At 43.5% G+C, this 40639-nt stretch carries 39 protein-coding genes; 37 read left to right on the plus strand and 2 right to left on the minus strand.

Going from position 1 to position 40639, the window contains the following annotated elements; genetic code table 11:
- Nucleotides 1-61: 61 nt before the first annotated feature.
- A complete protein-coding gene (locus PHN32_05515; GenBank protein MDD3777045.1) occupies nt 62-307 on the minus strand; it encodes a hypothetical protein in 246 nt (81 codons plus the stop codon).
- 238 nt (nt 308-545) lie between these two features.
- On the opposite strand from PHN32_05515, the gene PHN32_05520 reads away from it, so the two are divergent.
- From PHN32_05520 to PHN32_05635, 24 genes are all read left to right on the plus strand, one after another.
- Nucleotides 546-1010, plus strand: a complete 465-nt coding sequence (locus PHN32_05520) for a MarR family winged helix-turn-helix transcriptional regulator (GenBank protein MDD3777046.1) — start codon at nt 546-548, stop codon at nt 1008-1010.
- A complete protein-coding gene (locus tag PHN32_05525; protein MDD3777047.1) occupies nt 994-2376 on the plus strand; it encodes an MATE family efflux transporter in 1383 nt (460 codons plus the stop codon). Before PHN32_05520 ends, PHN32_05525 begins: the two co-directional genes overlap by 17 nt.
- A gap of 306 nt (nt 2377-2682) precedes the next feature.
- Nucleotides 2683-4182 (plus strand): sugar ABC transporter ATP-binding protein, encoded by a 1500-nt coding sequence (locus tag PHN32_05530; protein ID MDD3777048.1) that lies wholly within the window; start codon nt 2683-2685, stop codon nt 4180-4182.
- A 112-nt stretch (nt 4183-4294) separates the two neighbouring features.
- Nucleotides 4295-5431, plus strand: coding sequence for a substrate-binding domain-containing protein (locus tag PHN32_05535; GenBank protein MDD3777049.1), 1137 nt, complete (start codon nt 4295-4297; stop codon nt 5429-5431).
- An 81-nt stretch (nt 5432-5512) separates the two neighbouring features.
- A complete protein-coding gene (locus tag PHN32_05540) occupies nt 5513-6475 on the plus strand; it encodes an ABC transporter permease (protein MDD3777050.1) in 963 nt (320 codons plus the stop codon).
- A gap of 12 nt (nt 6476-6487) precedes the next feature.
- Nucleotides 6488-7480 carry an ABC transporter permease gene (locus PHN32_05545; GenBank protein ID MDD3777051.1) on the plus strand — a complete coding sequence of 331 codons (993 nt, stop codon included), beginning with the start codon at nt 6488-6490 and terminating at the stop codon, nt 7478-7480.
- An 85-nt stretch (nt 7481-7565) separates the two neighbouring features.
- Nucleotides 7566-9524, plus strand: coding sequence for an NAD(P)/FAD-dependent oxidoreductase (locus PHN32_05550; protein ID MDD3777052.1), 1959 nt, complete (start codon nt 7566-7568; stop codon nt 9522-9524).
- Between the two features lie 19 nt (nt 9525-9543).
- On the plus strand, nt 9544-10278 hold the full coding sequence (locus tag PHN32_05555; protein ID MDD3777053.1) for an MBL fold metallo-hydrolase: 735 nt from the start codon (nt 9544-9546) through the stop codon (nt 10276-10278).
- 78 nt (nt 10279-10356) lie between these two features.
- The gene (locus PHN32_05560; GenBank protein ID MDD3777054.1) at nt 10357-11496 is read left to right on the plus strand and encodes an alanine--glyoxylate aminotransferase family protein; all 1140 of its coding nucleotides are present in this window, start codon (nt 10357-10359) and stop codon (nt 11494-11496) included.
- 34 nt (nt 11497-11530) lie between these two features.
- Nucleotides 11531-12715 carry a M20 family metallopeptidase gene (locus tag PHN32_05565; GenBank protein ID MDD3777055.1) on the plus strand — a complete coding sequence of 395 codons (1185 nt, stop codon included), beginning with the start codon at nt 11531-11533 and terminating at the stop codon, nt 12713-12715.
- A gap of 28 nt (nt 12716-12743) precedes the next feature.
- Nucleotides 12744-13991, plus strand: coding sequence for a uroporphyrinogen decarboxylase family protein (locus PHN32_05570; GenBank protein MDD3777056.1), 1248 nt, complete (start codon nt 12744-12746; stop codon nt 13989-13991).
- Nucleotides 13988-14752: an IclR family transcriptional regulator gene (locus PHN32_05575; protein ID MDD3777057.1), complete on the plus strand. Its 765-nt coding sequence runs from the start codon at nt 13988-13990 to the stop codon at nt 14750-14752. Before PHN32_05570 ends, PHN32_05575 begins: the two co-directional genes overlap by 4 nt.
- A gap of 174 nt (nt 14753-14926) precedes the next feature.
- On the plus strand, nt 14927-15964 hold the full coding sequence (argC, locus tag PHN32_05580) for an N-acetyl-gamma-glutamyl-phosphate reductase (GenBank protein MDD3777058.1): 1038 nt from the start codon (nt 14927-14929) through the stop codon (nt 15962-15964).
- 11 nt (nt 15965-15975) lie between these two features.
- Nucleotides 15976-17193, plus strand: coding sequence for a bifunctional glutamate N-acetyltransferase/amino-acid acetyltransferase ArgJ (argJ, locus tag PHN32_05585; protein ID MDD3777059.1), 1218 nt, complete (start codon nt 15976-15978; stop codon nt 17191-17193).
- 8 nt (nt 17194-17201) lie between these two features.
- The gene (gene argB / locus PHN32_05590; protein MDD3777060.1) at nt 17202-18134 is read left to right on the plus strand and encodes an acetylglutamate kinase; all 933 of its coding nucleotides are present in this window, start codon (nt 17202-17204) and stop codon (nt 18132-18134) included.
- Nucleotides 18118-19329 carry an aspartate aminotransferase family protein gene (locus PHN32_05595; GenBank protein MDD3777061.1) on the plus strand — a complete coding sequence of 404 codons (1212 nt, stop codon included), beginning with the start codon at nt 18118-18120 and terminating at the stop codon, nt 19327-19329. The genes argB and PHN32_05595 overlap by 17 nt, the downstream gene beginning before the upstream one ends.
- Nucleotides 19319-20236, plus strand: a complete 918-nt coding sequence (gene argF / locus PHN32_05600) for an ornithine carbamoyltransferase (GenBank protein MDD3777062.1) — start codon at nt 19319-19321, stop codon at nt 20234-20236. The genes PHN32_05595 and argF overlap by 11 nt, the downstream gene beginning before the upstream one ends.
- Before the next feature lie 3 nt (nt 20237-20239).
- Nucleotides 20240-20695: an arginine repressor gene (gene argR, locus PHN32_05605; protein MDD3777063.1), complete on the plus strand. Its 456-nt coding sequence runs from the start codon at nt 20240-20242 to the stop codon at nt 20693-20695.
- Nucleotides 20696-20704: 9 nt separating this feature from the next.
- Entirely contained in the window at nt 20705-21898 is a 1194-nt protein-coding gene (locus tag PHN32_05610) for an argininosuccinate synthase (GenBank protein ID MDD3777064.1), read from the plus strand.
- A complete protein-coding gene (gene argH / locus PHN32_05615) occupies nt 21891-23333 on the plus strand; it encodes an argininosuccinate lyase (GenBank protein MDD3777065.1) in 1443 nt (480 codons plus the stop codon). Before PHN32_05610 ends, argH begins: the two co-directional genes overlap by 8 nt.
- Before the next feature lie 22 nt (nt 23334-23355).
- A complete protein-coding gene (locus PHN32_05620) occupies nt 23356-24195 on the plus strand; it encodes an MBL fold metallo-hydrolase (protein MDD3777066.1) in 840 nt (279 codons plus the stop codon).
- A 276-nt stretch (nt 24196-24471) separates the two neighbouring features.
- The gene (locus PHN32_05625) at nt 24472-26340 is read left to right on the plus strand and encodes a glycosyltransferase (protein MDD3777067.1); all 1869 of its coding nucleotides are present in this window, start codon (nt 24472-24474) and stop codon (nt 26338-26340) included.
- A gap of 76 nt (nt 26341-26416) precedes the next feature.
- Entirely contained in the window at nt 26417-27283 is an 867-nt protein-coding gene (locus tag PHN32_05630) for a hypothetical protein (protein MDD3777068.1), read from the plus strand.
- Entirely contained in the window at nt 27280-29529 is a 2250-nt protein-coding gene (locus tag PHN32_05635; protein ID MDD3777069.1) for a U32 family peptidase, read from the plus strand. Before PHN32_05630 ends, PHN32_05635 begins: the two co-directional genes overlap by 4 nt.
- 46 nt (nt 29530-29575) lie before the next feature.
- Here the strand turns inward: PHN32_05635 and PHN32_05640 are convergent, their stop codons facing one another.
- On the minus strand, nt 29576-32413 hold the full coding sequence (locus PHN32_05640) for a PBP1A family penicillin-binding protein (protein ID MDD3777070.1): 2838 nt from the start codon (nt 32411-32413) through the stop codon (nt 29576-29578).
- Between the two features lie 142 nt (nt 32414-32555).
- On the opposite strand from PHN32_05640, the gene tyrS reads away from it, so the two are divergent.
- From tyrS to PHN32_05705, 13 genes are all read left to right on the plus strand, one after another.
- A complete protein-coding gene (tyrS, locus tag PHN32_05645) occupies nt 32556-33779 on the plus strand; it encodes a tyrosine--tRNA ligase (protein MDD3777071.1) in 1224 nt (407 codons plus the stop codon).
- A gap of 1 nt (nt 33780) precedes the next feature.
- On the plus strand, nt 33781-34227 hold the full coding sequence (locus PHN32_05650; protein ID MDD3777072.1) for a DUF134 domain-containing protein: 447 nt from the start codon (nt 33781-33783) through the stop codon (nt 34225-34227).
- A 12-nt stretch (nt 34228-34239) separates the two neighbouring features.
- The gene (locus PHN32_05655) at nt 34240-35238 is read left to right on the plus strand and encodes a DUF2099 family protein (protein ID MDD3777073.1); all 999 of its coding nucleotides are present in this window, start codon (nt 34240-34242) and stop codon (nt 35236-35238) included.
- 66 nt (nt 35239-35304) lie between these two features.
- Nucleotides 35305-35493 carry a zinc ribbon domain-containing protein gene (locus tag PHN32_05660; protein MDD3777074.1) on the plus strand — a complete coding sequence of 63 codons (189 nt, stop codon included), beginning with the start codon at nt 35305-35307 and terminating at the stop codon, nt 35491-35493.
- Between the two features lie 236 nt (nt 35494-35729).
- Entirely contained in the window at nt 35730-35912 is a 183-nt protein-coding gene (locus PHN32_05665) for a hypothetical protein (GenBank protein ID MDD3777075.1), read from the plus strand.
- A 17-nt stretch (nt 35913-35929) separates the two neighbouring features.
- Nucleotides 35930-36289 carry a DUF5320 domain-containing protein gene (locus PHN32_05670; protein ID MDD3777076.1) on the plus strand — a complete coding sequence of 120 codons (360 nt, stop codon included), beginning with the start codon at nt 35930-35932 and terminating at the stop codon, nt 36287-36289.
- Nucleotides 36290-36378: 89 nt separating this feature from the next.
- Nucleotides 36379-37185 (plus strand): Mrp/NBP35 family ATP-binding protein, encoded by an 807-nt coding sequence (locus tag PHN32_05675; protein MDD3777077.1) that lies wholly within the window; start codon nt 36379-36381, stop codon nt 37183-37185.
- 72 nt (nt 37186-37257) lie between these two features.
- The gene (locus tag PHN32_05680; GenBank protein ID MDD3777078.1) at nt 37258-37818 is read left to right on the plus strand and encodes a flavin reductase family protein; all 561 of its coding nucleotides are present in this window, start codon (nt 37258-37260) and stop codon (nt 37816-37818) included.
- A complete protein-coding gene (locus PHN32_05685) occupies nt 37811-38662 on the plus strand; it encodes an MBL fold metallo-hydrolase (protein ID MDD3777079.1) in 852 nt (283 codons plus the stop codon). The genes PHN32_05680 and PHN32_05685 overlap by 8 nt, the downstream gene beginning before the upstream one ends.
- Nucleotides 38663-39601 carry a radical SAM protein gene (locus PHN32_05690; GenBank protein MDD3777080.1) on the plus strand — a complete coding sequence of 313 codons (939 nt, stop codon included), beginning with the start codon at nt 38663-38665 and terminating at the stop codon, nt 39599-39601.
- On the plus strand, nt 39598-39981 hold the full coding sequence (locus PHN32_05695) for a NifB/NifX family molybdenum-iron cluster-binding protein (protein MDD3777081.1): 384 nt from the start codon (nt 39598-39600) through the stop codon (nt 39979-39981). The genes PHN32_05690 and PHN32_05695 overlap by 4 nt, the downstream gene beginning before the upstream one ends.
- A gap of 3 nt (nt 39982-39984) precedes the next feature.
- Nucleotides 39985-40203 (plus strand): DUF5320 family protein, encoded by a 219-nt coding sequence (locus tag PHN32_05700; protein ID MDD3777082.1) that lies wholly within the window; start codon nt 39985-39987, stop codon nt 40201-40203.
- Nucleotides 40200-40631, plus strand: a complete 432-nt coding sequence (locus tag PHN32_05705; protein ID MDD3777083.1) for a DUF134 domain-containing protein — start codon at nt 40200-40202, stop codon at nt 40629-40631. Before PHN32_05700 ends, PHN32_05705 begins: the two co-directional genes overlap by 4 nt.
- Nucleotides 40632-40639: the final 8 nt, after the last annotated feature.

Raw genomic sequence — 40639 nt, forward strand, 5'->3', positions numbered from 1 at the left:
TAGGTATGGGCCATAAATCCTTTTGGTTACAAAGTTCAGCTAATGATATAGGTATTCGGCTTTAATTACAATTAAAAGTTGAATAAAACTTCACAGCCAGCAATTTTAAAAAGTAAGCCTCTTTTGGATTACTAATTTTAAAGATGCTATCTAAATGACGACGACCCTTATGGCTGTCCCCATATATTATATATTCAACAGAAAATGCTGCCGAGTCTTTCTTGTATTCTTTGACAATGGCAAAGAATCTTGTTTTTCCAATACCCAGCACTTTCTGTATATCGACCCTTTTTATCTTCTTTTCCACATACCTTGCTAGTAGATCTCTTATTTGTTTATCAGAGAACTTTTTATGTAACTGAGCCATAATATTTTGACCTTTCTATTTTTGGTCAAAAATTATAACTCATGTAGGGTGTTCACTTTTAACTTGTAGATCGTAAATAACGGTTCACTTTTAACTTGTAGATGACATTAAGCAATATGTGCTTGACAAAACCCCCAAAATTATTTAGCATTCTAATCTTTAGAAATCTAAATTAATTATGGCACAGCAAAAAGGGATAAAAGTTATACTGGATATTCTTAAAGTCCTGTATTCCTTAAAGAGGAATCTGGCTGGAGATATAAATGAAAAGGTCAAAGGCCATGACGTAGGCAGGTCGGAAGTTATATCTATAATGCATATGTATGTCCAGGGCAAAAAAAATATGGGACAACTGTGCCAGGATGTGGACCTGAAATCAGGAAGCCTTACTTCGGTTATAGATAACCTGGTAGCCAAGGGTTATGCTAAAAGGGAATATGATGCCAATGACCGCAGGAAAATAATTGTAGGGCTAACCGGCAAGGGGCAAAACCTGGGAAAACAAGTATGTGATTATGTGGAAGCCCATGCTTATGGGAAGATAGGGCAGCTTAAACCAAAAGATAGGGAAGAATTCTTTCATGCTATTGGGAAGCTGCAAAGCATAGTGGAAAGTTTTGAAAAACATGAGCTTAAAAAATAAAAGGAATATAGATAATCTACACAATAAGAGGATCGGCCCTCTTTTGGCTAAACTGGCCATCCCGGCTACCATCGGTATGCTGGCCAACAGCCTGTACAATGTGGTAGATACTATTTTTATCGGCAGGGGAATAGGTACATTGGCCATTGCCGGGGTAGGCATAGTATTTCCTATCCAGATGATAGTTATGGCCTCAGCTCAACTGGTAGGGCTGGGTTCAGCTTCCATGATTTCCCGCAGGCTGGGAGAAAAGGATTACGAGGGTGCCTCCAGGGTAACAGCTAACTCTTTTATGGCGGTAACCATACTGGGATTGGTGATAACTGCAATAGCATTGATATTTCCTGATGCCATATTAAGACTGTTTGGAGTTACCCCCAACATATACCCTTATGCCAGGGAATACCTTTCTACCATAACCCTGGGCTTTGTATTCTTTCCTTTTTTAGTGTCCACCAATAACCTTATCAGGGCAGAAGGGGACGCTAAAAACTCCATGATAATAATGCTTCTGGCTACCGGTTTAAATATTGTGCTGGATCCAATATTTATCTTTGTATTCGGCTTGGGTATAAGAGGGGCAGCCTATGCTACTGTTATCAGCCAGTTTGCCGGCTTTCTTTATGCTTTGATTTATTATGTGAGGGGCAAGAGCTGCCTGCATATAAAGCTAAGCCACTTTAAAATCAGGTGGAGCATTATAAAGGAGATAACCAGTCTGGGATTTGCCTCTTTTATCAGGCAGGTAAGCGGCAGTGTACTGATGATAATAGTGAACAATTCCTTAAAGATATACGGGGGGGATATAGCCATTGCCGCCTTTAGCGTCATCAACCGTATTGTCATGTTTGTAACCATGCCCCTGTTTGGCATAGTAGCTGCCGTGCAGCCCATAGTGGGCTACAATTATGGGGCTAAGAACATGTCCAGGGTAAAAGAAGCCTTAAAGGTTTCTATTTTTACTACTATGGTAATAGGAGGGTTCTTCTTTGCAGTGTTGCTGGCTTTTCCTGGTCCCATACTGAGGGTGTTTAGTAATGACCAGGCCCTGTTATCCTTAGCTGCTAATCCTTTACGGATTTTAATGCTTCTATTTCCCTTAATAGGCTTTCAAGTCATAGGAGCTGGCTTTTTCCAGTCTATCGGCAAGGCCAATCCCTCTATCATATTATCTATGAGCCGGCAAATACTGTTTTTAATACCATTGATTTTACTGCTGCCCCTGGCCATGGGTATTTCAGGCATATGGTTCTCTTTTCCCATAGCTGATTTTCTGGCAATATTGCTTACCGGATTTTTCCTGCTGCGTGAGTTGAGATTAATGGAAAAAAGAACCGAAATAAAACCAGCTTGCCAGGAAAGCTAGGGCACCCTTATAACTATAATTAATGGTTTGGCAGATTCTCAATATTCTATTCTTTCCTAATAATTTTCTATATAAATTCCATTACATTTATTGACTCAAAATACAGATATTGGTAAAATGTTTAAATATTTAAAACAGAATTTTACTATATGAAACTCTAGGCATTAAACTTCAAGCCTAATAACCAGCCTGGTTTAGGTTAAGTAATATTTTGCTGATATTAGAAAGGGTAAGTGCTATTATTATTAGTATAAAATACTTTCAATTTGAAATACTTTTAGTAAAACCTGGCTATAAAGAGAAGTAATGGAAAATCAGGAAATATTAAAAATACAAAACGTATCTAAAAGTTTTTCCGGAGTTAAAGTACTCAGAAATATTTCCCTTTCCCTGACCAAGGGAGAGACCCGGGCCCTGGTGGGGGAGAATGGTGCCGGTAAATCCACCTTAAATAAGATTATATGCGGTGTATACAACTATGACAGCGGCCAGATTAAATACAAGGGACAGCTGCTGCCCAAGGGTAATCCCATCAAAATGAAGGAAATGGGGATATTTATAATACCGCAGGACCTGGGACTTATGCATAATCTTACGGTAATGGAAAATATCCTATTAGGACGGGAATTCCGCAGGGTCGGTATCAGGAATTTAAAGAAATCCAGGGAAGTTTGCCAGAAGATCCTGGATGATATTGATATAAAGCTGGACCTGGATATACCGGTAAGGGACCTTACCATAGACCAGAGGCAGTTTGTGGCTATAGCCAGAGTTCTTTATGCCAATGCTGACCTGATTATAATGGATGAGCCTACCTCCACCCTTTCTAAAGGAGAGGTTAAAACCCTGTTTAGGATAATTGATAACCTGAAGCAGCAGAATATTACCATTATTTATGTATCCCATAAGATTGATGAGATTTTTGAGATTGCGGATAATGTGACTATCTTAAAAGACGGAAGCCTGGTAGAAACCACCCCTATAAAAGAAATAACTAAAAATGAAGTTATAAATAAGATGGTAGGAAGGACTCTGTCTAATATATTTCCTCCCAAAAAGGAGGATTTGGATGGCCAGAAGTTAATGACTCTGCAATCGGTGACGGTAAAAGACCATATATATGATATTGACCTGGATATAATAAAAGGCCAGATACTGGGCATAGGCGGGCTGGTAGGTATGGGACAGTCTGCTTTACTTAATACCATATTTGGCATATATAGAATAGATTCGGGAACCATAACCTATGAAGGCAAAAAAATAACCCATGCCAGTCCGGCTCATTCCATTAATAACGGCATCCATTATGTTTCCAGTGACCGGGAAACCGAAATGCTGTTTTTATGCCGCAGCGTTAAGGAAAACATCTCCATTGCTACCATAACTGATTATAAGCAGGTTATGGGTTTAAACAGGGAAAAAGAACTAAACGTTGTAGATGAAAAGATTGATGAATTTAATATAGCTACTGCCGGAAGGAACCAGGAAGTCCAATACTTAAGCGGCGGAAACCAACAGAAAGTCATACTGGCCAGGTGGCTGGTAAACAAGCCCAAACTTTTTTTGCTGGATGAACCCACCCAGGGTATAGACGTGGGGACCAAGGAGGATATATACCAGACCCTAAGACAGCTGGCTAATGAAGGGATAGCCATTGTAGTGGTATTAAGCGACATGATTGAACTGCTGGGTTTATGTGACCGGATTGCTGTAATGTATGAAGGGCGGGTAACCAGGGTTTTTGAAAACAGGGAAGTTAGTGAAGAAAAGATAATGCTGGCTGCCAGCGGAAAAATTGAAGAATAATTTTTAAAAATATGATTGAGGGGGTGGGGTAAAGGTAAATATTTTATAAGCTTACCGGGGTTGTTTTCTAGAATGTAATAGCAATCCTCAATATCAATAAAAAGGAGGAAAAGTGAAAGGTAAACTAAAACTAATATTAATTTCCACATTTCTGCTGGTATTTGTAGTAGGAATGGCAGCCACCTACGGCTGTGCTGCTGAAGAACCAGCAGCTGAAGCTCCTGCTGCTGAAGAACCTGCCGCTGAAGAACCTGCTGCTGAAGAACCGGCAGCCGAAGAGCCAGTTGCTGAGGAACCTGCAGCCGAAGAGCCGGCAGCAGAAGGCGAAAAATTTGTTATTGGCTATGATATATACTGGGTAGGAAATGCCTGGTCACTGCAGCTGGCAGAGGAATTCAAGTATGCATTGGAGCAGGAATATGCTGATATGGTAGAAGAAGTACACTATACCAGCTCTGATGGTGATGTAGCTAAAAACCTGAGCAACTTTGAAGACCTGGTAGCTAAAGGCTGCGATATTATATTTGTTACTCCGCAGACTCCTGATAACCTGGTAGATGCTATAAATGCTGCCATGGATAAAGGAATCAAGGTAATTGTGCATTCAGCACCTATTAACAGCGATAATTATACCGCTTATATCTGTACTGATGACTTTGAGTGGGGCGAATCAGCTGCTACCTACATCGCAGATGCTGTTGGTGGGGAAGGCAAGATAGCTATGATAAACGGCTTGGCTGGTTCAGGCGCTGCTAATGATACTTATGAAGGCGCTATGTCTGTATTTAACCAATATCCGGACATAACCACCCTGCCTGAGGTATATGGAGACTGGGATTTCAGTAAAACCAAGATAGTTATGCAGGACTTGCTGGCTGCACACCCTGACATTGCCGGGGTTTGGACTTTCTCAGAGCCCAGAGCTGTAGTTGAGACCTATATTGATAATGACCTTCCTTTCGTGCCTATTCCATTCCATGGTGAAAACGGTGAAATGAAATTATGGCAGCAATACAAGGATGAAGGCCTGGAAGCACAGGTAGTAGTTAAACCTTCAACCATGAGTGTAGATGCACTGCACATTGGAATGAAAGCCCTCATGGGAGAACCATTTGACAAAGATACCATCATTCCTTCTGACATTTATACCGTGGATGATATCGATAGCCTGATTCTTCCTGACCTACCTGATAAAATCAGGGTTCCGACCTATCTGCCGGAAGAAAAACTAAGAGAGCTGTTTGAATAAAACATGCTGTATGGGGTATCGGGTGGCCATCAAGGCCACCCGATATAAAAGAAATGAAAATTTATAAAAGGACAAAGATTAATGACCACTAACTCTACTGGGTCCGGTTTTAGTTTAAAAAAACTGAACAGATATTCTTCAGTTATCTATACTTATATTTTTTTGATACTGGTTTTTGCCGTTTTCTATATTTTCTTTCCAATTTACCGCTCCTCTGCCAATCTTTCCAATTTGCTGGTACAAATTGCCCCATTAGCCATAGTAGCCATAGGCCAGGGAGTGGTGCTAATAGGGGGAGGGGTTGACCTTTCTATCGGGTCGGTTATTTCATTGACTACGGTGATTGCCGCCAACCTTATGGGCAGCTCCACCGGAGGCATACTGCTGGGCTTAATCATGATTTTTGCCATTGCGGTACTGATAGGCCTGGTTAACGGAGTCATCTGCAATGAAACCCATATCCCGCCCTTGATTGTAACTTTAAGCATGTCTTATGTGGTACAGGGAATTGTGCTGTGGTATAGAAATACCCCTGGAGGATCCGTACCAAGGGCTTTTAGCAGTGCGATTCTTTACCGGGTGGGCATATTATCAGTGCCCCTGGTAATAGTAATAATTGTTTATGCCTTTTTTATGTTCCTTATGCACCGCAGCGTATTTGGCCTTCATACTTATGCCGTGGGTGAAAACGAGACTTATGCCCGTATGGCAGGGGTTAATGTCAAGAAGGTAAGAATTGGCAATTATATCATATCCTCTATACTGGCGGCGGTAGCCGGTTTGATACTGGCCAGCAGGATTGGCTCCGGGGCACCCTTAATCGGGGATCCCTTTACCCTGGATTCATTAACCGGAGCCATAATCGGCGGTATGACTTTTGCCGGGGGAGAGGGATTTATCATTGGCAGCCTGGGCGGCGCTGCTATTGTAGGCATGATGAGCAATGCCTTGAATATGAGTGGGGTAGAGCCTTTTTATCAGTACATATTCAGGGGTGGATTGCTCATACTGGCCATGATAATAAATTCTTTTAAGAGAAGATAGGATAATAACAATATGAAAGATGCTAACCAACAGAATCTGGCAGCTAACCAGAAATTTGATTTCAAGCAGTTTTTTGTCAGGATCTTCCAGAAAAGCGGGGTATATATCTCCCTGGTAATATTGCTGATAATAGCAGGCATACTTTCACCGCGCCTGCTTGAACCCAACCATCTTTTATTTATCCTGCGTATTGCTTCTATCCTAGGCATTATCAGCATAGGGCAGACCCTGCTTATTATTTCCAGGGGTATTGATCTTTCCGTGGGTGCTTCTGCCACTCTTATCATGGCTTTGATTTCAGGTGTTTCCATGGGCCAGAACCGCCTTACTTTCCCGGTTATCCTTATGGCTTTGGCGGTAGGGGTACTGGTAGGGATGGTAAATGGCTTTTTGGTAGTAAGATTTAAAATTTCACCGTTGGTAGGCTCGCTGGGTGTGATGAGCCTTATCACCGGTATCACTTATATATACACCAAGGGATTTGCCCGGGGGGAAGCCCCGGATGCAATTGCCTATATGGGCCACGGCAAGCTATTCGGCTTTCTTCCCGTATCCATAATCATATGGGCAGTTATAGCTGTAATCGTAATCCTGGTGTTAGGTAAAACTTCTTTTGGCCGTTATATATTTGCCTGCGGGGCTAACCCCCGGGCAGCTTTTATGACCGGCATTAACCCTAATAAAATTTTGTTTTACGTATATATGATAAGCGGACTGCTGACCGCTATTGCAGCTCTAATCTGGGCAGGATACCTAAGAAGTCCCACCCTGGTAGGCGGGGAATATTATCCCTTGGATTCACTTACCGCCGTTATTATCGGCGGCACGACTTTTGCCGGTGGCAAGGGCAGCATAATAGGTACCATTGTAGGGGTTATCATAATTTCCCTGTTATCCAGCCTGCTTAACATGCTGGGATTAGGCCAGGGAGTAAAACTGCTTTTCCAGGGACTGATAATAATGCTTATGGTGTTTGCCTATACTGGAAGGAAGACCATCAGCTAGCCTGGTGGATAAGGCAGGCAAAACCTAAAGCTGTTTTTAACAATATTGCTAAGTGTGGCAAATAACTCAACCATGGAGGTAGAAAATGGAACTGAAATCGTTATTTAAACCAATAAAACTGGGCCAGCTGGAAGTGCCTAACCGGGTGGTGCTGGCTCCCATGGGTACCAGCCTGTACAGCCCGGATGACACCTGGCCCCGCAGGACCATTAGATATTTTGAAGAAAGGGCCATAGGGGGCGTGGGACTAATTCTAACCTCTTTTACCAGGGTTCATGATAAACTGGCTACCGGTTCATCTCCATTGACCGGTATCTATGATGACCGGCTGATACCTTCCCATCAGGAAATGACTGGAAAAGTCCATAAACACGGATCAAAGATAATATTGCAGATAGCCCTGCATGGCTGTAAATTCGGGGGAGCAGAGGCTCCTTCATCTATCTATAGCCTAAACTATAATATAAAGCCCAGGGAGCTTACTACCGATGAATTGGACTTTCTAATAGATTGCTTTATAAAAGCAGGAGACAGGGCTTATGAAGCTGGTTATGATGGGGTTGAAGTGCATGGAGGCTACAGCTACCTTATAGGGCAGATGATTTCTCCTGCCTTAAATTTAAGGCAGGATAAGTATGGGGGAAGCTTTGAAAACAGGATGAAGTTTCCTGTAGATATAATAAAGGGCATACAAAAACGGCACCCTGATTTTACAGTGGGCTTTAAATACAGCGCTTATGAATGGCTGCCGGGAGGAGTGGATCTTGACCTGGCTAAAAAAATGGCTGAATATGTAGTGTCTGAAACCGGGGTACACTTTTTGGATATTGCCAGCTCTTCATCTACCACCATGGTTAAAACCAGTAAATATTCCCATGTTCCTCCGGTCTATATTCCCCGGAATACCCTGATGCCATTAGCGGAAGCAATTAAGAAAACAGTGCCTAATATACCGGTATTGGCCAATGGGGCTATCAGTGTACCCCAGGAAGCTGATGAGGCTATAGAGGCAGGAAAATGTGATATGGTGGCAGTAGGAAGGGCATTGATTGCTGATCCTCACTGGGCCAGGAAGGCAGAGTCAGGAAACAGCCGCAGCATTACTCCCTGCATCAGGTGTAACATATGCCACCACCAGCTCTGGCTGGGTACTCCACTCTGCTGTTCTGTAAACCCTTATGTGCTCAAGGAATCCGACCAATACCTGCCTGAGCCTGTAATAAAAAAGAAGGTAATGGTAATAGGGGCCGGCCCTGCCGGCATGAGGGCTGCCATTACTGCAGCTAAAAGGGGCCATGAGGTAACCATCTATGAAAAGAGTGACCATGTAGGAGGAATGATGTATCCGGGAAGCAGGCCAGCGTTCAAGGATGATGTAGGCCGGGCCCTGGAATGGTTTAAATATGAACTGGAGCAGAATAAGGTGGAAGTAAGACTAAACACTACGGTTACCCCGGAACTGGTAGAAAAAACCAATCCTGACGCTTTGGTAATAGCTATTGGAGCTGCCCCCATTATGCCCGACGTACCGGGAATGGATAAACCCCATGTGGATTCTGCAGTAAATATTTTAACCGATATATCTAAATACAAGGGCAGCAAGGCAGTAGTGGTAGGAGGCGGGGAGGTAGGTTGTGAAACTGCCTGCTTCCTGGCGGATAACGGTTATGAGGTAACCCTGGTAGAGGTTTTGAGAGATATACTGGTAGAAACCGAGATCACTGAAATAAAGCTAAGGTTAACCGACCTGATGAAGGAAAAGAATGTCAAGGTTATGACTGAGACCAAACTTAATGCCATCACCGATGAGGGAGCAGAGGTAATAGTACCCTATGATACCCAGATGGGCTTGGCGGAAGGGGGCAGGGAAGAAGGCCTGGATGCTGATTTGGTAGCCATAGCGGTGAACCAAAAAGCAGACCAGGACCTTATAAAGATATTGTCCATGAAAGCCCTGGAGGTTCACACTATTGGTGACTGCGTGAATGTAGCCAGGATAAGGGAAGCAGTAGAGGCTGGAGAGCTAGTGGGAAGAACCCTGTAAAATTAACTGGAGGTATGAATTGAGAATTACTAAAAATATATACCTGGTGGGAAGCGGCCACTATGGGCTTTCCAATGAATTTGACTGCAGCATATATGTAGTAGATTGCCAGGGACAGCTGGCATTGATAGATGCCGGGCTGGGGCGGCAGCCTGAGCTAATTGTGCAAAATATGGAAAACGATGGCCTGGATCCTGAAAAGATATCTGCGGTTCTGTTAACCCACTCCCATGCTGATCATGGGGGAGGGGCAGCCTGGTTTAAAAACAGGTATGGTTGCCTGGTGTATATCAGCAAGGAAGAAGAAGATATTGTAAATACCGGGGATGAAAAAAAGTTGTCCCTGGATGTGGCCAAAAAAAGCGGACTGTATTACCCTGATTACCAGTTTGAGCCCTGCCCGGAAACACGCTCTATTAGTGATGGGGACACCATAGAGGTTAACCAGGTGATTTTTGAATCTATCATAGTGCCCGGACACAGCCAGGGCTCTACTTGTTTTAAAGTGAACCTGGAAGAGGGCCTGGCCCTGTTTACCGGAGATGTAGTATTTGCGGAAGGCATTATAGGGCTGCTTAATTGTAATGGATCAGGCCTGGGGCCTTATCGGGAAAATATAGGCAAACTGGCAGATCTGGGCATTGAGCTGCTATTTCCGGGACACCGTGTATTTGTGGTTTCGGAAGGGCAAAAACATATAGATACCGCTATAGAGGCTTTACAGCAGCTAAGCGTACCCAAAAATTTTATATAATTAATTGCCCTGCAGGGACAATAGGCTTAAAATAGCCGCAATTATTTAACTTAAAGCAGTTGTCAGATGGAGGAAATAATGAAATACCTATTGATGATACCTGGCCCGGTGGAAAGCCCTGGGCAGATAATTGAAGCCTTTAACGGTCAAACCGTTGCCCATTATGGTGCAGAATTCAGGGATTTGTACCTGGATACAGTGGATCAACTTTCTGCTATCATGGGTACCGAAGGCCAGTCTTACCTCATTCCAGGGTCAGGATCAACTGCCCTGGAAGCCATAGGGGCTAATTTCTGCCATGGCAAGAAATGCCTGGTAATAAATAACGGCCATTTTGGCGACAGAATTTATGATATAGCTAAAAGTTATGCTGCTCACTTGGACCAGATAATTTTTCCCAAGGGTTCCCCCTGCGACCTGGAAGCTATCGAGCAGAGGCTGCAGGCTAATAGCTATGATGTGGTTTGGATGGTCCATGTAGACACCAGCATAGGTATCTTAAATCCCATAAGGGAGGTAGCAGCCCTGGCCAAAAAATATAAAGCCTGGATGTTTGTAGATGCTATTGCCAGCGGTGGAATAGAAGAAATTAAAATGGATCAATGGGGTATAGATGCAGTAGCTAATGCTACCCAGAAAGGGCTGGCCTGTCCGGCAGGATTTGGACTGCTTACGGCAGGCAAAAAGATTTTAAGCAAGCTGGATAGTGAATTTAGCCCCACTACCTGGTGCCTTAACCTTAAAGTTTGGGTTGAATATTACCATATGTGGAATGACTGGCATCCTTTCCCGGTAAGCCTACCTACCAATTTGGTAAAAGCCCTGAAGGTAAGCCTGGATATGATAAATCAGCAGGGGATAGAAAACCGCCTGGCTTTCTACCGCCAGGTTTCAGAAAAGCTGATCAAGGCTATTGAGGTACTGGGCCTGGGCTTGTTTGTCCCCAGGAACAGCACCGCCCATGGCCTTACCGCAGTAAGCACCGGGGGTAAATTTGATGCTTCCCAGTTTAAGAATTTCCTGGTTAAAAATTATAATATAATGATAGGCGGTTCCCTGGATGAGGACATGAAAACTACAGTATTTAGAATTGGACATATGAGCACAGAGCAATGCCTTACCAGGAACCTGGCTGCAGTAATCAGCGGCCTGGGGGCCTATATGAGGGCCCAGGGCTTGGAAGTCAACCTGGACGATGCCATAGCACAGCTGCAGTAAAAGACAGGTTCATAGGATAAAGGAGAGAAAAGTATTGGATAATTTACTGAATTTGCTGATTAAATCCATAAATAAAAAAGAAGTACTGGGCCTGCTAAAAGACCTTATGTCTGTAGAGGGCCATATAAACTGTCCTGGACAGGAGCAGGAAATAAGCAGCCTGGTATATGAGCTGGTTAAAGGTGCAGGCATAGAGGTAAATGTCCAGCCGGTAGAACCGGGACGCAACAATGTTATCGCCAAAGTTGCAGGCCAGGGCAAAAAAAAGAGCCTAGCTTTAAACGGCCACCTGGATACCGTTCCTCCTAGTGAGGAGATGGAAGATTTCAGGCCCAGGCAAAGAGATGGGAAGATATTCGGCCTGGGTTCAGCAGATATGAAGGGGGGAGTGGCCGCCATGATCTACAGCATGATGCTGGTAAAAAGGTTAGGAATTGAGCTGGCAGGCGACCTTTATTTTACAGGGGTGATTGGCGAAGAATCGGGGGGTACCGGTACCCGCTATTTGATTAATGAAAGCGGGTTTAAAGCTGATTATCATATAGTGGGTGAACCTACCCAGCTGAAGGTGGTAAATTCCCACAAGGGGGTATCCCGGTACCAGGCCACCATTAAGGGTAAAGCGGTGCACGCCAGTATGCCTTACAAGGGGCTGAATGCTATCAGGGCTATGGCTGGTTTTATACAGCTGGTAGACCATAATTACCTGCCCCTGCTGGCTTCCAGAAAGCAGCCTCAAGTGGGCAGCGCTACCATTAATTACGGCATTATACAGGGTGGAAAAGATATCAACATCGTGGCGGATAGATGTATCTTAAAGATAGACCGGAGATGGACGCAACAGGAGCAGGATATGGATATTAAAGCAGAACTGGAAGCTTACCTGAGACAGGCCTGCCGGGAAGAAGAAGGCTACCAGTATCAGCTAAAATCCCTTCTTCCTGCCAATGCCTATTACGGTCCTTTCTATATTCCTCCAGACCATGAATTTATGTCTGTATGCAGGCAGGCTTACCAGCGCCTGGGACTCAAATTTGAAAACTGCGGCATGCAAGGCTGGACAGATGGAGCCACCATATGGCATAAGGGATATCCCACCTTGATTATTGGTCCGGGCAGTATAGAAAATGCCCATACTGCGGGAGAATTCATAATAATAGATGAGCTGATAGAAGCAGTTAAGATTTACCTGTCTTTAATCTGTGAAATCTGTATCTAATTTTTTGTAACTTAACCTAAATTTTAATATGAACTCTAGGCAAAGAGTAGAAGCAGTATTAAACCATCAGCTGCCGGACCGGGTTCCCATAGATTTTGGCAGCACCAGGACTACGGGTATAACTACCATAGCCTATAATCAACTGGTCCGGAAACTTGGCTTAAATGAACCCCTGCCCCGGATGTATGATGTGGTGCAGCAACTATGCTATCCGCAACAGCCAGTAAAAGATTTTTTTAAAGTAGACGCTATTGATGCCGGCCAGGCTTTTTATAGTGACAGCAATTACTGGAAACCTTTCATCCTGCATGATGGGTCACAGTGCTTGGTCCCTTCCTGGCTAGACCTGGTGCAGGACCAACAGGGGACAAAGGTATTTGACCAGCAGCAAACCTTGCTGGGCATTATGCCGCCCCAATCCTACTATATTGACCAGACCTACTGGGTATACGGCCAAATGGATAAGTTCCCGGAACATATTGAAGCCAGTCATCTGGCCCGGGACCTATGGGCTTATACTACTCCGCCTCCTGGAAATATGGATTTAGGGGAAAGTTCCCAGGCTCAAAAATTTAGGCAGGGCATAAAGGAAATGTATGAACAAACCGATTATGCCCTGGTGCTTAGGTTTGGAGGCAACCTGGTGGAAAGCGGATTCAGCACCAGGGGGATGGAAAATTATTTCTGTGACCTTTACCTGGACCCTGCCGGTGTAAACCGTTTCCTGGAAACACTTATGGAAGATTATCTAAAAAATTTGGCCCGTGTGCTGGACCTGGCAGGGCAGTATTTAAGCGTAATTATGTTTGCCGATGATATGGGCAGTGAACAAAGCCCCTTTTTTTCTAAAGATATTTACCAAAAATTTTTTAAAAACAGGCATAAGCAAATGTGGGACCTGGTACACAGCAAAAGCAGCTGCAAGGTATTTTTGCATTCTTGCGGCTCAATCTATGAATTAATTCCGGATTTGATAGAAGCAGGCCTGGATGTTATCAATCCAGTACAGATTACTGCCCGGGACATGCAGCCGGAAAGGCTGAAAAAAGAATTCGGCCGGGACCTAATATTCTGGGGAGGTTGTTGTGACAGCAGGACGGTACTGGGCAGCGGAACCCCGGAGCAGGTGAGGCAGCATGTAAGAAAAAACATGGAAATACTGGGGTACGGCGGCGGCCTGGTATTTAACCAGATTCATAATATACAGCCGGGTGTTCCTGCTGAAAACATAGTGGCCATGTTTGAAGCCGCTTATGAATATGGAGAATATAAATGAGGTCCCTGGATAAAGTCTTTACCATAATTGAAACCTTAAAAGTACACAAAGAAGCCAGGCTTTATGAAATTGCCCAGTGGTCAGGCCTGAACAAGAGCACAGCTTACCGCATACTGTCTAAGCTGCAAAAAAAAGATTATGTTCAGGTAAACCCGGATAGTAAAAAATACAGCCTGGGACTTAAGTTCATAGAGATTGCCAATACCCAGATGGAAAATTTTAGCCTGATTAAGGCATCCAAAGAAGTAATTGATGATCTTAATAACCGTACCAAGGAAACCATACACCTGGTAATGGTGTTGGGAGAAAAAGCCATATATATTGATAAAAGGGAAAGCCAGAACCCGGTACGGATGTATTCCCGCATTGGCCTGGAAGTGCCTTTCTATTGTACTGCAGTAGGCAAGGCCATACTGGCTGCCATGCCTGAACACCAAAGGGAAGAAATAATGGATAGCATTGAATTTATAGTTTATACCCAAAAAACCATTACCAACCAGGAACAGTTAAGGCAAGAAATCAAAGTAATACAAAAAAAAGGTTTTGCCCTGGATAACCAGGAAATGCAGGATAATATCATCTGTATAGCAGCCGCCATTAAGGATTACCGGTCCATGGTGGTGGGGGCTTTAAGCCTTACCCTTACCCTTTACTCTCCCAATATTGGAGACCCCCAATCCTATGCGCGGCTGGTAATGGATTCAGCCCGAAAGATCTCCCGTAACCTGGGGCATGTTGATAAAAGCCAGGGATTGACCTAAAAATTAGCTGCTTATAAATTTTGGCCCGGCCAGCCAGCTAAATATATGGTTAGGAAGGTGTTAGGACAGGGGACAAAATCAAAGTAACAGTTTATAACTTATAAAAAATAATTTGCATAATATACATAATTTATGTATAATTTGCACTTATTATAAATAAATAAACATAATGGCATGCAAAAGAAAATAAAAGCGGCAGTTATTGGTGGTTCAGGCCTTACTGGAACTGAGCTGATTAAAATTATATTGGGGCACAGTGGCCTGGAACTGGCCTATGCCACCAGCAGGACCTATAAAGGTAAAAAGATAGGGGAGGTTTTCCCCGGCATTGGCTGCAGCCAGAAATATGTGGAAACACTAAACAAAAGCCAGCTTAAGCAAACTGACGTACTGTTTTTATGCCTGCCTCCTCATGATTCCATGCAATACATGGCCAAGGTTTTATCGATCTATGAGGGAATAGTAATTGATGTAGGCTCAGATTTCAGGCTAAACAGCGCTTCCCAGTATAAAAAATGGTATCAGGCTGACCATTTATTGCCGGATTTATTGGATAAGTTTGTATATGGGCTTCCGGAGGTAAACCGAAACCAAATTAAAGGAGCAAATTTTATAGCTAATCCCGGATGCTACCCTACTTCGGTGCTGCTGGCCCTTTACCCCTTGCTGGACAGCAAGTTAATTAATCCAGAAAGCCTGGTCATTGATTCCAAATCCGGGATAAGCGGGGCTGGAAGAAAACTTAAGGAAGCTTACCAGTTTTTAAACCTTTCTGAAAACTTTTATGCTTATTCTCCCCTGGGGCACCGCCATACAGGGGAGATTGAGCAGGAAATTGCTAAAATTTATGGAAAGAAGCTTAAAGTTAGCTTTACTCCCCATCTGCTGCCGGTAGACCGGGGTATATTTTCCTCCCTGTATGTACCGGCAGTAAACCTGGATGAGAAAAAAGTGGCAGAAACCTATCACCATTATTATCAGCAAAGCCTGTTTGTAAAATATGTAAACCATATTCCTCAAATCAGGCAGGTGGCAGGGACCAATAACTGCCTTATAGCTTCTGCCTATGATAAGGATAGTAAAATATTAAAAATATTTTCGGTTATAGACAATTTAGTAAAAGGGGCAGCTGGCCAGGCTGTCCAGAATATGAATATAGCCCTGGGACTGGAAGAAGACCAAGGATTAAGGCTGCAGGGTATCCGCACTTGAAAGGAGGACCAATGGATTTTGAATTACTAACAGACGGTACTATTACTGATGTACCAGATTTTTGGGCAGGTTCTGCCCATTGCGGTTTAAAAACCAGAAGTAAAAGGGATGATATCTGTATCATCTATACCCCCCTGGATACCGTGGCTAGTGCTGTATTTACCACTAATCTTTTTGCTGCTGCCCCAGTAATAGTTTGCAGGGAGCAGCTACAGCAGGGGCGTAATATAAAAGCAGTGGTAGTAAACGCAGGTATTGCCAATGCCTGTACCGGCCAGCAGGGCTATCTTAATTGCCTTAAAACCATAAAAATGGCGGCTGTACAGCTTAACCTGAAACCAGAAGAAGTGCTGGCTACTTCTACCGGGGTTATAGGAAAGCAATTGCCCATGGATATGATTAGCCGGGGGATAAAGGAATGCAGCCAAAAGCTTAGCCTTAAAGGGGGCCATGATGCCGCTGCAGCTATTTTGACTACCGATAAGATTAAAAAAGAAATAGCGGTAAAAGTAAACATAGGTCCTGGCCAAGATGTAGTTATAGGAGGAATAGCCAAGGGCTCAGGGATGATTGAGCCCAATATGGCTACCATGCTGGCTTTTTTAGCTACTAATGCCCATATTGAAAAAAAGGCCCTGGATAAATTGCTGATGCAGGGGGTAGAGGACAGCTTTAACTCCATTACTGTAGATGGCTGCCAGAGTACCAATGACATGGTACTGGTACAGGCTAATAGTCAAAGCGGGGTCCATATAAAGGAAGGTAATGCCGGGTGGAAGGCTTTTAGTAAGGCTTTCTTTTATGTGCTGCAGTTTTTATCTAAAAAAATAGTGGAGGACGGAGAAGGGGCTACTAAATTGGTGCAGGTTACAGTTGAAGGTGCTGCCCAGAAGCAGGCTGCCAAGGCCATAGCCAAAAAGGTGGCCAACTCTAATTTGTTTAAAACCGCAGTTTACGGCCAAGATCTTAACTGGGGCAGGATTTGTGCTGCCATGGGGGCTTCAGGCCAGGATTTTGATCCGGATAAAGTGGACCTGTACCTTAATGAGATATGCATAGTTAAAAACGGGCTGGAGCAGGAATATGATGCTGGGGCTGCCCAGGATTTAATAAAAGGCCGCCAGATGGAGTTTAGGATAAGTTTAAACCAGGGAAAGCAAAAGTCCGTGGTGTGGACTTCGGACCTTTCCCATGACTATGTATCTATAAATGCCACGTATACCACCTGAGGGAAAAAATGGAAAAAGAAATAAAATATTTTACAGGAAATTTGGAAGAAAGGTATTCCACCACAGTAGGCCTGCTGCTGGAATCGCTCCCTTATATAAAGCAGTATTTTAACCGGATAGTGGTAGTAAAAGTGGGTGGAGCCATGATGGAGGATGACCGGATCTTAAGCAGTGTACTGGATGACCTGGTGCTGATGAAGTATGTAGGGATAAAGGTGGTGCTGGTACACGGGGGAGGAAAACAGATATCGGAACTGATGCAGCAAAAAGGGATAAAACCCAGGTTTGTGGATGGACTGAGGGTAACCGGTAAACAGGTAATAGAGATAGTAAGGATGGTGCTGGTAGGCCAGGTTAACGGCAAAGTGGTAACCTACCTGAACCGCCATGGCAAGATTGCAGTGGGAGTGTCCGGAAATGATGCCAGCTTTATAAGGTGCAAGAAAATGGAATACATTAAAGACGGTAAAGTAATTGACTTGGGCTTTGTAGGTGAGATTACCGGTATTGACTCCTATTTTTTAACAGATTTGCTGGAAGATGGGTTTATACCGGTTATAGCTCCCCTGGGGGTGGACGGCCAGGGCAATGTCTATAATATCAATGCTGATACCTTTGCTTCCCGGATTGCAGTAGCTTTGGCAGCAGAAAAGTTGGTATCCCTTACTGACGTAGACGGAATACTAAGAAAGGTAAAGGGGGAAAGCAAACTGGTGTCATCCATAACCAAAAAGAAGTGCCTGGAAATGATTGATAGCGGAGAAATAGACAAAGGCATGATACCAAAGGTATCAGCCTGTATTGATGCCCTGGAAGGACAGGTAAGGCGGACCCATATACTTAACGGCAATAAGCAGCATTCCATCCTGGCAGAAATTTTTACTGACAAGGGCATTGGAACCATGATTGTTAAGGAGGATTTTAGTGAAGACCAATATTGAAATATTTAATGATGGGCAGAAATACCTGATGCATACCTACAGCCGGCTGCCGGCAGTTTTTGAAAAGGCTAAAATGCAGTATCTGTGGGATGCGGAAGGACATAAATATACCGATTATATTGCCGGGTACGGGTGCCTTAATGTGGGCCATTCCAATCCGGCGGTAGTAAAGGCCATATCCAGGCAGGCAGCCAGGATTATACAGCCTTCCAACCTCTATTTTAACCTGCCACAGGTAGAGCTGGCCAAAAAGATATGTGCTGTTACCCAGTTTGGGCAGAAAGTTTTTTTTGCCAATAGCGGTACAGAAGCGGTGGAGGGCGCTATTAAGCTGGCCCGTAAGTATTCGGCCGAAAAATACAACCGGGACCGGCACCAGATCATATCTTTCTACCATTCTTTTCACGGCCGTACCCTGGGGGCACTGTCTGCTACCGCCCAGGAAAAGAAACAGAAAGAGTTTGAACCTTTGCTTGAAGGTTTTAAGTATGCCCACCTAAATGACCTGGAATCAGTAAACCAGCAAATAAGTGATAAAACCTGTGCCGTAATCATTGAGCCCATTCAAGGGGAAGGCGGTGTCAATCCTGCAGATAAGCTGTTTTTGGCCCAATTGTCTGAATTGTGCACCAAGAAAGATATTTTGCTGATAGCAGATGAAATACAGACAGGTATAGGGCGGACGGGGGCTATGTTTGCTTATCTTAAGTACGATATTGTACCGGATATAGTAGTTATGGCTAAAAGCCTGGGCGGGGGAATGCCTATAGGGGCTATTGTAACCAATGAGCATATTGCCAGCTATTTTGGGCCGGGATCCCATGGCTCTACTTTTGGAGGCAATGCTGCTTCTTGTGCGGCAGGGTGTGCGGTTTTGGATTATATGGAAGATAAGAAGCTGGTAGACCGGGCAGAAAAAATGGGCCAGTATTTTAACAGCAAATTAAATGGCTTGAAAAATAAATACAGCATAGTCAAGCAGGTCAGGGGAGCCGGTTTGATGCTGGGAATGGAATTCAGCCAGCCTATAGCTTCCCAGCTGGTAGAAAAGGCATTGGCTGATTACCTGATTATAAATAAGGTCTCGGACCATACTTTAAGGTTTTTACCGCCCTTGATCATAACCAAAGCCAATATTGACCGGTTAATAAAATGGCTGGACCAACAATTAAGGGAGGCTACCTATGAAGATTAAACATTTGCTTAGCTTAAAAGATTATCCCCTGGAGACCATAGATTATTTGTTAAAACTAGCTACCAGGATAAAGAAGGGCAAGTTTCTATATAAGGATCTACTGGCAGGAAAATCCATAGGCATGCTTTTTGATAAGCATTCTACCCGGACCAGGCTTTCCTTTGAAGCAGGCATAAACCAGCTGGGAGGCCATCCTATTTACCTGGATGCAAAAAATATGCAGCTTTCCCGGGGGGAATCCATACCTGATACGGCCAAGGTTCTTTCCCGATACCTGGATGGCCTAATTATAAGGACTTTTGCTCACCAAACAGTAGAAGAATTTGCTGCCAGCAGCAGTATCCCTGTAATTAATGGCTTAACTGATAAGTATCACCCTTGCCAGGCACTTTCCGACTTGTTTACCTTATTTGAAATGGGGCTGCTCAATAAGACTTTGAAATTCTGCTATTTGGGAGACTGCAATAATGTCAGCAATAGCTTAATGATAGGTTTTGCCAAGCTGGGATTGGATATTACTATTGGCTGCCCGGCAAAATATGGGCCGGCAGGCTGGATAATAGAATGGTTTGAAAAAGAAGCCAAAACCACAGGCAGCAAGCTTAAGATAATAAATGATCCGTACCAGGCGGTCCAAGAAGCACAAGTTATTTATACTGATGTTTGGATAAGCATGGGTGATAAAGAAGATCAGCAAAAAATAAAAGAGCTTGAACCTTTCCAGGTAAATGGCAGCCTGCTCCAAAAAGCAGGCCAGTCGGTAAAGGTTATGCATTGCCTTCCTGCACATAGGGGGATGGAAATAACCGATGAGGTTATGGACAGCAGCCATTCCATAGTATGGCAGCAGGCCGAAAACCGGCTGCATGCACAGAAAGCATTATTGGTATATATTTATTCGAGGTGAGTGATGAAAAGAGACGAACGTCTAAAAGCTATCAAGGAAATAGTATTGAGCAAAAAGGTATCTTCCCAGGAGCAGCTTCAGGAAGAACTTAAAGAAAAGGGATTTGAGGTAACCCAGGCTACTGTTTCCAGGGATATCAACCATTTGAGGCTGGTTAAGGTTAGAAATTACCGCCAGCAGGAGTTCTATACCCTGGGCAGGCGCTATCAGGAAGACACTACTTTTAATATTGAAAAACTAAAAGCAAAATTTAAGGAAAGTGTCATTAGCCTCAATAGAGCTTATAATATATTGGTACTAAAAACCTATCCCGGGGAGGCCCAGGGGGTAGCCGCTATAATAGACGGAGTCAATTTTTTAGAGGTTTTAGGGACAGTAGCTGGAGATGATACCATTATTTGTATAGTGGATACTAAAGATAATGGCATTAAATTAGAGAAGTTATTAAATGATTTTTAAGGAGAAAAAATGAAAAAGATTGTATTGGCTTATTCTGGAGGCCTGGATACCTCCATTTCCATAAACTGGCTGAAAGAAAATTACGGTTATGAGGTTATTGCTGCTTTGGTGGATGTAGGCCAGCCAGATGATTTGGAGCAGGCTTACAGCAGGGCTTTGGAGGTAGGGGCAGCCAAAGCATTAATTATTGATGCTAAACAGGAATTTGTTTCTGATTATGTACTGCCGTCCATTAAGGCTAACCTGGCTTATGAAAAGAAATACACCCTGGCTACTGCTTTAGCTAGGCCGCTTATTGCCAAAAAACTGGTAGAGACAGCCCAGGCAGAAGGGGCAGAGGCAGTGGGACATGGCTGTACCGCCAAGGGAAATGACCAGGTAAGGTTTGATGTGGCTATAAGGTCCCTTGATCCTAGCCTGGATATCATCGCTCCCCAGAGGGTATGGAACATATCCAGGGACCAGGCTATAGAATATGCACAGGAGCATAATATAAGGATTACGGTTACTAAAAAAAGCCCTTACAGCATAGATGAAAATTTTTGGGGCAGAAGCATAGAATGCGGAGTCCTGGAAGACCCTTACCAGGAACCTCCCTCAGATATTTACGGATGGACTGCCATCACCAAGGATTGCCGGGATAATGAATATATAGAGATAGAATTCAAGCAGGGGGTTCCGGTGGCTTTAAACGGAAAGAAGATGGGTGCTGCTGAGTTAATTACCCAGGTAGGCAAAACAGCGGGAGCCTATGGCATAGGAAGGGTGGATATGGTAGAAAACCGCCTGATAGGCATTAAGTCCAGGGAAATTTATGAAGCACCGGCAGCAGTGGTGCTCATAGAAGCACACCGGGAACTGGAAGCTTTGGTGTTGGACCGGGAACTGGCTCACTACAAGTATATGCAGGAAGATAAATTGGCAGAGCTGGCTTACTATGGCCTTTGGTTTACTCCCTTAAGGCAATGCATTGCTGCCTTCATAGAGGAATCCCAGAAACATATAACCGGTAAGGTTAAAGTTAAGCTGGGATACAAGCATTTTGCCGTAGTGGGAAGAAAGTCCCCCTATTCCCTGTATGATATGGACTTGGCCACCTATGACCAAAAAGACCAGTTTGATCCCAAACACTCAGAAAGCTTTATTAAAGTATGGGGTTATCCCTATGAGTTATTAGGTAAAAAGGGAAGGATAGATGGATAAGATCTGGAAGGGAAGGATCCAGAAAAAGACCCATGAACTGGTAGATAAGTTTACAGGGTCCCTGGATATAGATAAGGACCTATATATTTACGATATCATGGGCAGTATGGCTCATGCTGCCGGTTTAAATTCTGCAGGCATTATAGATGATGCCACCTTTGCTAAACTGTTACAGGGCTTGGATGAAGTTAAACAGTCCATAGAAAAGGGCCCCTTATCGGGTTTTGAGGATATTCACAGCCTGATAGAAAGCAGGCTTATAGAAAAGGTAGGGGAGGCAGGTAAAAAAATCCATACCGGCCGGAGCAGGAACGACCAGGTGGTTACCGATGAAAGGCTGTATGCCAAACAGGCAATAGTCCAGCTTTTGGAAGGTTTGATAGATCTGCAATCAAGTTTGCTTAATCTGGCGGAGAAGAATATTAATACGGTTATACCGGCTTATACTCATCTGCAAAAGGCCCAGCCGGTACTGGCTGCCCATTACCTTTTATCTTTTTTTACTAAATTTTCCCGGGACCTGGACAGCTTAGCGGGTTGCTTTAAGGCCTGTGACTCCCTGCCCCTGGGGGCTGCGGCCTGTGTGGGCAGCGGATATAAACTGGACCGTAAACTAATAGCTAAGCTTTTAAAGTTCTCTGCGCTTGACTATAATTCTCTGGACACTGTATCCAGCAGGGATTTTATGCTGGATATTATTTATGCCTGTTCCAAGGTCATGCTGCACCTTAGCAGGATCAGCGAAGACTTTATCATTTACGCTTCCCAGGAGTTTTCCTATATAGAAATTGATGATGCTTTCTGCACCGGAAGCAGTATCATGCCCCAGAAAAAAAATCCAGATGTGCTGGAGCTGATCAGGGGAAAAAGTGCGGTAGTAATGGGGAACCTTAATCAGCTAATGATGCTGTTAAAGGGGCTGCCTATGGCCTATAACCGGGACTTGCAGGAGGATAAGGGCATATTGTTTGAGGCAGTTGGCCATACTGCAAAAAGCATAGAAATATTTGCAGCTTTGCTGCAGAATATGGAGTTTAAACCGGCAGAGGATAAATTAAAGGGAAGCTTTATGCAGGCTACAGATATTGCTGATTACCTGGTGGCTAAAGGGGAAAGCTTCAGGAATTCGCATAATATTGTGGGACGGCTGGTAGCTTATTGCGTAGAAAAAGGAATAGATTTTGATCAGTTAACGCCACAAGAGTTACAGGAATTTTCCCCTTATTTTACTGATGATTTTTACCAGGTAATAAGTATAGAATCCTGTATTGATTCCAAAAAAGTAGATTGCGGTACCAGCAGGAGCAGTGTAGAAAAAAATATTAAGGACGCCGGAGAAACATTACACGCTAAATCATCGTTATTAGTTAACTTAAAACAAAAATTAATAAATTATGAACAGTTAATAAATTTAATACAAAAATCTTTTAAGTAACTAATTAGTATGGGGGGTACTGATGATAAATAATTTCAATATGTTTTACGGAAATGATGTAGTCAATTCCATATTTATCCAAGATGAAGATAGCCTGGTTATAGTAGACACTGGAGTTCTGGAAAGAAAACAGGAATTGCTGGATGAGATTGCCAAGCAGCATTATGAAAAGTTATTTATAGTCATTACCCATGCCCATGCTGACCATATCGGTAATAATTTTGCCATAAAGGAAAAGTTTAACCCGGTATTTATTTCTAATATTTATTCCAAGGGCCTGCTGGAAGATTATGAATTCCAGTATGATCAAATAGTGGGCAAAGCTAAGGATGAATATGATGTTGATGCTAGCACCAGAAGCTGGTATTTCGGGCTCATTGACCAGGCAGTAAGTATAGATATTGCTTTCTATGACCAGATGGAACTCAATTTGGGCAACCGTCAGTTTCAAATCATGCACCTTCCGGGGCATACGGTAGGGGACCTAGGTATAATAGATAAGGAAAATAAGCTGCTGATAGTAAGCGAACTAATATTTAAGCATTCCCGGGAAATGATTATTTATATTGAAGACTACAAGGGATATTTGGAGAGCCTGGATAAGATAGAAGCCCTGGTCAATGATTATAGCATCAACACCATGCTTACTGCACATGAGCAGGAACCCATATGCGGTAAAGATAATATTCTGGATATAATTGACTATAACCGCCAGTACATAAACAAGCTTAAAGATGATTACCAGAAACTTTATCAGCAGAACAAATCATTAAGGGAAACTGCAGCCCAGATCTGTGATATGTATTCCAAGAGCTACACTTTTGATTCGGTTATAACCGGAAAAGCCCTGCTGGGGCTGTAATTTGTCCATTAATTCAGGCAGCAGCTGCAAACAAGCTATAAATAAATAGCTTCAGATAAGCTTATCTGAAGCTATTTCTACGAGTTAAAAGCAGCTTAAAAAGCTGTACTTCTATTATTATATCCTAATTTATGTATTTATATAAGTATTATTAATATTATTAAACATTATAATTATTAATATATTTACAATAGTTGATATTTATGTTTTAATATTTATAGTTATTAATTAATATATATAATTATGAATAACAAAACGGTTGCCTTATAGGACCCATTGGCTCAATTTGACGGCAAATGGGAAAAAAGGTTGGGGGATCTGCTCCTGGAAGAGGGGATAATTGATACTGAAACACTGTACAAGGCTTTAAAGCTACAGAAACAGCAGGGTGGAAGGCTGGGTTGGATACTGGTTTCAGAGGGGCTTATTACCAGGGTAGAGTTGTACCGGACACTGTCCAAAAAGTTTGATTTACCTTTTGTATCTGATAATTTAGAGGAATTGGTTCTGGAAATGGACACAGGGCTTATGGAAGGATTGGAACCGGAGCAAATAATTGAGTACCAGACCTTGCCCCTTAAAATCAAAGACCAGGTGCTTACGGTGCTAACTGCCTATCCTCAAAACCAAAAAATATTAGGTATATTAAAAGACAAATTTAAGGTAAATGAGATAGATCAACGTGTAGTAACCGACCAGGATATAACCGAGCTGGTAAAGAGGTTCTTCTCCCGCAGCCTGGGACGCAAAACCATATTTGGCCTGTATCACCGGAAACCTGAAGAATCAGCTTTCGTAAGGATGAATAAACCCCAGATACTGATAACCATACTGGCAGTAATTGGTATAACTGCCGGCCTTTATTTTTATACTGATTATTTTTTACTGGGCTTGTTTGCCCTGATACAGACGTTTTATTTAATATCCATAGCCTACAAGTTAATTATAAGCCTGGCGGGAGTAAGGCATAAGTTTTTTAACCAATATAAAGAGCCGGGGCCGGATAAAGATACTGAATATCCAGTATACACCGTTTTAGTACCATTATTCCATGAACCGGAACAGGTACTGGCCAGTATTATCAAGGCAATAAAAAACTTGGATTATCCTCAAAACAAGCTGGACGTAATATTTTTATTTGAAAAAAATGATAAGCACACCATTAACCTGGCTAAAAGGCTAGGGCCTCCTTCCAGCTGGAGGTTTTTCTATGTCCCCAATGGTACGCCTACCACTAAACCCAAAGCCTGTAATTATGGGCTATACTTTGCCCGGGGCAAGTACCTGGTAATATATGATGCTGAAGATATTCCAGAGCCAGACCAGTTAAAGAAGGCTTTAGCTGCTTTTAATAACAGTCCTGAGGAATATGCTACTTTTCAGGCTTTCTTGAATTACTATAACCGTAATGAAAATTTCTTAACCAGGATGTTTACCTTGGAATATACTTATTGGTTTGACTATATGTTAAGCGGCTTGTTTAGGTTTAAACTACCCATACCTCTGGGAGGCACCAGCAATCATTTTAAAGTGGACGTATTAAGGAAAATAAGTGGATGGGATCCTTTCAATGTAACCGAAGATGCGGATTTAGGGGTAAGAATGGCAGCGGAAAAAAAGAAGGTAGGAGTAATAAATTCAACTACTTACGAGGAAGCCAACAGTAGTGTTGGTAACTGGATCAGGCAGCGTTCCCGCTGGATAAAGGGTTATATGCAGACCTCCCTGGTTTATAACCGCAGCCCTATAAAGCTGATAAGAACCCTGGGTTTTACCCGTTGGGCTTCTTTCCAGATGATTGTAACCGGTACCCCTTTTACTTTTTTAATTAATCCCATTATGTGGCTGACTTTCCTAGCTTGGATAATTGCCAGAAACTGGATTATTTTCCCTGACATACCCTATATAATTGTCCTAATGGGAACTATAAGCCTAATTGCGGGGAATATAGCTATGATTCTGCTTAATTTTGCCGCTGCCTTTTCTAGAAAATACTACAGCCTTCTGCCTTTCAGCCTGCTTAACCCCCTATACTGGATACTTCATTCCATAGCTGCCTATAAAGCCCTGTGGCAGCTTATGGTAAGGCCTTTTTACTGGGAAAAAACCAACCACGGCCTAAGCAGCATCAAATTTGACCACTAAAGCCAGCAACTGTTAAGTTTTTTTATTTTTTTGTGGTAGGATATAGCTGGTAAAAAAATATTAGGAAGCTGCTGGAATGAAACTAAAACAAATATATGAATTAGCACTGGAAATGGGCAGGAAAGCTGACCCAGACCTGGCTGATAACTTTCCTGATTGCCAGATACTTAACCCTATGGAATCAGAGGTAAATACTCTCTATGCGGGCATAGACATAGGAGTAGGGGAGCTTCTATTAGTAGATAGGCTTAATCAATCCGGGTATGGAGTAGATGCTGTGCTCAGCCATCATCCTCAGGCCAAAGGTTACTACCTTATGTCTGAGGTGGGCAGGATACAGCAACAGACTTGGATAAGGTATGGAGTGGACAGGAAAGTAGCCCACAGGCTGGCAGATAAGATGATAAAAGAATACTGGCTGGAGGCAGCATCGGCCAATGGCCTAAGGGCCAGGGATGCAGCCAGGCAGCTGAAGTTACCGCTGCTTTGCCTGCATACAGCTGTGGATAACCTGGTGCAGGATTTTTTTCTTGATTTTTTAAGGGGCAAAGATAATTCAAGCTTGATTGAAGTGCTGGATTTAGTACAGAAGATTGAAGAATGCGGCCGTTCTGCTGCCGATGGGGTTAAAGCCCATCTGGCCGGGAAAATAAGCAAGGATACCAAATTAGGCTGCCATATGGTAGATATGACAGGGGGTATGGATCCACCTATGGAAATATTTGGACATCTCAAAAAGGCAGGCGTAGATACCATGGTGGGGATGCATTATGGGTTAGAACACCTAAAAGCTATGGAGAGCTGTGGAATGGCAGCTGTAATATGTGGACATATGGCTTGTGATTCCCTGGGATTAAATATTTTTTGCGACCAGCTCCAGGCTAAGGGCGTAAAAGTAATTGCCGGTGCCGGTTTTTACCGGGTAGAGAGGAAGCCCAAGTGACTGTAGGTGGTCAAAAATTAGAACTGGTTGCCCCGGCAGGGGGCTGGGATCACCTGGTAGCTGCCCTTAATGCGGGAGCAGACGCAGTTTATTTGGGATACAGCCGTTTTGGAGCCAGGGCATATGCTGATAATTTTGACTTACCTCTATTAAAAAAGGCAGTATTGCTGGCCCATGAACGGGGTATAAAAGTATACCTCACCTTAAATACCCTGCTTAAAGACTCAGAGCTGGAGGAAGCGGCCAGGTTCCTGGATCAGTACCTGCAGGTATCACAAGACGGGATAATCATACAGGATCTTGGTATATATAAAATGATATCAGACCTTTTCCCCCAAGCCAGGATGCATGCCAGCACTCAGTTAAACATCCATAACCTGGACTCGGCCCTGCAGCTGGAATCCATGGGTTTTAAAAGGGTGGTTTTAGCCCGGGAGATGACTTTGGGCCAGATAAAAGAAATTAGCAGCAACTGTAATCTGGAGCTGGAAGTATTTGGCCACGGTTCCCAGTGCTATGCCTTTTCGGGACAATGTTATCTTAGCTCCTTTGCCAGCGGCCGGAGCGGCAATAGGGGAAGGTGCAGCCAGCCCTGCCGTATGAAGTACAAATTTATGTATAAGGATGAAAAGGGAGCTTATTCTCTTAGTAAAAAACATCAGTACTATTTATCTAAAAAAGACCTGTCTACCCTGGATTTAATACCCCAGATGGCTGCTGCCGGCATAAATGCATTAAAAATTGAAGGCAGGATGAAGACTCCGGAATATGTAGCCATAGTGACCAGCATTTATAGAAAATATATTGACCTTTATTATGAATCACCTAAAGATTTTCAGGTAGAAGAAAAAGATCGGTACAAGCTGGGCCAGATATTTTTAAGGGACAGCGGTACCGGGTACTTAAAAGAAGAATATCCGAAAGATATAGTCAATATGAAAACCAGCGGCAGCATAGGCACTTTTATAGGCAGAATAGCTTCAATTGATTACCAACCCAAAAAAAAGAAGATTGAATCTATTACCTTGCAGACCAGGGTGCCGGTACAAAAAGGTGATCTGCTGGAAATTTGGACCAATAAAGGCAATGAAAGGATTACTGTAAACCAGGTAGAGCTTATTCATAGTAAAGGGAAAAAGGATTTTGTAAAAATCAGCTTAAACAAGGATTTATGGTTATCTGAAAACGACAGGGTGTTTAAATATTTTGATCATAAACTGGATGGGGAAGCTAAAAGCTATTATCTTTATAACCAGAAAAAACCCCATTTGCAGGCGGTTACCCAGCAGCCGGGCTTAAGGGAATATGAACTTAATTATTATTTTTCTTCCCCTAAACCTGCTGCTGCACAGGATAGAGAAATTATTACTCCAGTACAGCTGTCAGCAAAGGTTTATGACTTTGATTCCATTATTGCCGCTGCAGATAGCGGTGCCAAGCATATAACCTATGAAGGAGAGATAAATGATAAGTGGTTAGATATGGCCCAGTACTGCAGCAAAGGGGGAAGCAGCTTGTTTATCAGCATACCCAGGATAATAGATACCGGCCAGTTTAAAAGATTAAAGCAAAGCTTAAAGGAGCTGGCAGGCAAAACAAGGGTTAACCTTGAAGTTGAAAATCCAGGAGGACTTACCTTACTTAAAGATGTACCTCAACTAAAGGAGTCCAAAATTATTGTAGGCAGGGGCCTGAATATATTTAATTGGCTGTCAACAGCATCTTTGGAGAAAGAAATTGGGCAAAAAATAGTAGAGATAGAGTTGTCAAATGAGCTTAATATAGAGGAGATAAGCAGGCTTATCAACCAGGCCTCCGGGAGGAAAAAATTAGAATTTTCCATGTTTGGCCATGGTTATTTTCCGGTTATGGCCGCTAAATACAAACCGGAATTTATAGATAAGAGATACCAGGGCGGCATCCAGTATTACATGGAAGATGTAAAAGGCTTTAAATTTCGGGTAGGTTCAGATACTTTTGGCAATATAATACTGTTTAATTCCAAAAAAATTTGTACCTTATTTAGCTTGGAATCAGTACTAAAAAGCGGTTTGAGCTTTTTAAGGATAGATTCACGCTTCCTTCAGCCAAAACAGTTATCCAGGGTTATGGATGCATACCAGCAGGCCATAGCTATCATGGTAGAAAAAGGGCTGGATAAGTATCGATTGTTTGTTCAGGGTATGGGCCAGGATGAATTATTTAAAGACTACACCCGGGGGCATCTATTGAGGGGAGTAAAATAATTTTTCCGGCACTATCTAAAGGTTTTCTGGCCAGAGATCTTACATGCTAGGAAGAATCAGTCTCTTCTTCAGGCTCCAAAAGAGGCTCTTCAAGCTTTATTTTTACTGTTGAGCCGTAGTTTATATAGCTACCGCCAACAGGTGTCTGGTTAGCCACTATTCCGCCTTTAATATCTTTTCCGCTTATTTCAGCTACCAAGCCCTTGGCTTCCAGCATCTGTACTGCCTGGTCCCGGTCCAAGCCTACTACTTCCGGTACCAGCACTCCCAGGCTAACCCTTATAATGACTTCAGCACCCTTATTGTATAAGGTTTGAGGAAGGGGGACCTGGTTAAACACGATACCAATGGCTGCTGTCCCTTCTTCTTCCAGGACGGTTATATTGGAAAATCCTGATTCCTGAAGCTTGGCCAAAGCTTCTGCCCGGGTAAGGGTAATTACATCGGGAACATTAGCTTCCGGATTTACCCCTTTGCTTACATAGATAGTTACTGGAGTATCTATAGCTATTTCTGTGCCCGGTTTGGGTTCCTGGTCATATATTTTTGGAGGCTGGTACTGCTGGTTGAATTCATTTATGATATTGGTAATGGAAAGGCCAAAACCGGCCAAAATTTCCTGGGCCTCATCCTGCTCCAATCCCAGAAGGCTGGGCATGGCGACGGTTTCCCTGCCCTTGCTTATCTTAACGGTAATATTAGGCAGCTGGCCGTCAGTTGACTCCAGCACGGTTTCCGGAGCAGGTTCCTGGGCGAACACTATGTTGGAAGCATAAGTATCATTATGCTCTGTTATTTCTTCTACCGAAAAATGAAGCTCTTCTAATATTTGCCTGGCCTGTTCAATGTCTACCCCTATTAGAGAAGGAACTTTGACCTTATTGTGTATTTGGCAATATTCTTGGGGTTGTTGACCCTGGGCAAATGACTGGTATTCCAGTAATTCCTCCGGGCACCAGGGAGCAGGTAAAAGGCCTGATTCAGAGCAGACCTCTATATCTATTATTTCTTCTCCGGGCACGGCAAAATCCCTTACCGGAAGTCCTTCCAGGGCGGCTGACATGAATTTGTTCCAGATATCAGCAGGAAAGCTTCCGCCTACCACTGTACGGCCATTAATAGGCTCCATGGACTGGCTTGATTCCGGGTGCCCCATCCATACCACTGTAACCAGATCCGGCGTATAGCCTGCAAACCAGGCGTCACGGTGGTCGCTGGTGGTTCCGGTTTTACCTGCTGCCGGCCTTCCTATATTGGCTCCGGTGCCTGTTCCTTCCTTTATTACTTTAGAAAGTATCTGGGTCAGCTTGTAAGCATAAGCCGGCTCCATTATTTGTTTTTCCGGCTGCTCTGCCTGTTCCTGGTAATCATAAAGAGCATTTCCCTGGGCATCAGTTATCTTTAAAATGGATACGGGAGGGTGGTATATTCCGCCGGCAGCAAAGGTAGAAAAAGCCTTGCTTATGTCCAGGGGAGTAACCCCTACTTCCAGCCCTCCCAAGGCTATGGCAGGATTACTTCCTATGTCCTGGATATCCATTTCCTGGCAAAGGGCTTCTACATTTTCTGCCCCTACTTCCATCATTAGCTGGGCATATATTACATTCACAGAGTGAATAGTGGCTTCTTCAATATTGAGTTCCCGGTCAAATTTTTGCCCTCCGTAATTATCTACCTGCCAGGAAGGACTTTGGGGCAGCTCAATGGTGATGGGACCGTTGGGGTTATAGGTGGTCTGCATGGGTATGTGCTGTCGCAGGGCTTCTGCCAATACCATAACTTTAAACACTGAACCTGGCTGCCTTTTGCCCTGGGTGGCAATATTAAACTTGTTTTTTTGGTAATCCTTGCCTCCAATAAGGGCATGGATATAGCCATTGGAGGGATTAGTGCATATCAATGAATAGGAAGGACCAATATCTTCCGGAAAAACCTGTTTTACCGCTTGTTCTGCTTTTTGCTGAAGTTCCAAATCCAGGGTAGTATATATTCTTAAGCCTCCCTTAAACACGTCATAATCAGTAAATTTCTGGTCATATAGCTGCTGTTTTATGTAATCTATAAAATAGGGCGCAATACCAGGGCTGGGGTCACCCGTTTCATAGGGATTGGTTTCATTTAATTCTATGGGGGCAGTCAGGGCTTCAAAGTATTGATCCTTGTCTATCATCTCCTGTTCATACATTAAGCTTAACACCAGGTTTCTCCTTTTTTCTGCCCTTTCCATATTGTTAAAAGGGGAGTAATTCTCAGGGGAACGTGCCAGCCCGGCCAGCAATGCAGCCTGGTCAACGGTAAGTTCAGAGGCATGTACTCCAAAATAAAGCTGGGAAGCTTTTTCAATACCATAGGTACCGGCTCCGAATAATATGGTGTTAAGATACATTTCCAGCACTTTATCCTTGGTATAATGCCGCTCCAGCTGTATGGCTATAGCGGCCTCTTTTATCTTGCGGCTCCATGTTTTTTCCGGAGAAAAATAAACATTCTTTACATACTGCTGGGTTATGGTGCTGCCGCCCTGGGCCAGTTCTCCTGCTTTAAGGTCAGCTATAAGGGCTCCCAGTATCCTTACATAATCCACCCCCTGATGCTCATAATATCTTTTGTCTTCCACTGCTATTATGGCATCCTTTATATAGGGTGACATTTGGTCAAAGTTTATTATTTCCCTGTTTTCTTCGGCATGGAATTCCGTAATAAGCTTACCGTCAATGGAATATACCTTGGAAGTCTGGGCAATAGGGGAAGGGGTCAGCTCTTCCAGCGATGGCAATGAGCTGATGTAAATAAATCCTCCCACAATAACCACAAACAGTACTACTAAAAAGGCAATTAGCAGAAACAAGAAAAAAAATTTTACTCCGCGCCTTCTGTTGCTCATATCATCACCTATCCTGTTTTCTGAAACTGTATTATACTACATTTACCGATGGCAAATGAAGAGCCAAAATAGACAGACACCAGGCTTAGTGATAATATTTAGGCAAAATGTATTATGGAAAGCTTAAAAGGATATAGCAGGCATGGAAAAAAACGTTCAGAAACAGATGGAAATAATATTGTCCGGTACCGAAGATGTGCTGATAGAGCAAGAGCTGGAAAAACTTATAACGGAAAGCATAAATACCGGCCGAAAGTTAAAGGTTAAACTGGGCCTGGATCCCACTGCCCCTGATATACATCTGGGGCATACCGTAGTATTAAACAAACTTAGGCAGTTCCAGGATTTAGGACATCAGGCCATACTGATTATTGGTGATTATACCGCCAGGATTGGCGACCCTTCCGGCCGATCCAGGCTCAGGCCCAAACTGGATCCGGAACAGATTGACCTTAATGCAAGGACTTATATGAAGCAGGCTTATAAAGTGCTTAATCCAGACCAGACAGAGATGGTAAACAATTCCCAATGGCTAAAGCAGCTAAGCTTTGAAGATGTGCTTAACCTGACTGCCAGGTTTACTGTTGCCAGGATGCTGGAAAGAGATGACTTTAAAAAGAGATTTGCTTCCAGCACCCCTATTGCCATTATGGAGTTTCTCTATCCCATTATGCAGGCTTATGATTCGGTAGCCATAGAGGCAGACGTAGAATTGGGGGGAACCGACCAGAGGTTTAATTTACTTATGGGCCGGGAACTGCAGAAGGAGTTTTCACAGAAACCCCAGATAGCCATAACCATGCCTATACTGGTGGGTACTGATGGGGTGGAAAAAATGAGCAAGAGCCTGGGCAACTACATCGGGGTAGATGAACCGCCCCAGGAAATATTTGGTAAAGTAATGTCCATACCCGATGACATTATGCTAGACTATTTCCGCCTGGTTACCCGTATAGGCCTAGAAGAATACAAGCAGCTGGAGCAGCAGCTGTCCCGGGGTGACATAAATCCTTCACTGGTAAAAAGAAAACTGGCTAAAGCCGTAGTGGCTGATTTTTATAGCCAGGAGCAAGCACAGCAGGCAGAAGCTGAATTTGACCTGATATTTAAAAAGAACCAGGTACCGGATGATATTGAGGAGTATAAGATAAATAAAGGGGACGGCAAAATATGGATAGTAAAGCTGCTGGTAGATAGTGGCCTGGTCCCGTCCAATGGACAGGCCAGAAGGCTTATCAGCCAGGGAGCAGTGAAGCTGGACCAGGAAAAGATCGGGGATGCAGACCTGGAGCTGGAAGCAGAGCAGCTTGATGGCAAGGTTCTGCAGAAAGGCAAAAGACATTTTAAGCGGTTAAGGATAGGTTAAAGTGGTTAAGCCCAGAAAAAAAAGAAATGTGCTTTATCCCCCTAAAACCCTTTACTTTAAACCCCAGGGGTCAACCGGCAAGGAGCCTGAGGTGGTGCTTAGCATCGACGAGTATGAAGCGGTAAGGCTGGCTGATTATCAAAACCTCAAACAGGAACAGGCAGCATCTATGATGAATATATCCCGCCCTACTTTTACCCGCCTTATTGACAGTGCCCGCCAAAAGATTGCTAAAGCCATAGTAGGAGGCAGGGCTATACGCATAGAAGGGGGAGATTTTATTTTCCTAAAAAATAGGATCAGGTGTGACAGCTGTGGTAATATCTGGGAAACTGAGCAAATGCAGAATAAAGAAAAAAACTGTCCCCAATGCGATAGCCAGCAGGTAACCGATGTAGGCAATATGCTAAGCCGGGGCCCCAGAAGGAGAAGAAGGGGCGGCTGGTAGTTGAAGGGCAGGTTGAATAAATTTTTAGCCCGCATACAGGAACAATATGGCAAGTTGCCTAAAGATTTGCATATTACCAAAAAAGCAGGTGCCCTGGTAGCCATATCCGGAGGGCATCCTATTTTAGCAGAAGAGCCCACATTAACTTATTGTCCCTTGTATAAGTCATTGTTTAAAGCAGACTCTATTGACCGCAAATCCATCATGGCCAAATTTGAAATCCAGGCCAAAAAGTGGGGAATGTTTACTCCAGACAGAAAGGTTTCTGAATGCAGTATAGTGGTTCCTTTCGGGGCTTCTGAAATGATTATGTATGCTCTGGAAAGGAAAGGAGTGGAAGCAGCAGTACTGGTTTGCGAAGGAGCGGGTACGGTTATCACCGATAATCCTTTTACCGTGCAGGGAATAGGAGCCTATATGAACGGTATTTTTTACACCACTGCTGTTCCGGAAATTATACATAAATTAAAAAACCAGGGGGCCTGCGTATTATCTGAAAAAGGCACCATCAATCAGTTGGGCGGAGTGAAAAAAGCCTACAGGCAGGGATACCGTAAAATTGCGGTCACGGTCAGGGGGGATCAAATAGACCAGATAAAAAAGATAAGGGATTTTCAATTCAGGAATCCCGGATTTACCACAGTTATCATGGCAGTATGCAATACTGGAATTTCCGGATACCAGGCCAGAGTAGTCAGGGATAATGCTGATCTGGCCTGGGCCTGTGCCTCTTCTAAAATCAGAAGTATTGTGGGTCCTGCTTCAATGGTGCAGCTAGGAATGAAAATACCGGTATTTATAACTACCAGTGCGGGTATTGAGTTATTGTCCCATTATTCTAACCAGAAAGAGCTGCTTTCAGTTTTAGAAAGCGGGTCCAAAAAATATATAACCTCCAGCCGCTGCCAGCAAGGGGGGACCAAATTCAATATGGGTAGGTTTTCAGTTTATTTATATCCAGTGGATAAACTGCCGGTATATACTCCGGATCAGCCCCAGCCCTTAGCATAGAAAACGCTTGACAATAGTTGTATATAATATAATAATATTAGCATATTAATATATTTAGGAGGAAATATGCCTATATACAGCTATAAATGCAAAAGCTGTGGAAACAGCTTTGATCTTTTAACCGGGGAAGAATTGGCTTGCACCAAATGTGGAAGCCAGGAAATAGAAAAAAACTATGCTAGTTTTGAATTTAATGCTAATGTAGATAAAAGTAGTGGATGTGGAAGCTGCGGCGGGGGATGCTGCGGTTTTTAAATATATTACAATCCTGAGCGGAGGGCCGCATACCAAGCGGCCCTTTTAATTTTAACCAGACAATTTACCCTCAAAATTTTTTATCAACTATAAAAAGTTAGGCAAACAAAACTTTTTTTCAAAACTGCTTGCATTATGAACTATGGTTCACTATAATACAATTGAACATTAGTTCATAACACGGAGGTGGCAAAATGCCAGGATTTGATGGAACAGGACCAGCAGGAATGGGTCCCATGACCGGAAGAGGCAGAGGTTATTGTATTATGCCGGCGGCAAAGCTGAACTCGAGGTCTTATCCAGCAACAGCTGGAATGAGTCGGCCAGGGACTGCATCCGTTGTAAACAGGCCCAGGTTAAGGGGCCGATGGCCGTTAGGTTCAAGGCTGAGGTTACCCCGGACCAGAAGAAGAATATAAGGAAAGGAGTGCTTGTTATGCCAAGAGGAGATGGAACAGGACCAGCAGGAATGGGTCCTATGACCGGAAGAGCAGCAGGATACTGCGCTGGATATAATACGGCAGGATTTATGAATCCTTACGGAGGAAGAGGTTTTGCAGGACGCGGGGCAGGAATGGGCCGGGGAAGAGGCTATAGGAATGCCTACTATGCTACCGGCCTTCCTTTCTGGGCCAGATACCCGGTTCCCCCCGCTGGTGCAGAACCCTATTATGCAGAAGCAGCCCCTGTTGATGAAATGGACCAGTTAAAACAGCAGGCAGATGCCTTAAAACAGCAGCTGGACCAGATCCAGGCCAGGATGGAAGAATTGGGCAAACCGGAAAAAGAAGAGTAGAATAATTAAACATTAAAAACAGAAAGAGGATAGAGTCTAGATTGTTTTACTAGACTCTATCCTCTTTACCAAGCAGTAAAGGCGGTCCCATGAACGACATGAACCAAGATCAGAAATTAGAAGAAAATATGTCTCAGGTAAAACGTAAATTTATGGTATTTAGCGGCAAGGGGGGAGTTGGCAAGACCACAGTGTCCGTAAACTTAGCCTATTCCCTGATGGCTAAGGGTAACAAGGTAGGTTTGCTGGATGTGGACATACATGGCCCCAACGTAATCAAGGCCTTGGGGCTGGATAAGGAAAAACTGTCTGGAACCGGGCAAAAAATTAAACCCCTGGAGGCTTTCAATAATCTCAAAGTGATAAGCACCGCTTCTTTTTTGGAGACTGAAGACAGCCCCGTAATATGGCGGGGACCGTTAAAGATGAAGATTATCAGGCAGTTTTTAACTGATGTGGATTGGGGCCAGTTGGATTATATGATCATAGATTCTCCTCCCGGAACTGGAGATGAGCCACTTTCCATAGCCCAGCTTATGCCCGGCCTGACCGGGGGAATTGTAGTAACCACTCCCCAGCAAATGGCTACTATAGATGCTAAAAAAAGTATCAGGTTTGCCCAGCAGCTCAAACTCCCCTATATAGGGGTAGTGGAAAATATGTCCGGTTTTCTTTGTCCCCACTGCGGGCAAAGGATAGATATTTTTAAAACCGGGGGAGGACAACAGATTGCTGAAGAAATGGGAGTAGATTTCTTGGGAAGAATTCCCTATGACCCCCTGGTTATGAGTTTAAGTGATGAAGGCCATGTATATTTAAAGGATTATAAAAATGGCACTCCTGTAAGTGAAGCCTATAGCCATATAGCTAACCGGATTAAAAGTATTGCTAAATAATTGATACTTGAACCGTCAGGCCTAAGTTGATAATATATTTTATGAGTATATGCCCAAAACAAAGGAGGATCTATGAAAAAGGAGCTGGAAGCAGCCAATGCTATGTACCCACTGCCGGTGGTTTTAGTTACTACCCACGACGGCAGGGGCAATGACAATATCATGACTGCCGCCTGGACTACCAATGTAAGCAGGAAAAATCCTTGTGTAGCCGTTTCTGTAGGAAAAGATAAGCTTTCCTTTAAAAATATTGAAAACACGGGGGATTTTGTGATAAATATATGCAGCCATAACATATTAAAGCAGGTTGATTTTTGCGGGGAAACCCATGGCCAGGATATAGATAAATTTAAACAAACCGGCCTTACTGCTGCTGCAGCTGTAAAAGTAGGGGCTAAACTTATATCGGAGTGCCCAATAAACCTGGAATGCAGATTGAGGCAGGTTTATGCCATAGATACCGGGAATATGGTAATTGGTGAGATAGTAAAAGTACATGTTGAACAGGATATATTGGATGGGGAAGGTAGAATTGATTACCAAAAATTGGATCCGGTAGTGTATGCCCAGAAAACATATTTTAAATTGGGGGACGCGGTGGCCAAGAGAGGATTTTCCCAAGAAGATGAATAAAACCAGTCCTGCTACAATTACTATTCTTATGGATAATCAAGCCTATCAGCCGGAGTTAAAAGCAGAGCATGGGCTTTCCATGCTGGTAGAAAAGGATGGCATGAGAATCCTTTTTGATACCGGGCAAACCGATAATCTGCAATATAATGGGAGGGCTATGGGTGTAGCCTTGCATAATTTGGATGCGGTAGTGTTAAGTCACGGCCATTTTGACCATAGCGGGGGGCTGATGTCGGTTGTTAGGAAAAATCCGGGGATAAGGGTGTATGGCCATCCCGCAATATTTGAAAGCAAATATGCAGACCATGGTAGGGGAAAAATATATATAGGGATGCAGTATAAACTCCAGGATTACCAAAAAGCAGGAGCAAATTTTGTGCTGTCGGAAAGCAGCCAGGAAATTGGACCTGGTATTTTTAGCTCCGGCCATATTGACCGGGTTAATGATTTTGAGCGGGTAAGCCCTGCATTTATCAAGGACACCGGCCGGAATTTTATTTCCGATAACCTGGAAGATGACGGTTGCCTGATAATAGAGCAGGGCCAAAAAATAATATTAATTTTGGGATGTACCCACAGCGGCCTTATAAATACCCTGGACCTGGTAAGCAGGAAATGGGGCAAAGACCATTTTGCTTTAATAATAGGAGGACTGCACCTGTCTGATAAGGACAGCAGCTATGTGACCAGGGTTTTGGAAAGGGCCAACAGGTTTAAGATAGATAAATTAATACCTCTTCACTGCAGCGGCCTTAACCACCAGGCCCTGTTTGAACATTATCTGGGTCACAGGGTCGAATACGGGGGTGCCGGCAAGGTGATAAATTGCGGGGAGGAGTGTTAGATGTTTTATGGTCCAGTGCTTTCACGCAGATTCGGTTATTCTTTAGGGGTGGATGTAATACCGTTTAAGGTGTGCAGCTATGATTGTGTTTATTGCCAGCTGGGGCCTACCACCTTAAAAACAATAGAAAGAAAAAGTTATCTTGAGGTTGATATCAACCAGTTCAAAAAAGAATTAATAGATAAAATTAGCGATTTTCCCTATATTAATTATGTAACTTTTTCCGGCTCGGGGGAACCTACCTTAAATTTGGATATAGGCCAGCTTATTGGAGCGGCCAAAGGAGTCTCTCCGGTACCGGTAGCGGTACTTACCTGCGGGGCTACTCTGGGTCTGCCGGGAGTGGTGGAGGATCTAGGGCAAGCGGATATAGTTAAAGTTTCCCTGGATGCCTGCAGCCAGGATTCCTTAAAAAAGATTAACCGGCCGGCAGCAGGCATAGATTTTGAATCCAACCTGATGGGCCTAAAAAGATTAACCCAGGAATTTGAGGGCAGTATATGGCTGGAAATAATGGTTCTGAAGGGCATAAATGATAACCTGGGAAGCGCTAACCGTTTTAAAACCATAATAGATGAGTTAGGCAGCAGGATAGATAAGATACACTTAAATACAGCTGTAAGGCCTTCGGGGGGCGGCTACATCAGGCTACCAGACCAGGGCAGTCTTAAAGAGATTAAAAACATATTGGGCAGCAGGGCAGAAATAATAGGTAAGGTAGAATACGGCCAATACAGCAGCAACCTTATAAACATGGAGCAGGGAATAACCGAACTTGTAAAGAGGAGGCCGGCCACCATTACTGATATGGCCTCCGCCTTGGGGATAAACAGAAATGAAGCTATCAAAATTTGCGATAAGTTGATGTCTGAAGGAAAAATAAGGTACAGTATAAAAGGATCTGATAAATATTATGTTACAGATAAGGAGCGAATATGAAAATTGCTATTTCCACTGATAATAATATGGTATCGCCTCATTTTGGCCGATGCCCTCAATTTACCATTGTGGATTTTGAAGAGGGGAAAATAAAGGAACAAAAGATTATAGATAACCCGGGGCATCATCCGGGGTACCTGCCCCAGTTTTTAGCTGAACAGGGAGTAAGCTGTATAGTGGCCGGAGGCATGGGAAGCAGGGCCGAAGAGCTGTTTGGCCAAGCCCATATCGATACGGTGTTAGGTGTTCAGGGGGAAATACCTGAAGTTATAGACAAGCTGCTAAAAGGTACCCTGGAGGGAAGCCCAAGCGCTTGTAGCCCTGGAGCTGGAAGGGGTTACGGTATTAATAAAACAGAATGTGATCATGAGGAGGAATGAGTTATGCCTAGAGGAGACGGAACAGGACCGGCTGGCCAGGGACCAGGGACCGGCAGAGGATTAGGCCGCGGCGGCGGAAGAAGCAGGATGGGAGGTTCTGGAGCTGGACCCCAGGGTTTCTGCATATGCCCTAATTGCGGGCAAAGGACAGAGCATAAGGCTGGGGTTCCCTGCACAGAGTTAACCTGCCCTGAATGCGGAACCAATATGGTAAGAGAATGACAGCCAGGCCTCGTATAAAGAAGATAGTGGATATGCTGCCTTTGTATGTATTGTATAAACCCATGGGGGTAGCAGAACAAAACCTGGAAACAGAAAGCCTTACCTTAGAAGAAATGGAAGCTTTAAAACTTAAAGACGGGCAGGACCTTAAACAGGAAGAAGCAGCCAAGCAAATGGGTATATCAAGGTCTACTTTCCAGAGGCTGCTTCATGCTGCCCGTAAAAAGATTATAAATGCTATCCTGGAAGGCAAGGCTATAAGGTTTGAAGGGGGCAATTATATTGCCAATGAGAACATTATTAGCTCCAAATGTGTTAAAGGTAACTATCACTTCTTTATAAAAAAAGATGAGCTTAAGGACCAGCAATACAAGATAAGCAAAATAAAATGCCCTAAATGCGGCAAACGGCTGGTTGATTTTAAATAATTAATATA

The organism is Actinomycetota bacterium (genome assembly GCA_028698215.1).
Lineage (GTDB): Bacteria > Actinomycetota > Humimicrobiia > Humimicrobiales > Humimicrobiaceae > Halolacustris.

What these genes read in the sequence shown, in the direction of transcription:
- PHN32_05610 (MDD3777064.1), top strand. Translation starts at nt 20,705, where the DNA reads ATGAAAAAGATTGTATTGGCTTATTCTGGAGGCCTGGATACCTCCATT.
- argH (MDD3777065.1), top strand. Translation starts at nt 21,891, where the DNA reads ATGGATAAGATCTGGAAGGGAAGGATCCAGAAAAAGACCCATGAACTG.
- PHN32_05690 (MDD3777080.1), top strand. Translation starts at nt 38,663, where the DNA reads ATGTTTTATGGTCCAGTGCTTTCACGCAGATTCGGTTATTCTTTAGGG.
- argJ (MDD3777059.1), top strand. Translation starts at nt 15,976, where the DNA reads ATGGATTTTGAATTACTAACAGACGGTACTATTACTGATGTACCAGAT.
- PHN32_05560 (MDD3777054.1), top strand. Translation starts at nt 10,357, where the DNA reads ATGAAATACCTATTGATGATACCTGGCCCGGTGGAAAGCCCTGGGCAG.
- PHN32_05680 (MDD3777078.1), top strand. Translation starts at nt 37,258, where the DNA reads ATGAAAAAGGAGCTGGAAGCAGCCAATGCTATGTACCCACTGCCGGTG.
- PHN32_05540 (MDD3777050.1), top strand. Translation starts at nt 5,513, where the DNA reads ATGACCACTAACTCTACTGGGTCCGGTTTTAGTTTAAAAAAACTGAAC.
- PHN32_05530 (MDD3777048.1), top strand. Translation starts at nt 2,683, where the DNA reads ATGGAAAATCAGGAAATATTAAAAATACAAAACGTATCTAAAAGTTTT.
- PHN32_05675 (MDD3777077.1), top strand. Translation starts at nt 36,379, where the DNA reads ATGAACGACATGAACCAAGATCAGAAATTAGAAGAAAATATGTCTCAG.
- PHN32_05665 (MDD3777075.1), top strand. Translation starts at nt 35,730, where the DNA reads ATGACCGGAAGAGGCAGAGGTTATTGTATTATGCCGGCGGCAAAGCTG.
- argF (MDD3777062.1), top strand. Translation starts at nt 19,319, where the DNA reads ATGAAGATTAAACATTTGCTTAGCTTAAAAGATTATCCCCTGGAGACC.
- PHN32_05640 (MDD3777070.1), bottom strand. Translation starts at nt 32,413, where the DNA reads ATGAGCAACAGAAGGCGCGGAGTAAAATTTTTTTTCTTGTTTCTGCTA.
- PHN32_05550 (MDD3777052.1), top strand. Translation starts at nt 7,566, where the DNA reads ATGGAACTGAAATCGTTATTTAAACCAATAAAACTGGGCCAGCTGGAA.
- PHN32_05545 (MDD3777051.1), top strand. Translation starts at nt 6,488, where the DNA reads ATGAAAGATGCTAACCAACAGAATCTGGCAGCTAACCAGAAATTTGAT.
- PHN32_05660 (MDD3777074.1), top strand. Translation starts at nt 35,305, where the DNA reads ATGCCTATATACAGCTATAAATGCAAAAGCTGTGGAAACAGCTTTGAT.
- PHN32_05685 (MDD3777079.1), top strand. Translation starts at nt 37,811, where the DNA reads ATGAATAAAACCAGTCCTGCTACAATTACTATTCTTATGGATAATCAA.
- PHN32_05705 (MDD3777083.1), top strand. Translation starts at nt 40,200, where the DNA reads ATGACAGCCAGGCCTCGTATAAAGAAGATAGTGGATATGCTGCCTTTG.
- argC (MDD3777058.1), top strand. Translation starts at nt 14,927, where the DNA reads ATGCAAAAGAAAATAAAAGCGGCAGTTATTGGTGGTTCAGGCCTTACT.
- PHN32_05575 (MDD3777057.1), top strand. Translation starts at nt 13,988, where the DNA reads ATGAGGTCCCTGGATAAAGTCTTTACCATAATTGAAACCTTAAAAGTA.
- PHN32_05620 (MDD3777066.1), top strand. Translation starts at nt 23,356, where the DNA reads ATGATAAATAATTTCAATATGTTTTACGGAAATGATGTAGTCAATTCC.
- argB (MDD3777060.1), top strand. Translation starts at nt 17,202, where the DNA reads ATGGAAAAAGAAATAAAATATTTTACAGGAAATTTGGAAGAAAGGTAT.
- PHN32_05525 (MDD3777047.1), top strand. Translation starts at nt 994, where the DNA reads ATGAGCTTAAAAAATAAAAGGAATATAGATAATCTACACAATAAGAGG.
- tyrS (MDD3777071.1), top strand. Translation starts at nt 32,556, where the DNA reads ATGGAAAAAAACGTTCAGAAACAGATGGAAATAATATTGTCCGGTACC.
- PHN32_05695 (MDD3777081.1), top strand. Translation starts at nt 39,598, where the DNA reads ATGAAAATTGCTATTTCCACTGATAATAATATGGTATCGCCTCATTTT.
- PHN32_05630 (MDD3777068.1), top strand. Translation starts at nt 26,417, where the DNA reads ATGAAACTAAAACAAATATATGAATTAGCACTGGAAATGGGCAGGAAA.
- PHN32_05670 (MDD3777076.1), top strand. Translation starts at nt 35,930, where the DNA reads ATGCCAAGAGGAGATGGAACAGGACCAGCAGGAATGGGTCCTATGACC.
- PHN32_05520 (MDD3777046.1), top strand. Translation starts at nt 546, where the DNA reads ATGGCACAGCAAAAAGGGATAAAAGTTATACTGGATATTCTTAAAGTC.
- PHN32_05700 (MDD3777082.1), top strand. Translation starts at nt 39,985, where the DNA reads ATGCCTAGAGGAGACGGAACAGGACCGGCTGGCCAGGGACCAGGGACC.
- PHN32_05570 (MDD3777056.1), top strand. Translation starts at nt 12,744, where the DNA reads ATGAACTCTAGGCAAAGAGTAGAAGCAGTATTAAACCATCAGCTGCCG.
- argR (MDD3777063.1), top strand. Translation starts at nt 20,240, where the DNA reads ATGAAAAGAGACGAACGTCTAAAAGCTATCAAGGAAATAGTATTGAGC.